Below are 45,995 nucleotides of genomic sequence, written 5' to 3'. Positions count from 1 at the left end.
TAAGCACGCCGCCAGCGTTCGTCCTGAGCCAGGATCAAACTCTCCGTGAATGTTTACCGGATATCCGGTGACACTCGCGTTGAGCGGGACAGTCATGCCGGAATAGGGCCGACTGTCCACAGCGTCCTCGCTGTGTTGTTGCCATCCCCGAAGGAATGGACTTTTCAAAGGAACCTCGACCATCCGAAGATGGACGGGGTATCAACTAATCTGGCGTTGATTTTTGGCACGCTGTTGAGTTCTCAAGGAACGGACGCTTCCTTTGTACTCACCCTCTCGGGCTTTCCTCCGGGCTTTCCCTTCGGTATTTCGTGTTTCCAGCCTAGCAGATCCGATTCTTCGTTTCTGCCACCCGCTGGAGCGGGCTGCTGGGAATGGAATTGGCTTTCGCTTTTCCCGTTCCCGGCGGTGTCAAACATTACCAGGGTTTCTCGGTCCCGCTGACCACATCCACTGCGAGCATGCAGAGGTGTAGACCACTGGGGTTAGGATCTGCCTTGATAGGTGCTGCCGACCCGCGACTCAAGGCCGCGTTGGGGTCAGGCAGGAGTACGACAGTACATCCCACCGTCAGTAGAGGCAAATCGTCGCTGGTGGTCCCTAGCTCCGCCCAACTGGTACGTCTCGTGCGGAACTGGGACTTCTTATGACTTACGCTTCAGAACAGTACGCCGTCCAGGACAGGTAGTGACGGCGCCACACAATCTCCGCCCCTGGGAGGCTTCCCATGACAACCGTGACGTCGCCGCTTGCTGGACGCGCCATCGGTCTCGCCGCAGTTCCCGACCCGGTCTTCGCCGGTGCGATGGTCGGTCCCGGTACCGCCATCGACCCCGTACGTGAGCCCTCGGAGGCGGTGTCTCCTATTGATGGGGTCATCGTCTCCATGCACCCGCACGCCTTCGTCGTCGTCGACGAGGCCGGGCACGGTGTGCTGACGCATCTGGGCATCGACACCGTTCAGCTCAACGGCGAGGGCTTCGAGCTCCTCGTGAACAAGGGTGACACCGTGAGGCGCGGCCAGGCCGTCGTCCGCTGGGACCCGGCCGCGGTCGAGGCCGCCGGCAAGTCCCCCATCTGTCCGATCGTGGCCCTGGAGGCCACCGTGGACTCGCTCTCCGAGGTCGTCGAGGACGGCGACGTGAAGGCCGGCGACCAGCTCTTCGGCTGGAACTGAGCCGGATCGTCCTGGTGACGACCGCGAGTTCGACATTCAACGCGGCGGCCGGGGCCGTCGCTCAATCGGAGACGGGTGAGATGGAGACAACGCTGCGAGGCGTCGGCGTCAGCCACGGTGTGGCGATCGGCGAGGTCCGGCACATGGGCACGGCGGTCCTCGAGCCGCCGGCCAAGCAGATTCCGGCCGACGAGGCGGAGCGCGAACAGGGGCGCGCTCGTCAGGCGGTCGAGGCTGTGGCCGCGGACCTCAATGCCCGGGGCAACCTGGCCGGTGGCGAGGCCCAGGCGGTGCTCGAGGCCCAGGCGATGATCGCCCAGGACCCGGAGCTCATCGCCGACGTCGACCGCCGGATCGCGGTCGGCAGCACGGCCGAGCGCGGTATCTACGACGCCTTCTCGCACTATCGCGAGCTGCTGGCGGGTGCCGGTGAGTACATGGCCGGCCGCGTCGCCGACCTCGACGACGTGCGGAACCGGATCGTGGCGCGGCTGCTCGGTGTGCCGATGCCGGGCGTGCCGGACAGCGACGAGCCGTACGTGCTGATCGCGCGGGACCTGGCGCCGGCCGACACGGCGCTGCTCGACCCGGCGCTGGTGCTGGGGTTCGTGACGGAAGAGGGCGGTCCGACCAGCCACAGCGCGATCCTCGCGCGGGCGCTGGGTGTGCCGGCGATCGTGGCGCTGCCGGGCGCGGGTGAGCTGGCCGAGGGCACGCTCATCGCGGTCGACGGTTCCACGGGTGAGCTCTTCGTGGATCCGAGCGAGGAGAAGAAGGCGGAGCTGACCGAGGCGGCCGCCGCGCGGAAGGCCGCGCTGGCGACGTCCAGCGGTCCGGGTGCGACCTCGGACGGTCACAAGGTGCCGCTGCTCGCCAACGTCGGCGGTCCTTCGGACGTGCCGGCGGCGGTGGAGGCCGGTGCCGAGGGCGTCGGTCTGTTCCGTACGGAGTTCCTCTTCCTGGACGACAGCAAGCAGGCTCCGTCCGAGGAGAAGCAGATCGAGGCCTACCGCAAGGTGCTCGAGGCGTTCCCCGAGGGCCGTGTGGTCGTGCGGGTGCTGGACGCCGGTGCGGACAAGCCGCTGGACTTCCTGACGCCGGCGGACGAGCCGAACCCGGCGCTGGGCGTGCGGGGTCTGCGGTCGCTGCTCGACCACCCGGAGGTGCTGCGGACGCAGCTGACGGCGCTGGCGAAGGCGGCCGAGGGTCTGCCGGTGTACCTCGAGGTCATGGCGCCGATGGTGGCCGACCGTACGGATGCGAAGGCGTTCGCCGACGCGTGCCGTGAGGCGGGGCTGCGGGCGAAGTTCGGTGCGATGGTCGAGATTCCCTCGGCCGCGCTGCGGGCGCGCTCGATCCTGCAGGAGGTCGAGTTCCTGTCGCTTGGCACCAATGACCTGGCGCAGTACACCTTCGCGGCCGACCGTCAGGTCGGTGCGGTGTCCAGGCTGCAGGACCCGTGGCAGCCGGCGCTGCTCGACCTGGTGGCGCTGTCCGCCGAGGCGGCGAAGGCCGAGGGCAAGAGCTGCGGTGTCTGTGGCGAGGCGGCGTCGGATCCGCTGCTCGCCTGTGTGCTGACGGGTCTGGGGGTCACCTCCCTGTCCATGGGCGCGGCGTCCATTCCGTATGTGCGGGCGACGCTGGCCAAGTACACGCTGGCGCAGTGCGAGCGGGCCGCGGCCGCGGCGCGTGCGGCGGACACGGCGCACGACGCGCGGATCGCCGCGCAGGCGGTGCTGTCCGGGGAGTGATCCCTGGGGTACGGCGTTGATCGAAGGGGCTTTCCGTCACGTGGGTGACGGGAGGCCCCTTCGGCGTGTGCGGGTGGGGTGGGGTCAGTGGTGGAGGGGGTGGTCGTCGTCGGGGTCGGGGGTGAGGGGGAAGCCGGCGCGGTAGTCGACGTCGGGTTCCGGTGAGAGGGGTTCGCCGGTGTGGGCGTCGGTGCAGTAGGCGGCGAAGACCTCGGCTTCGGTGAGGGGGGTGAGGGTGCCGTCGGTGAGGCGCCAGCCGTGGAGGTGGTCGTGGGCGCCTGGGGTGCTGGTGCGGAGGACGAGTCCGGCGGGTGCGGCGAGGGCGATGCCGGCGGCGAGGACGGCGGTGAACTCGGTGGCGGTGGGGTCGTCCGGTGGGGTGGTGCCGTGGGTGTGGAGGACGGCGAGGAGTTGGTCGTCGGCGGTGGGGACGCTGCACACGAGGTGGTGGGTGCCGGGTCCGGCCGCCGCCAGGAGCCGTACGAGGAGGCGGCCGGCCCGCTCGAAGGCGGCGCGGCCGATGTCCTCGCCGCAGGTGGCGCAGGGGCCCGCGGTGGCGAGGACGGTGGTGGCGTACTGCCAGGTGGCGTGGCGGACGGCGGTGTCGACGAGTTCGGGGAGGAGGGTGGTGAGGGGCTGTCCGGTGTAGGTGACGCGGGCGCCGGTGGCGGCGAGGTGGGCGGTGAAGCGGCTGCGGCTGGTGGGGTGGTCGGGGTCGAGGGCTGTTTCGGTGCACCAGGCGGCGTACTCCTCGGGGTCGAAGAGGGTGACGGTGGTGTGGCCGCCCTGGCCGGCGAGGGTTTTGAGGAGGGCTTCGATCTGTTGGAGGTAGGTGGTGTGGTCGTCGAAGGCGAAGGTGCGGTACTGGCGCATGGCGGTGAAGTCCTGTTCGTCGGCGAGGAGGCCGACGGTGCTGGGGACTTCGCGGCGCAGGGCGCGGCGGAGGTGTGCCGAGGTGGTGCCGGTACGGGTCATGTCTCCCCCTGGTGACGGTCCGATCAGTGCTCACTCACCGTAACCTTCGCCACTGACAGTGACGGTGGGGTGAGGCGTCGGCGGACCAGGCGGTGCTGTGCGGCGCAGGTGGCGACGAGGGCGGCGCCGAGGAAGGGCCAGGCGAGGGGGCCGGCGGAGACGAGACCGGTGACGACGAGGGGGCCTGCGCAGCGCTGGGTGGACTGGGCGAGGCCGTGGACTCCGAGGTAGGCGCCTTGGGCGTCGTCGGGCGCGAGGGCGATGGAGAGTTCCCAGGACGCGATGGTGTGGATCATCTCGGCGAAGGTGAGGACGACGGCGGCGGTGACGAGGGCCGTGACGGCGAGGGCGGGGCCGCCGAGCGGGGAGACGGCGATGGCGAGGGTGCCGAGGGCGAAGAGGGCCGCTAGGGGGGCGAAGAGGCGGCGGGCGGCGTCGGTGCTGCCGCCGAAGCGGGAGAGCGGGACCTGGAAGGCCACGACGAGGGCGCTGTTCAGGACCATCAGGAGGGGCGCGAGGCCGACGGGGGCGTCGGTGGCGTGGACGATCCAGAGCGGGAGGGCGACCTGGAGGACCGAGTCGTGGAGGAAGAAGACGGACTCCCCCGCGGTGAAGGCGAGGAAGCCGCGGTCGCGCCAGGGGTTGGAGCGCTTGGCGGTGGCGGGTTGGTCGGTGGAGGCGGCGGCGATGCGGGAGGGGGCCGGGGAGGGGGGTTCGGCGCAGCGGAGGGTGAGGGCGGCGACCACCAGGTAGGAGAGGGCGTCTCCGACGAGCAGGAGCTGAAAGGCGGTGGTGGAGCCGACGGCGAGGGCTGCGGCGGCGCCGAGGCCTCCGACGGTCCAGCCGATGTTGGAGGTGGTGCGGTTGATGGCCTGGTAGCGGACGCGGTCGGGGCCGGCGACCCGGGCGGCGTACAGCTTGGTGAGGACGTTGGAGGCGCGGTCGGGGAGGGCGCCGGCGGCGGAGAGGAGGACGAGGAGGACGTAGTCGTCGGTGGTGAGGAGGGAGAGGAGGGCGGCGGCGCGCAGGAGTTGGGTGCAGATGAGGACGCGGACGAGAGGGAAGCGGTCGGCGAGCCGGCCGCCGAGGGGGGCGCCGGCGATGCCGGCCGCGCCGGAGAGGGCGACGAGGAGGCCGACCTGGGCGAGGCCGAGGCCGGTGACGTAGGTGAAGTAGAGGGCCATGGCCGTGGACCAGAGTCCGCTGCCGCACTTGTCGATGAAGCCGATGAGGAGCATGCGGCGGCCGTCGCGGCCTCCGGGGATGCGGTCCTTGAAGGGTGGGCGGGGCGGATGGGTGGCGCGGCTCATGGGTCCCCCTTGCGGATTCTTTTGTATTGATACATAATCAGTTACGTGGCAGCACAATATGCGATCGAGGGTGTGACGGCCAAGGGGATTGCCGCGTCCGTCGAGCGGGGCGTGGCGGAAGGGGGGCTCGCCCCCGGCGACGCCCTGCCTCCCGTGCGACGGCTCGCCGACACCCTGGGCGTGAGCCCCGGGACGGTGGCGACGGCCTACAAGGAACTGCGGCAGCGGGGGCTGATCGTCACCCGAGGCCGGGGCGGGACCGTGGTGGCGGAGGTGCCGTCGGTGGCCTCCCGGCGGCCCCCGCGCGTGCCGAGCGGGCTCGTGGACCTGGCCGGAGGCCATCCGGACCTCGCCTTCCTGCCCGTACTGCGGCCGCCGTCGACCGTCTCCCCCGTGTACGGGTCCCACCGCGCGGCCCCGCGCCTGCCCGTACTCGAAGAGCTGACCAGGAAGTGGTTCGAGCGGGACGGAGTGCCCTCGGAGCACGTGACGTTCGCGCACGGGGCGCTCGACTGCATCGCGCGGCTGCTCTCGACGGAGCTGCGGCCCGGGGACGCGGTGGCCGTGGAGGATCCCGGCTTCCATCACCTGCTCGACCTGGTGCCCGCGCTCGGGCTGCGGATCGTCCCGGTGGCGGTGGACGAGCAGGGGCTCGTGCCCGACGCGCTGCGGACGGCGCTGCGGGCCGGGGTGCGCGCGGTGGTGTGCAGTCCGCGGGGCCAGTGCCCGACCGGAGCGTTCTTCACGCGGTCGCGGCGGGACGAACTGGTGGCGGTACTGAGGGGGTTCCCCGAGGTGCTGGTCGTCGAGGACGACCACAACGCGGAGGTCGGCGGGGCGGCGGCGTACACGCTCGCGGCGGCGGGGCTCGACCGGTGGGCGCAGGTGCGGACCGTGTCGAAGCACCTCGGGATCGACCTGCGGTGGGCCGGGGTCGCCTGCGACGCGGTCACGGCCGCGCGCCACGACGGGCGGATGCTGATGACCTCGGGCTGGGTCAGCCATGTCCTCCAGGACACGGTGGCCGGTCTGTTCACGGACACGGCGGTACGCGCGCTCGTGGCGGCGGGCGAGGCGGCGTACGCGGAGCGGCGCGCGGCGCTGATCGGCGCGCTGGGCGCGTACGGCATCCGTGCCGTCGGGGCCAGCGGGCTGAACGTGTGGGTCCCCGTGCGGGACGAGTCGGCGGTGGTGAACGGGCTGCGGACGCAGGGCTGGTGGGTCGCGGCCGGTGCCAGGTTCCGGATCGCGGCGCCCCCGGCCGTACGGATCACGACGGCGACGCTCGCGCCGGAGGACGCGGTGCGCCTCGCGGCGGACTTCGGCGAGGTGCTCGGGGACGCGCAGGCGACGTACGGGGGGTGACGGCGGACGCTCCGGGGAAGGCGTGGGCCTCCCCCGGAGCGCCAGGGTGCGTCAGTGCGTGTCAGGGATCGGTGCGCTTCAGCGGGTGCGGAAGGCGTTGCGCTGGGTCTGGGTGAGGGTGTTGCCGTTCACGTCGGTGAGTTCGGCGCGGAGGGAGACGGTCCGGCCGGCGACCGGGGTACGGAAGCCCACCTGGCCGTCGAGGACCGGGACGCGGGTCCAGGTGGCCCCGCGGTCGGTCGACATCGACACGGTCAGGGAGCGGACGCCGGCCGTGGCGGCCGCGCCCTCGACGGTGACCGGGACCCGGACGAGGGTGCCCGCCGGGGCGGTGCCGTCGAGGTAGAGGGACGGGCTGAAGCGGACGGTGCTGAGCGGGAGTTCGGCGGGCGTGGAGGAGGCCGCGGAGGGGAAGGTCCAGGCCGCGGTGACCTGGCCGCCGGCGCTCGGGCCGCTGCCGTGGGTGGCCGTGGCGGTGAGGCGGTAGGAGGCGCGGCCGGGCGTGGTGGTGAACCGGGCGCGGCCGGGCTCGCCCTGCCGGGTGCCGATCAGGACGCCGTCGCGGTGGAGCGTGGTGGTGGCGCCGTGGAAGCGGGGCGCGCTCGGCGCGTGGCCTTCGCCGTCGGCGAGCAGCGGGATGTCGAGCGCGATGCTGTCGCCGTCGCGGACCCCGGCCGGGCGGGCGCCGGGCGAGGTGTCGAGGGCCGGTCCGAAGACGGCGTTGTCGAAGGTGTGGGTGGTGGTGGCGCCGGCGCGCACCGCGAAGCCGTGGTCCTCGTACCGGTTGGGCGGGGTCTCGGGCGCGGCCGGGCCGGTGTAGTCGACGTCCCAGCGGCCGCGTTCGGGGGTCACGAGGACGGTCGCGGTGCCGGGCGTCTTGAGGGGCTGGGCCAGGCCGACGGTGGGGCCGGCGCTGGGCTGGATGGAGACGAAGCCGGTCCCGTTCGCGCCGTCGGGGGCGGCTCCCCGGATCTTGACCGTGGCCAGGGCGGCGGCCGAGGGGCGGCGGACCAGGCCGGTCTGGGCGCGGGCCGAGGTGAAGGTGTAGCCGAGCGCGTAGTCGGCGCTCGCGCCCGACCAGTAGGTGTCGAACCACTCCTTGACGGAGCCCGGTTCGGAGGCCGGGCCGAGGTGGGCCACGCGCAGGGCGTCGCGCGCCATCATGATGTTCGCGGAGCGGGTCTTGCCCTCGTGGGTGACTTCGACGACGCCGATGCTGTTCAGGTAGCGGGCGCCCGGGTCCGGCGGGCGGACGTCGACCGGCGCGGTCGTGCGGGCGTCGACGGTCACCGTCGTGTCGCCGGTCAGGTCGAGCCGGGGCTGGACGATCCAGTCGGTTCCGGTGGCCGGATCGGGGCCGTACAGCGTGGAGTCGAGCAGGTAGCGGCCCTTGGGCAGGCGGAGGGTGACCGTGCCGGACGCGTCGTAGGGGGTGGCCTCCTCGGAGGCGCCGGGGCCGGAGATGCCGGTGACGTGGGTGTTGTAGCCGCCGGTGGACGCGCCGGCGCGGTCCAGATGCCGGATCGTCAGGGTGTACGTCTCCGGGGTCCCGGTCGTCGCCACGGCGGTCGGGGACAGCGTGGCGAGGGTCGTACCGGCGAGGACGCCGGCGAGGGCCAGGGTGCGTAGGACCGTGCGGCGGGGTGTCGAGTGATCGTTCATGATCAGCACTGCTCGCCGCGGGCCCGGCGTTCCCGTGACCTGGGTCACACGCGGGGCGGTGTGGTCCAGGTCACGGGAACCCGGGCGAACCAGCGCCCAGTGCCAGATGTGGAATCACCTATGAGAGATCGTTTCCGCGCCGGGGACCCAGCGGCGCTCGGCGAGGCGTACGACGAGCACGCACGCGTGCTGTACCACTACGCCTACCGGGTGTGCGGGGACAGGGCGTCCGCGGAGGACGTCGTCTCCGCCGCGTTCCTGGAGGCCTGGCGCTGCCGGAGCAAGGTGCACGCCGACGGCGGAAGCCTGCGGCCCTGGCTCCTCGGCATCGCGACCAACATCATGCGCGGGGCCGCGCGGGAGGCCCGCCGGCGGGACGCCGCGCTGGCCAGGCTCCCCGAGCGGGGCGTCCTGCCGGACTTCGCCGACGACGTCCTCGCGCGGATGACCGATACCGAGCAGGTACGGGCCGCCCGTGTCGCCCTCGGCAGACTCCGGCGCCGCGAGCGCGAGGTCTTCACCCTCGTGGTGTGGGCCGGGCTGGACTACGCCGCGGCCGGCGAGGCGCTCGGCGTCCCCGTCGGAACCGTGCGCTCCCGGCTCTCCCGGGCCCGCGAACGGCTCCGCAAACTCGCCGAAGCGGAATTGCGCGCGGCGCGGCGCCGCGGGCGGTCCGCGACCCTCGCGGTGCGGTCGGGCGGGCCCCGGCCTGGCGCGGGCGCGAGCACCGCGGCCGGCGGTGTCGCCGGGCGGGCCGGGGATGACGCCGAGCCCCTTCGCCCCTGCGGTTCCCCTGCCGCGTCCGAGTCCTTCGTCGCGTCCGGTGCCGTCGCCGGCCGTGCGGCTGTACCCCCGGCGCTCGCGCCCCGACCGATCACGGAGAACCAGGTATGAACGCCTCTACGCATCGCACGCCGCAGGTCGACGCCGATGAGCTGCTGCGGTCCGAGTTGGCGGAGCTGCTGCCTCCGCCGCGGGTGCCCGAGCTGACGGCGGAGCGGGATCGTCAGCTGCGGTACGCCGTGCTGCGGACCGCCCTGGAGGACGGGGAGGGCGCGGGGGCCCGCGTGGCTCGCGCGGCGCGGCCCGGGCGGCGGCGGCTCGGCTGGGTCGCCGCGCCCGCCATCGCCTGCGCGGTCGTCGCGGGGGTCGTCGTGCTCGCGCCGCCGGAGACTCCGGCCGGGTCGCCCGGGCGGGTCGCGGCCGGGCAGCCGGCGTCGCCGGAGGCCGTACGGGTGCTGAACGTGGCCGCGCTCGCCGCGGCGGCCGCGCCCGCGCCGGACGCCAAGGCCGGGGGGTACGTGTATGTCAGCAGCCTCGTCGCGTACGCGGGGCGCGGGGCGGACGGCGGTCCCGCCCAGCTGCCGCCGGCGCACCGGCGTGAGGTGTGGCTGTCGGCCGACGGCAGCCGGCCCGGGTTGCTGCGTGAGCCGGGTGCCGCCGACACGCGGCTCGGTGCCGAGCTGCCCGTGTACGAGCTCGACCACCGCGGGGCCACTCCGCGGAAGACGACGGCCGCGGCGGCGCCGCCTTCGGTCACGAACCCGACGCACGCGTACGTGGCGACGCTGCCGACCGATCCGGACGCGCTGCTGCGGCTGGTGAAGGACGGTACGCGCGCGGGTGGCGGCGACGCGGACCAGAAGGCGTTCACCGCGATCGGGACCCTGCTGGCCGAGACGTGGGCGCCGCCGAAGGTGACCGCCGCGCTGTACCAGGCGGCGGCGCGTATCCCCGGGGTGACGGTTCTCCCGTCCGCGAAGGACGCGGCCGGCCGGGAAGGTGTGGCCGTGGCCCGTACCGCGCACGGCGAGCAGACCCAGTGGATCTTCGACCGGACGACGTCGGCGTTCCTCGGGGAGCGGACCGTGCTCACCGAGACCACGTCGGCCGGGCGTGCCGGGGCGGTGCTCGGGGTGTCGGCGGTGCTGGTGAAGGCGGCGGCCGGCGCGCCGGGAGAGGTGCCCGCGCGGTGATCTGACAGGTCGTGGCACAGCCAGGGGCCCGCTGATCCGGTCGGATCGGCGGGCCCCTGGCCGTGGCGTGGGTCCGGTGCGGGTCTAGCCGCGGCGGTTGGCGGCGAGGGACTCGTAGAAGTGGAGGAGGCCGAGGTCGTCGACGGAGCCGGCGTTGACGGCCTTGGCGAGGGGGGTGCCCTGGAGGAGGCGCTTGACCGGGACCTCGATGCGCTTGCCCGTGAGGGTGTGCGGGACGCCGGGGACCTCGATGATCTCGTCGGGGACGTGCCGCGGCGAGAGTTCGGTGCGGATCGTGCGCTTGATACGGCCGATGAGCTCCTCGTCGAGGACGGCGCCTTCCACGAGGTGGACGAAGAGCGGCATCCAGTAGCCGCCGTCCGGCTCCTCCAGGCCGATGACGAGGGACTCGCGGATCTCCGGGAGGCGCTCGACGGCCTCATAGATATCGGCGCTGCCCATCCGGACGCCCTGCCGGTTGAGGGTGGAGTCGGAGCGGCCGTGGATGACGACCGAGCCGTGGTCGGTGATCGTGATCCAGTCGCCGTGGCGCCAGACGCCCGGGAACATCTCGAAGTAGCTGTCGCGGTAGCGGCTGCCGTCGGGGTCGTTCCAGAAGTGGATCGGCATGGACGGCATGGGGTTGGTGACGACGAGTTCGCCGACCTCGCCTATGACGGGCTTGCCGGAGGGGTCCCAGGACTGCAGGTCGGTGCCGAGGCCGGCGGCCTGGAGCTCGCCGATGTGGACCGGCAGGGTGGGGACGGCGCCGGCGAAGCAGGAGCAGACGTCCGTGCCGCCGCTGACGGAGGCGATCCAGAGGTTCTCGCGGACCTCGTCGTGGAGCCAGCGGAAGCCGTCGGGGGGCAGCGGGGAGCCGGTGGTGGCGACGCACCGCACGGCCGACAGGTCGAAGTCGCGGCCCGGGTGGACGTCCGCCTTGGCGCAGGCCATCACGTACGCGGCGGAGGTGCCGTAGAAGGTGGCGCGGGTGCGCTCGGCGACCCGCCACTGGGCGGCCGTGTCGGGGTAGCCGGGGCTGCCGTCGTACAGGACGACGGTGGTGCCGGTGAGGAGACCGGAGACGAGGAAGTTCCACATCATCCAGCCGGTGGAGGTGTACCAGAAGAATACGTCCTCGGGGCCGAGGTCGCAGTGCAGGCCCAGCTGCTTGACGTGCTCGACGAGGATGCCGCCCTGGGACTGGACGATGGCCTTCGGCAGGCCGGTCGTGCCGGAGGAGTACAGGACCCACAGCGGGTGCGCGAACGGGACCTGCTCGTAGACCGGCTCGGCGTCGCCGGCGACGAGGGCGTCCCAGTCGAGGGTGCCCTCGGGGGCCGGGGTGCCCAGGAGCGGGATGTGGACGACGGCGCGGAGGGTGGGGAGCTCGGCCCGCAGCTCGGCGACGGTGTCGCGGCGGTCGTGCTCCTTGCCGCCGTAGCGGTAGCCGTCGACGGTGAAGAGGACGACCGGCTCGACCTGCTGGAAGCGGTCGAGGACCGAGCGGGCACCGAAGTCCGGGGCGCAGGAGGTCCACACGCCGCCGACGGCGGCGGTGGCGAGCAGGGCCACGACGGACTGCGGGACGTTGGGCAGGTAGCCGCTGACGCGGTCGCCGGGGCGTACGCCGAGGGCGCGGAGTTCGGCGGCGAGGGAGCCGACCTGGCGGCGGAGCTCGGCCCAGGTGGTCGGCGTGGGCTCATGTGTCTCGTCCACATGGAGCAGGGCCGTGTCGTGGGGGCGCTCGTCGGCGGCGCGCAGGGCGTGCTCGGCGTAGTTGAGGGTGGCTCCGGGGAACCATGCGGCGCCGGGCATCGAGCGGTCGCCGAGTACCCGCTCGTACGGGGTGGAGAAGCGGATGTCGAACCATTCGACGACCGCCTGCCAGAAGGCTTCGAGCTCCTGGACCGACCACTGGTGCAGCGCCGGATAGCCGCCGTCGGCCGGGGCGCCATGGTGTTCGGCCGCCCAGGACTGGAAGCGGGTGACGGCAGCCGAGGAGATGCGTTCGTCGTCCGGCTGCCAGAGCGGGTCGGTCTGGGCTGATGTCATGGGGTGGCTCCCTGGCTGTACGCGGGGTCGGCGTGTGTCGGGCGCACGTGCTGGGGTGTGCGCGTGACGCGGCTGACAGGGACGATGCCATGTGATCGTCTTTCGCACCAGGGCTGCCTGCCCATGGTCGGCCAGTTGAATATGTGCTCCCACCATGGGTGAACGGAAGTTGAACGGAGCCGGTATCGCCCCAGGTGGGTGGCAGGGTGATCGTCATGGACGGTCGTGAACTGGTGCGTTCGATCAAGGTGCTTGGCTCGGTACAGGGGTTGCGGACGATACGGGCGGCGTGGCGGCGTCACCGTACGGACGCGTGGGGGCTGCCGGAGCGCGGGGCGGAGCGGGCCCGGGTGCCGGGTCCCGCTGTGGGGGCGGAGGCGGCTCCGGGCGGGGGAACCGTCCGGTTCACCCGGTCGTCGCTGCGGATCTGCGTGTCGGCGGGCGGCACCGTCTTCTGGGGCTGGGACGGGGCCGAGCCGCTGCCCTCGTACGCCGTCGCCACCGAAGCGCCCGAGCCCGACCCCCGGGCCTCCCTCGAACCGGACACGGACGGCGGGTGGCGGATCGTGTCGGAGCGGGTGACCGTGGCGGTGTCCCGGCACGGGGCCGTCGAGATCCGCACGCCCGGCGGGGTGATGCTGCGGCGCGATCTGCCGCCTCGGTGGTGGGAGCCGGTGGACGGCGGAGACCCGGCCGATTCCCGCCGTGCCGGTGCGCGGTGGGTGCAGCGGAGTGAGGTGCCGGCGGACGCGCGGTTCTTCGGGCTCGGCGGGCGCGCGGCCGGCCCGCGGCTGCGGGATGGCTCGTACCGGCTGTGGAACACGGACCCCAAGGGCGGCTTCGTGCCGGGGGACGATCCGCTGTACATCACCATGCCGGTGCAGTTCGTGGTGTCGGACGCCGGTACGCACCTGGCGTTCCACGACAACTCCTGGGACGGCCGGGTCACCCTGGCCGAGGGCGAGGAGGGGGCCGGATCCGGCCATGACCGGCCGGGCGGTGTCGAGGTGCGGATGAGCGGTGGGCCGCTGCGCTGCTGGGTGGTCGTCGGCACCCCCGCGCGGGTGCTGCACGGCTGGGCGGCGCTGACCGGCGCGCCCGCGCTGCCGCCGTCCTGGGCCCTGGGGCCGCAGCACGCGCGCTGGGGGTTCGGCAGCGCGGCGGAGGTGCGGCGGGTGGTGGCCGGCTACCGGGAGCGGGGGCTTCCGCTGTCCGCCGTACACCTGGACATCGATCACTACGACGGCCACCGGGTCTTCACGGTGGACCGGGAGCGGTTCCCCGATCTGCCGGGGCTCGCGGCGGAGCTGCGGGAGCAGGGCGTGCGGCTGGTGTCGATCGTGGACCCGGCCGTGCCGGCCGAGCCGGGGAACGCCGTCTACGACGAGGGGCGGGCGGCCGGGGCGTTCGTGCGGGACGCGCGGGGCCGGGAGGTCCACGGGGAGGTGTGGCCGGGCGTGTGCGCCTATCCGGACTTCACCGATCCCGAGGTACGCGAGTGGTGGGGCGGCCTGTACGAGGAGCGGCTCCGGCAGGGGTTCTCCGGGGTGTGGCACGACATGAACGAGCCCGTGGCCTTCGCGCCCTTCGGCGACCCGACCCTGCCCCGCTCGGCGCGGCACGCCCTGGACGGGCGCGGCGGTGACCACCGGGAGGGGCACAACGTGTACGGGCTGACGATGGCGCGGGCCGGGTACGAGGGGCTGCGCCGGCTGCGGCCCGCCGAGCGGCCGTTCCTCTTCTCGCGGTCGGGCTGGGCGGGCATGCAGCGCTACGGGGGGACCTGGTCGGGCGATGTGTCGACGGGGTGGCCGGGGCTACGGGCCTCGCTCTCCCTGGTGCTCGGGCTCGGCCTGTGCGGGGTGCCGTACTCGGGGCCCGACGTGGGCGGGTTCGACGGGAGCCCGTCGCCGGAGCTGTTCCTGCGCTGGTACCAGCTGGGGGCGTGGCTGCCGCTGTTCCGTACGCACGCGGCGATCGACGCGGGGCGCCGCGAGCCGTGGGAGTTCGGTCCCGAGGTCCTGGAGCACGCGCGCGTGGCGCTGGCCGAACGGGAGCGGCTGCGCCCGTACTTCGAGACCCTGGCGCGGCTCGCGCGCATGACGGGCGCGCCGTACGTGCGGCCGTTGTGGTGGGGGACGCCGGAGGACCGGCCGCTTCGGGACTGCGAGGACGCCTTCCTCCTCGGCGACGCGCTGCTCGTGGCACCCGTCCTGACCCCCGGGGCCGACCGTCGGGCCGTACGGCTGCCGCGGGGGCGCTGGTACGACACGGCGACGGGGCAGGCGTACGAGGGGCCGGGCCAGGTGCTGCTCGACGCGCCGCTCTCCCGGGTGCCGGTGCTCGCGCGGGCCGGGGCGGTGCTCGCGGTGCGCGGCGAGGACGGCGGGCCGGCCCTCGAGGTGTGGCCGCCCGCCGCCGGGCGGACCGGCGGCGGGCTCGTCGTACGGGACACGGGAGACGGCTGGGAGCCGGCCGAGATCGAGCGGTACCAGTCGCGGCTCGTCGACGGCCGGGTGGTCGTGGAACGGGTCACGGACGACGGGGTGACGGAGGCGGAACTTCCGGTGCGGGTGCGGCGGACCGCCGCGGGGTGAACGGGGGCGGAGTGAACGTGGGCGGGTGCGTGCCGGGCGCGGGCGGCGGGGTGCCGGTGCGCGCGGGCCTCAGTCGTACGCGCCCGCGAACCACTTCCGTACCGCCTCCGTGTGCAGGGGGAAGGCGAGTTCGGCGGGGGCGTGGAGCACGTGGTGGCCGCTGGTCTCGTCGGTGGGGACGGAGGGCGGCAGGGTGGCGGCAGGACGGGCGGGCAGGAGGCCGAAGAGGAGGAGGTGGCCGGCCGGGGAGCTGAGCGCGTCGGCGAGGCGGACGTCGGTGGCGGAGGCCTCGATGCCGGTCTCCTCGCGGAGTTCGCGGGCGACGGCGGCGCGCCAGTCCTCGCCGTGGTCGATGAAGCCGCCGGGGAGGGCCGTACCGCCCCGCTGGGGTTCGATGGTGCGGGTGATGACCACGAGGCCGGTGCCGTCCCGGTCGGTGACCGGGAGGAGGGCGACGGCGACGGGGAGCGGGTTGCGGTAGGCGGTGTGGCCGCAGGCCGGGCAGGTGCGGGGCCAGCCGGCGCCGGCGGAGTGGGCGGCGCCGCAGGAGGAGCAGTGGGAGTCCTTCACGGCCCGACCGTATGCGATGGCCTTTCCCGGCGCTGCCGGAACTGGTAGACGGTGCGCATGACAGGACTTGCTTCCGGTTTCCGTACTCTCGCCGTCACGGCCGCGGCCGGTCTGCTCGCCGTCACGGGGGCCGTCGCCGCCCCCGCTCCCCCGGCATCCGCCGCGCCGGAGCCGAAGGCGCCACGGGAGTTCGTGGCGCTCGACTCGGTGGACCGCACGATCATCCAGGAGATGCGCTACTCGACGACACACAACTTCGTGGGCGAGCCGGTCGACGGCTACCGGCAGCCGCTGTGCGTCCTGACCAGGCCGGCGGCCGAGGCGCTGCACCGCGCGCAGTCGCGGCTGCTGGCGCGGGGCTACTCGCTGAAGGTGTACGACTGCTACCGGCCGCAGCGGGCCGTGGACCACTTCGTGCGCTGGGCGAAGGACCTGGCGGACGAACGGATGAAGGGGGAGTTCTATCCGCTGGTCGACAAGTCGAGGCTGTTCGCGGACGGTTACATCGCGGAGAAGTCCGGGCACAGCCGGGGTTCGACGGTGGACCTGACGATCGTGCGGCTGCCGGCGGTGCCCACGCGCGCGTACGTGCCGGGCGAGGAGCTGGTGGCGTGCTACGCGCCGCGTGAGGAGCGTTTTCCGGACAACTCCGTGGACATGGGGACCGGGTACGACTGCTTCGACACCCTGTCCCACACGGACGACCCGCGGATCCAGGGGGTGCGGCGGGCCAACCGGCAGCTGCTCAAGGGGGTGCTGGCCGAGCAGGGCTTCGTGAACCTGCCGGAGGAGTGGTGGCACTTCACGTTCAAGCCGGAGCCGTTCCCTTCGACGTTCTTCGACTTCCCGGTGGCCCGCAGGTCGGTGGCCGGGCACTGAGTCTTCCCCGTCGGGGCCGCCCGTGCCAGACTCCTGACGCTTCGTCAGATCAGTGGTGGGCGACGGTACGGGAGGCCTCGATGGCGCGGACGCGCAGACCGGTGGTGGACGGCTGGTTCACCGACGACACCGTGCCGGAGGCGGAGTTCCGCCTGCTCGGCACCCGCTGCTCGGCCTGCGCGTCGGTGTTCTTCCCGCGCGAGGACGGCTGGTGCCGCAATCCGGGCTGCCCCGGTGGCGGCGAGCTCGCCGAGGTGCCGCTCTCGCCGCGCGGCCGGGTCTGGTCGTACACCGACGGCCGCTACCGCCCGCCGGCCCCCTACGTCTCCGACCCGGAGGCGCCCTGGGAGCCGTACACCCTCGTCGCGGTCGAGCTGGCGGACGAGGCGATGGTGGTGCTCGGGCAGGCCGCGCCCGGCGTGACGACCGCCGACCTGGCGGTGGGCACGGAGGTCGTGGTGGTGCCCGGGATCCTGAACGAGGACGACCTGCACGTCTGGACCACCTGGAACTGGCGGCCCGTCGCACGGGAGGAGCGCTCGTGAACGACATCGCCGTCCTCGGGGCCGGGATGCACCCCTGGGGCAAATGGGGCCGCAGCTTCGTCTCGTACGGGACCGCGGCCGCCCGCGCCGCGCTCGCCGACGCCGGCCTGGACTGGCGCGACGTCGGTTCGGTCGTCGGCGCCGACACCATGCGGTGCGGATATCCGGGGTACGTGGCCGGGGCGACCTTCGCCCAGGCCCTCGGATGGCAGGGGGCGAGGGTCGCCAGCGTGTACGCCGCCTGCGCCTCCGGCGCCCAGGCCATCGCGACCGCGCGGGCGCAGATCCTGGCCGGTCTGGCGGACGTGGTCCTGGTCGTCGGCGCGGACTCGACGCCGAAGGGTTTCTTCGCCCCGGCGGGCGGCGACCGGCCCGACGACCCGGACTGGCTGCGGTTCCGGATCCTCGGGGCGACCAACCCCGCGTACTTCGCCCTCTACGCGCGCCGCCGGATGGACCTCTACGGCGACACGGCCGAGGACTTCGCCCGGGTGAAGGTGAAGAACGCGGCGGCGGGCGCGCTCAACCCGCTCGCGCGGTACCGGAAGGGGGTGACGGCCGACGAGGTCGCGGCCTCCGCCGTCGTCGCCGATCCGCTCCGGCTCCTCGACATCTGCGCCACCTCCGACGGAGGCGCCGCGCTGGTGCTGTCCACCATGGAGTTCGCGCGCCGCCACGGACACCCCGACCCGGTCCGGGTGCGGGCGGTGTCCACGGTCTCCCCCACGTACCCCAAGGCGGTGCTCGACCTTCCCGACATCGCGACCGACTCGGCGGCGGCCGTCTCCCCCTCCGCGCACACCTTCCGCGCGTCGATCGCCCGCGCCGCCTACGAGGAGGCGGGAATCGGGCCCGAGGACCTGTCCCTCGCCGAGGTGTACGACCTGTCCACCGCCCTTGAGCTGGAGTGGTACGAGGACATCGGGCTCTGCGCCGCCGGTGAGGGCGCCAAGCTGCTCAGGGAGGGCGCCACGGCGCTCGGCGGACGACTGCCCGTCAACACCAGTGGTGGCCTCGCCTCGTTCGGGGAGGCCGTGCCCGCCCAGGCCATCGCGCAGGTCTGCGAACTGACCTGGCAGCTACGGGGCACGGCGGGCGACCGTCAGGTGCCGGGGGCCCGGGTCGGCCTCACCGCCAACCAGGGCCTGTTCGGCCACGGGTCGGCGGTCGTGGCGGTCCGCTGAGGGGTCCGCTGGGGGGTCCCGTGGACGCGGGTGCACGCGCGCGTGCACCCGCCTTCCGTCAGTTCGTCGCGGCCGCGTGGCCGCGGTCGGCCAGGACGAGGGCGTGCTCGACGACGGCGACGAGGACGCTCTTCACGGACTCGCGGTCGCGGGCGTCGCACATCAGGAGCTCGACCTCGGGATCCAGGTCGAGCGCCCCGCGCACGGTCTCGGCGGAGAACCGCCGTGCGCCCTCGAAGCAGTTGACGGCCACCGTGAACGGGATGCCGCGCCGCTCGAAGTAGTCGATGGCCGCGAAGCTGTCCTCCAGACGGCGGGTGTCCGCCAGGACGACCGCGCCGAGCGCGCCCTGGGCCAGCTCGTCCCACAGGAACCAGAAACGGTCCTGGCCCGGCGTGCCGAAGAGGTACAGGACGAGGTCCTCGCGGAGGGTGATCCGGCCGAAGTCCATGGCGACCGTGGTGGTCGTCTTGGTCTCGACGCCGTGCAGGTCGTCGACCGGACGGCCCGCCTCGCTCAGGATCTCCTCGGTCCGCAGCGGCCTGATCTCGCTCACCGCGCCGACCAGCGTCGTCTTGCCGACCCCGAATCCGCCCGCGACGAGGATCTTCAGGGTCACCGGTTCGACGAAGGACTTCCTGCGGCTAGAGCGCCCGAAGGCCATTGATCACCTCGCGAAGAATGCTCACGTCCGGCAGCTCGGCCGGCGGAACGGGGCGGGTCACATGGACGAGTTCGTCCTCGACGAGGTCACCGACCAGGACCCGGACCACCCCGACGGGGAGGTCGAGGCCCGCGGCGAGCTCGGCGATCGACTGAGGCTGCTCGGAGCAGCGTTCGACGATCTCCACGTGTTCGGGGGAGAGCGTCTGGTCCCGGCCGGGGTCCTCCGCGGCGGGTTCGGGTACCACCACCGCGATCAGGTCGAGCCGGTGGCGGGTGGCGGCGCTCGTCCGGCCGCGGGTCATCGCGTACGGACGGACCACGGGTCCCGCGTCGTCGTCGAACCAGTGGTGATGGCCGGGGGTTCGCCCCTGCTCCGGCTGGTTCCGGTCGGCTGCGTCACTCATGCCGTCCCACTCACCCTCCCGAGGGCAGGCCGGTCCGGGGCGCCGTCGCGAGGTGGGCCCCGACCCGCTTCACCATCAGCGTCATCTCGTAGGCGACCTGGCCGACGTCGGAGTCGGCGTCCGCGAGGACGGCCAGGCAGCTGCCGTCGCCGGCGGCGGTGACGAAGAGGAACGCGTCCTCCAGCTCCACGACGGTCTGCCGGACCTTGCCCGCCTCGAAGTGGCGGCCGACGCCCTTGGCGAGGCTGTGGAAGCCGGAGGCCACGGCGGCCAGGTGCTCGCCGTCCTCCCGGGTCAGCTCCTGGGAGGCACCGGTGGGGAGACCGTCGCTGGAGAGCACCAGGGCCTTGCGGATGGAGCCGACGCGCTGCACGAGCTCGTCGAGGAGCCAGTTGAGCTCGCCGTTTCCGTGTCCGGTGGTGCTGGGTGCTGCGGCGTTCGGTGCGGTCATCGACCGTCCCCCTCGGGTGTCGTTCCTGGTGCTTCCTGATCGTCCTGGCCGGCGTCGTGCCGTCGCCCGCGCTGCCAGCCTCGCTGCATGGCGGCCATGCGCGCGCGTACCTCCTCGGCGTCGCGCTCGAAGGACTCGGGCTTCTCGCCCCCGCCGGCCGTACGGGCTCCCGCGCCGCGCTCGGCCGGGCGCTCGCCCTCGCGCAGCTGCGGCGCGAGGCTCGCCTGGCGTACCCGGCGGGGCAGCCCGTCGAACGGGTCGTGCCCCTCGGCCGGCACGAGCCCGCCGGGACGCACGGGCGCGCCCGGAGGCACGGGTCCGCTCGGCGGCAGGTGTCCGCTCGGCGGTACGGGTCCGCTCGGCGGTACGGGGACGAGGGTGGGGCCGGTCGGGGCGGCGGAGCGCTCGGCGGCGCGGCCCGGGTCGGGGTGCGAGCGGCCGGGGAGCGGGTGCGCGCGGTCCGGGTCGTCGACGCGGCGGCCGTGGTCCACGACGAGCGTGGGGGTGGTGCGGCGGCGCGGCAGCGGGACGGGGCCGTCGGCGGGGGCGTCCTCCTCGCCGCGGTGGGCCGTCTGGTCCGGGGTCTGCTGGTGCTGCTCGCTCGCGGGGGCGAGGCCGCCGCGACGCCGGTCGCGGGGGCGGAAGAGGCCGCCGCGCTCGCTGTCGCTGTCGAGGAGGTCCGCTGAGCGGTCGAGGAGCACGTCGAAGTCGTCGCTGTCGAGCGGGGCTTCCAGCTCGACGGGGCCGTCCAGCGGCACGGGCGCCCCGGTCGCGTCCGGGACCCGGGCGAGGGCCGGGCGGCGGAGCGGCAGCGTGCCGCTGTCGGGGGTCGCCTCCTCGGGGCGCTCGTCGCGCTCCAGGGACTTGCGGTCCAGGCGGAATCCGGCGCCCTGGGTTTCGGGGGCGTCGGTGAGCAGGGCGGCCGGGATGAAGACGACCGCGGTCGTGCCGCCGTACGGGGAGGTCTGGAGGGAGACCCGGACGTTCTGGCGCTGGGCGAGCCGGCTGACCACGAAGAGGCCGAGGCGGTCGGTGTCCGAGAGCTCGAACTCGGGGGTCTCGGCGAGGCGCAGGTTGGCGTCGAGGAGGGCGTCGGGGGTCATGCCGAGGCCGCGGTCGTGGATCTCCAGGGTGAAGCCGTTCGCGACCCGCTCGCCGAGCACCTGCACGGCGGTGTGCGGGGGCGAGAACACCGTGGCGTTCTCCAGGAGTTCGGCGATGAGGTGGGTGAGGTCCGCGACGGCGGGGCCGCCCACGCCGAGGCGGGGCAGTCGGCGCACCTCGATCCGCTCGTAGTCCTCGACCTCGGCGACGGCGGCGCGGACGACGTCCATGAGCTGGACGGGCTTGCGCCACTGGCGGGAGGGTGCGGCGCCGGACAGGATGACGAGGCCCTCGGCGTGCCGGCGCATGCGGGTGGTGAGGTGGTCGAGCCGGAAAAGGTCGGCGAGCTCGTCGGTGTCCTCGGTGCGCCGCTCCATCGTGTCGAGGAGGGTGAGCTGACGGTGCAGCAGGACCTGGTTGCGGCGGGCGAGGTTGACGAAGACCTCGGACACTCCGCGGCGCATGTCGGCCTGCTTGACGGCGGCTTCGACGGCGGCGCGCTGGAGGGTGTTGAGGGCCTGGCCGACCTGGCCGACCTCGTCGTCCCCGTACCGCAGGTGGGGCACTTCGGTGCCGACGTCGACCTGTTCGCCGGCGGCGAGCCTGCGCATCACGCTGGGCAGGCGGACGCCGGAGACCTCCTGGGCCTCCTTCTGCAGGCGGCGCAGGTCGCGGATGAGTTCGCGGCCGATGCGGACGGAGATGACGATCGAGGCGAGCAGGGCGAGGAAGCCGAGGACGCCGGCGACGCCGACCTTGAGGAGGACGCTGTACGCGGCGGGCTGGACGCGGTCCTGGTAGCGGTCGCCGGCCGCGGTGTTCTCGCGGGCGAGGTCGTCGAGGACAGGGCTCGCCTGGTCCTGCCAGAAGGTGGCGGTGACGGCGCGCGGGCTGTCGGTGGGGCCCTCGGTGATGATCGCGTTCTCGGCGGTGCGCAGCGGCTGGGTGTCGGGACTGCGCCAGTACTTCTCGAAGCGCTCGCGTTCGGCGGCCGGCAGGAGTTCGAGGTTGACCTCGTAGAACTGCTCGCGGTTGGCGACGAGGTCGGATATCGCGCGGATCTCCTGCGCGGTGACGCGGTCGGCGACGAGCGCGGAGAGGACGAGGGCGTCCTCGCGGGAGAGGAGTTCGCGGGCGCGGGTCACGCCGACGAGGGCGCGGCCCTGCTTGTCCATCTCGACGTTCTCGAGGGCGTGCAGGGTGATGAGGAAGCTGTAGCAGGGGTCGACGAGCCGGTTGTAGAAGTCGAGGGCCTGCATGCGGCCGATGCTGCGCTTCTCGACGGAGCGGCGCAGCGAGGCGAGGCCGTCGAGCGCTTCCAGGAGGGAGTTGAGGCGCTGGGCGGTGACGGGCCGCATCTCGTCCCGTACACCGGGGTCGGCGGCGTTGGCCCGGATGCGGGCGATCTGCCGGTCGGTGGTGCGGCGCGTCTCCTTCAGGGAGGCGAGGGCGTCGGAGCCCCGGGGGTCGGCCAGGTAGATGAGCGACTGGCGTCGTTCGAGCTGGACGACCCGCGCGGTGTCCTCGAGGGGGTAGCCGACCTTCTCGACGATGTAGCCGACGTCGAGGAGCTGGTCGGCCTCGCGGCCGGTGAGGACCGTGGCGAAACCCCACAGGCCGGTGAGGGAGATGAGCGGTACGAGGAGCAACGCCACGATCTTCCGGCGGATGGACTTCCCGCGAAAGCGCATGGCCTCCCCCTGCTCGGCCCCCGTGCGCCACGGAGGTCCTTCACGTTCGTGACGTCCGGCGTCAACACGCGGCGTCAACCTTCGGTTTCAAACAAACGGCGGCGTGAGCCTACTACTGCATCACGGCCATCTCGAAGGCGCGTCCACGCGATTTTCAGCCTGTCGAGTGAGTGTTGATCATGACTTGTCCTGGTATTCGGGGAGTTGAGATCGGCCACTGTGGCGTAGGACACCTGATGGCGTGCCATTTCCCCCACCGGCACGGATGGCTGGAAGTGTTCGTTCCGGTCCGGCTCCGCGCATGTTCGCCGAGGGCCGGGCGAAACCTTTTCCCACTGGCGTGCGTCAATAGGTACGGGGAGGGTTCTGTCCGCGTAAAGGCGCTCACAACGGGCAGCCAACCCTGAGGGTCTTTCAGTGGTGGGGAGTGACGGAACAATGGAACACGAGGCGCGGTCCGCGCGTCAGTTGTGGGTGGAGGACACGAAGGGCCGGCAGCGGATGCCGGATCCGGTCCGGAACGCCGCCGTACGGGCCGTGATGATCACTTCGGTGACGCTCGTCCAGGCCGTCGTGGCGTTCTACTGCACGGTCGCCGGGGCCTGGCTGGCGTTTCCGATGACCATCAGTTCGGTGGCGTCGACGGTCGTGGCGACCTGGAGCGTCCTGGACGTCTGGATCACCCGTCAGGTGTGGCGCCAGCGCAACGGCGTGGTGTCCGAACCAAGCAGCGCGGCCCGCGGGTCGCTCCGCGAGCGGCACGAGGAGGGCCCGTCGGAGACGGCGCGCCTGTCCGAGGCGGCCTGATCCCACGGTCGTGAAGGCCCACGGATCGTGAAGGCCTGCGGATCGTGAAGGCCTACGGTTCGTGAAGGTCTGCGGTTCGTGAAGGACGGAGAGCGGCCCGGTCCCCCGAGGGGGGCCGGGCCGCTCTGTCGTACGCGGGCTTCCGCGGGCTCCGTCAGGAGGCGGTCGGCGGGGTGGGCTCGTCGGACTGGTGGCGGCGGAACATCCGGGTCGCCGTGATCTCGCCGTGGATGGACTCCCCCTCCGCGCCGGGCTGCGGCAGGCCGGGACGCAGGTGCTCCTCGACGCTGATGTACTTCAGGCCGGCCCGCAGGTCGGCGTCGTTGCGCAGCCGGATCACCAGCGGGAACTCCGCCAGCGCCGTGGTGTCGAACAGGCCGGTCGTGTAGAGCAGCTGGACGCCGAGCGCGTCCGACACGGCCCGCTGGAGTTCGAGCAGGTACGTGGCGTTGGCGCGGCCGATCGGGTTGTCCAGGAACAGCGTGCCCGCGTGCCGGTGCTTGTCGCGGCCCCGGTCGTTGGAGCGGAGCGCCGCCATCGTGCAGTACAGGGCGATGGCCGCGGTGAGCAGCTGGCCGCCGGAGAAGACGTCGCCCATCTGCCCGACCGGCACCCGCTCGGCGCGCAGCACCGCGTCCGGCTTGAGGATCTCCACCGAGACGCCCTTGGGCTCCAGAGCCGCCTGGACGCCCCTCAGCAGCAGGGACATGCCGTCGCGGCGCAGGTCGGAGTTCTTCTTGAGGGCGGCGCGGGTGGCCTCGTCAACGACCTCGCCGAGCCGCTCCGTGAGGGTGGCCTGGTCGGGCTCCTCGAAGCGGATCCGCAGGAACTCCTGGCCGGACCACTCGCCGAGCCCCTCGGGGAGCCGGGAGAGGCGCTGCGCGGAGCGGAGGGTGGCGAGGGCGGACTCCACGAGGCCGCGCAGCCGGTCGACGATGGAGTCGCGGTTGCGCTCCAGCTGCTCCAGCTCGTCGGTGAGGACGCGCAGCCGGGGCGCGAACGCCTCGGCCCACTTGGCGGCGTGCTCGGGCAGCGCGGACGCCGGGAGCTCGCGGATCTGCTGGCGGGCAGGGGTGCGGACCTGCTCGTAGCGGGTGGAGTTGGCATGCCGCACCAGGATGTCGCTCGCCTCGCGCACGGCGGCGTCGGCGGCGGACAGCTCGGCGGTGAGGCCGCGCAGCGAACGGCGCGCCTCGGCGGCCACCGTACGAGCCTCCTCCAGGGTGCCCCGGTAGGGCTCGGGCTCGTCCCGCTCCTCGTCCGCGTGGTCGCGGAGCAGGTCGCGCAGGAGGGCGGCGGTCTCGTCGAACCCGCCCGCCGCGTCCTCGGCGGCCCGGTGGTCGCGCAGCAGGCCGCTGTGGGCGGCCCGCGCCGACTCCCGGGCGTCGGTGCGGAGGGCGAGTTCGGTGGTGGCGGTGCGGAGCAGGGCCTGCGCCTGCTCGGCGTCGGCGGGGACGAGCTCCTCGGGGAGTTCGGTGTGCGCCTCGCCGTCCTCCGGAGCCAGGCGCTCCGCCTCGCCACGGAGCCTGCCGAGCTTCTCACTCGCCTCCGACGCCCGCGTCTCCAGCATCTGGACCAGGGCCTCGGCGCGCGCGGCGGCGGCCTGGCGGGACGGGCCGTCGGCGCCGTCGGTGGATTCGAGGAGCTGCTCGGCGCGGGTGCGGACCTTGTTGGTGAGCCGGTCGAGCTCGGCGAGGGCGGCGGACTCGTCGCTCTCGGCGCGGGCCTGCTCGGCGCGCAGGTCGGCGCCGACGCCGACCTTCTCGTACAGCTGGGAGGCGGCCCGGTAGGCCTCGCGGAGGGTGGGCAGCGCGATGCGGGGCGCGGCCGGGTCCTCCTCGGGGAGGGTGTCGGGGGCACCGGCGATCTCGGCGCGCTCGGCGCGCAGGGCGCGGGCGGTGCGGTGGGCGTCGTCGGCGGCGCGCTGGGCGGCGCGCCGGTCCTCGTCGGCGGCCCTGGCGCGCTCCAGGCACGTCTGGGCGCGGGCCTCGGACTCGGCGGCGTCGTCGGCGAGTTCGCGGAGCTTGGTCTGCCAGGCGGAGCGCTCGCGCAGGCGGTACGCCAGGCCCGCGAGGGCGTCGGCGGCCCGGCGGGCGCGCTGGGCGGCCTCCTGGCGCTCGTCCCTGACCTGGGCCGCCTCGGCGGCGGTCTCGTCGGCGGCGGCGCGCACCGCACGGGCCTCTTCGAGGGTCGCGGCGGCGGCCTCGGCGGTCTCCCGCGCGGTCGTGGCGACGGACGCGAGCTCGGCGAGCATCCCGGGCGGGCAGTCGGCGCGCCAGGCGCCGATACGGGCGGCGAGGGAGCGGTCGCCGGCGAGGCGGGCGGCGAGGGTACGGATCTCCTCGTCGCGCGCGGCCGCCCGGGCGCGCAGGGCGTGCCGCTCCTCGTCGGCCGCGTGCTCGTCGTGCATGGCCGGGTTCGGCGGGACCAGGAAGACGCCGGTGTCCTCGGCCGACTCCCGGGACGGCACGGGGGCGAGCAGGGCGGCGGCGGTGCCGACGGCAACGGCCGAACGGGGCAGCAGGGCCGCCGTACCGAGGACTTCGCGGGCGCGTCCGTACGAGACGGGGTCGGTGATCACGACGCCGTCGACGAGCTCGGGGCGGGCCGCGAGCACGCGCGCGTGGTCGGCGGGGTCGACGGCCTGGGCGAGGTAGCGCCAGCCGGGGAGGGCCGGGATGCCGTGCTCGCCGAGGTACTCGACGGTGGCGAGGACGTCGGGGCCGGGCGGCAGCAGTCCGCCGTCGCCGAGGGCCCCGAGGATGCGGGAGTCGTCGGCCGCGGCGGTGCGCAGGTCGAAGAGCTGCCGCTCGGCGGAGCCGACGGCCTGGTCGAGCATGGCGCGGAGCTCGTCGGCGTACCGGTCGAACTCGGTGACGGTGAGCGGGCCCTGGGCCGCGGAGCCGGGGCCCCCGGCCGTGTCCTCGGCTTCGGCGTCCTCGTCGGCGGAACCGGCGGCGAGGGCGGCGCGCTGGCCCGGGAGCGGGGAGCCGGTGGCCGGGAGGCTCAGGAGTTCGGCGAGGCGTTCCTCCGAGGCGAGGGATTCGGCGGCGCGGCGCTCGGCGTCGTAGGCGTTCCCGGCGGCCTCGGCCGCGTCGGCGGCGCGGGCGGCGGCGAGTTCGGCGCGGGATTCGGCGCCGGCGGCCTCGCGCGCGTGGTCGGCCGCCGTGCGGGCGGCTTCGCGGGCCGTGTCCCAGGCGGCGACGGTGGTCTTCTCCGCGTCGCTGGCGGCGAGGGCGGCGCGGGCCGGGTCGGCGTCGGGCGCGGAGTCGTCGAGCCAGCCGGCCCGTACGGCCTCGGCGGTCTCCTGCTCGACCTCGGCGAGCCGCTGGCGCAGGTGACCGGCCTCGCTGCGGGCCCGCTGGGCCTCGGTGGCGGCGGCGGTGGCATCGCGGTGGGCGGTCTCGCCGGCCTCCTGGAGCGCGGTGGAGCGTTCCTCGTCCTCCGCCGCGCGGCGCTCGCCCTCCTCGGCGGCGGCGGCCAGGGCCCGTACGAGATCGGCGGCGGCCTTCGCCCGGGCCGCGAGGGCCGGGGCGGCGTCCCGCTCGGCCTCGCGGATGGCGGCGGCCACGCGCGCGGACCGGTCACCGGCTGCGCGGTGGCGGAGCACCGCCTCGGCGGCCTGCCAGGCGGAGTGCAGGGTGCGGGCGTCGGTGAGTTCACGGCGCTGGGAGGCCGCGCCCTTCTCGCCCGCGGTCAGCGCGAGCGAGGCGTGCCGGTACGCCAGTTCTGCGGCGATCAGCGAGCTGCGGCCACGCGCGGTCTCGGCCTCGTCCACGGCGTGCGCGGCGGACGTCACCTGCTGGGCCAGCTCGGCCGCGCGGCCCCGCTCCTCGGCGGCGCGGGCGGAGAGCCGGCGGGCGAGGGTACGGGTGCGCCGCTCGGCGCCCGCGTGCACGTCGCGCGCGTGGGACCTGGTTCCGGCGGCCTCGACGATCCGGCCGAGGAGGTCCACGGAGCCGGCCGTGAAGTCGCGCTCGGCGGTCAGTTCGGCGCGGCGGCCCAGCTTGTTGCCGAAGCCGCCGACGAGGTCCGCGAGACCGTCGGTGTCGCGGGTGTCGGTGACGGCGCGCAGCAGCAGGTCGGTGAAGTCGGAGTCCTTCTTGACCGCGAAGAGGCCGGCGGCCTCGCCCTCGTCGGCGTTCATCTCGCGCTGGTAGCGGAAGAGTTCCGGGTCGAGGCCGAGCTCGCCCAGGTGCTCGTTCCAGCGGTCGTGGATCTCCTCCCAGACCACGTCCAGGTGCGGGTACGCCTTGCCCGCGTCGGTGAGCGCGTCGCGGAAGCCCTTCATGGTGCGGCGGCGGCCGGTGGCGCCGGAGGCGCCCTCGACGGGCGGCCGGACCGAGGTCGCCTCGGCGACGGGGAGGTTGTCGAGGCTGAGTCCGGGGCCGGGACGGAAGGAGTACCAGGCCTCGGCGAACTTCCGCGGGTCGTTGGAGACCTGGCGGCCGCGCCACTCGCTGGCCTTGCCGACGACGACGAGTTCGCCGGTGAGGGTGTGCTGCCACTCCAGGGCGACGTGTCCGCAGTCGTCGGCGAGCAGGAACTTGCGGAGCACGCCGGAGCTGGCGCCGCCCAGGGTGTTGCGGTGGCCGGGGAGCATGACCGAGAAGATCAGCTTGAGCAGGACGGACTTGCCGCCGCCGTTCTCCAGGAACAGCACGCCCGCGGGTGCCGGGCGGCGCGGCGGGCCGACCGGCTCCTCCTCGAAGAACTCCGCCTGGGTGGGGGCGGGGTGGGGCACGGGGGCACCGACTCCGCGCAGGTCCAGAACGGTGTCGGCGTAGCGCGCACCGGCGGGGCCGATGGAGTAGAGGCGGACCCGGGACAGCTCGTACATGCGGCGGACTCTCGTCGTCTCGTTCGGGTGGTGCGCGGGTTAGGCGTGGAAGGGCAGGCCGGCGTCGGCGGCGAGCTCCAGGTCGTCGCCCTCGGGCGGCGGCAGGAGCGTCGCGGAGCCGTCGCTGACGGGGACGACGCCGAGTTCCAGGAGCTCGGCCATGGCGGCCGAGCCGGCCATGTCGCGGACCTGGAGCTGGTAGCGGGCGGTGGTCCGGTAGGAGCCGCCGCCCTCGTCGCCGGTGCGCTGGAGGAAGCCGGAGTCGGTGAGGAAGGCGGCCGCCTTGCCGACGATGCCGGTGGTCGATCCGGCGAGCCTGCGGGCGTCCTTGGTGGCGCCGGTGGCGCTGCGCCGGGCGTAGATCCGCCAGGCCGCCTCAAGGCCGGGCGCGTCGGACGCCGGGTCGGTGTTCTCGCCCTGCTCCTCGGCGCGCTGCTCAAGGCGCAGGCAGGCCTGGCGCACGAAGGCGTCCACGCCGTTGACCGTGAGCCGGCCGATGTACGCGTCGTCGGCGAGGTCCTCCGGCCGGGGGAACGCCATCGCGGCGACCGCGAGGTGGGCCAGGCCGTGCAGGAACCGGTCGGCGGAGTCCGTGGAGGCGCGGCGCGCGTAGTCGCCCATGCGGACGGCGAAGACGGAGTCCTCGCCGGCCGTGACGGCCATCCCCGCGCGCGGGGAGACCTCCAGGACCACGAGGCCGAGACCGGTCGCGACGGCGTCGGCGAGGCGCGCGAAGGCGGGGTCCTCGCGGTAGCGGCGGAGCAGCTCGCCGTACTCGGCGTCCCGGGCCGGCAGCAGCTTCGGCTGCAGCCCGAAGGAGACGAGCCGGGCCGCGTCGGCCGCGTCGGCGGGAGTCACGGCGGACGCGCTCGCACCGCCGCCGGCGGGGGCCTGCGGCTGCGCGGGCTCCTGCTCGCTCCACGCGTCGGCGTACTCGGCGTGGGTTTCGCTCACGGCTGGGGCTCCTCGGTACGGCTCTGGGTCGGTACGGCTTCCGTGGTACGGGTTTCGGCCTGTACGGCTTCCTCGGTACGGGTCTCGCTCCGCACCGGTTCCTCGGTACGGGTCTCGGCCGGTACCGCTTCCTCGGTACGGGTCTCGGCCGGTACCGCTTCCTCGGTACGGGTCTCGGCCCGTGCCGGTTCGTCGGTGCGGGTCTCGGGTCGGGCGGCTTCCGTGCCGGGTCTCGGCAGGGGGAGCGGAACGGGGGTGACGGCCGCGGGGGCCGGGCCGCCGGTGCGTTCGCCCGTCACGGGCGGCTCGTCCGTGAGCCGCACGGCCCGCACGGAGGGCATTTCCCGGCGCCCCGGGCGCGGGGCACGGGACGGCAGCGGAACGGTGCCGAAACGCGGTCGGGTGCGGCCGGTGGGGGCGGGGTCTGCGGCGGGGCCGGCCGCCGGCTCCGGATCGGTGGCGACGGTCGGCTCCGGGGTCGGCGTGTCGGCGGGGGCCCGGACGTCCGTCGCGGGCGTCGGATCGGTCGGCTCGGCCGGGACCGGGGCGGTCGGGTCGGTGGCGGGCGTGGGGGCCTGCGGGGCGAGGGTCACGAGGCCTCCGTGCGGTCCGCGGCCATGCCCACCGCGTCGAGCAGGGCCGTACCGACGATGAGGTCGGCGCCGCCGAACTCGGGGTCGTCGAGGGGCGTGCCGTCGTCGACGGCGAAGAGGAGCCGCTCCTCGCCCTGGCGGTAGGCGGTGCCGACCGGGGGGCTCGCCGCATGGACGGCGAGGAGGGCGACGAGGTACGGGAGGTCGGGGTCGAGGCGGCGGGCGTCGGCGAGGAGGCCGGAGAGGCGGCGCGGGGCGTCGTGCTCCAGGTCGAGCAGGCGCTGGGCGCTCGCGAGCTGCTCCTCGCTGAACCGGGAGTCGTCGGGGGTGGCGATGAGGTCGGGCTCGGGCATCTCCGCGCCGAGGTGCTCGCGCTCCACGGGCGGGGTGAGCAGCAGGTCGACGAGGTCGCCGAGGCGGACGGAGGCGGGGGTGCGCAGTCCGGTGCCGTGGGCGAAGAAGGCGTCGGTGACCCGGGTGGCCTGCTCGGCGGGGAGCGGCAGGACCGGGGCGACGAGCTGCCCGTACAGGTCGAGTCCGGTGTACATGGCGGGGGCGGCGAAGGCCTGGCGGTCCTGCTCGGCGCGGAAGAGGGGGCCGGCTTCCAGGAGGCGCGACTGGAGCTGGGTGTGGCGCCGGATGCAGTCCTTGACTATGTCGACGAGCTCGGCGGCGCGGCGCTTGTGCTCGGCCGTCCTGGCGTCGGAGGTGGCCTCGGCCTCGTCGCGGGCCTTGCGGATGTTGGTGAGGATCGCGTTCTCGTGGCGGTAGCGGTCGGCCACGTGGTCGAGCGCCTCGGCGATCATGTCGGGGACGGTGTTGAGCCAGTCGACCGCGCGGACGTTGCGCCGGGTGGCCTCCAGGGTCTTGCGGAGGGTCTCGGCGTACTGCACGGTCCGGTAGCGGGCCTGCTCGGCGGCGAGCTGGGCGTCGGCGAGGCGGCCCCGGTTGATGAGGACCTCCAGCTTCACCTCGGCCGCGATCTGGGCGCTGGTGACGTCGGTGTCGAGGGCGCCGACGAGGACGTTGACCGCTTCGTCGGTGGTGCGGAGGTAGACGCCGCCGCCGTACCCCGGGACCTCCTCGATGAGCTTGAAGTCGTAGTCCCTGCGGACGTAGACGCCGTCGGTGCCGAAAGTGCCGTAGACCGCGCGGAAGCCGCGGTCGACGCTGCCGACGTTGATGAGGTTCTCCAGGACCCAGCGGGCCACGCGCTCGTGCTCGGCGGCGGGGCGGGTGGGGGCCTGGGCGGCGACGCGGGGCAGCAGTCGGGCGACGATCTGCTCGTGGTCCGCGCCGGTGTCGAAGTCCATGTTCAGCGTGATGAGGTCGATCGCCGCGAGGGCGACCTCGGCCATCGCGTAGACCGTGTACTCGCCGGCCAGGTTGGCCTTGCGCGTGTCGAGGTCGTGCAGCGGGGCGGTGCACGCGAGCGCGCGGAGGCGCCGCGCGAGCCCTTCGTCGGCGGCCGGACCCTGCGCGGGCCGCGGCCCCGCGCTGAGCTGGGGCGGAGCGAGGTCCGTCGAGGCAGGCGAAGTCACGGTGGACAGATTAGGTCCTCGAACTGACAACGGTCGAAACGGCGCAGATGCGACCGGGGTCGGGGAGCGGGCCGTGCGGGCCGCCGAGGCGCCCCGCCGGCGTCCCGGACGTCAGTCGGCCGGGGCGTCGACGGCGCGGGCGTACGCGGCGGTCACGCGGGCGCGGGAGTCGTCGAGGTAGCGGGCGAGGAGGCGTTCGGCGGCGCCGCGCCGGCCGTCCCTGAGGGCGTCGAGGATCTCCCGGTTGCGTACGAGGAAGGGCTCGTGGAGGGCGCGGGCGTCGTCGACGACGTGGAAGGCGAGGCGGAGCTCGGCGAGGACGCTGCGCATCAGTTCGTCGGTACGGGCGCTGCCCGCGAGGGCGACGAGCGCGCGGTGGAAGTGGATGTTGGCGGTGGCGACGCCCTGCCAGTCGCGGGCGCGGGCCGCGGTCTCGCCCTCGGCGACGGCCGCGGCGAGCGCGGCGAGGGCGTAGGGGGGCTGCCCGAGGCCCCGGACGACGGCGCATTCGACGAGCAGGCGGGTGCGGTAGATGTCGTCCACGTCACCGACGCCGAGGACGCGGACGAAGACGCCCCGGTTGAGCTCGTGGACGAGCAGTCCCTCGTGGGTGAGCAGGCGGAAGGCCTCTCGGAGTGTGTTGCGGGACACCCCGAGGGCGCCGGCGATGCCGTCCTCGGAGAGTCGCGTGCCGGAGGGGAAGTAGCCCTCCGCGATCCGCGTGCGCAGGATGTCGGCGACCCGTTGCGCCGTGCTCGTACGCCCGAGCAGGGCGCGGTCGTCCGCCAGGCCTCCGGCTTCGGCTGCTGCCCTCGCGTCCACGGCGTCCTTTCCCTTCCTCGGGTCCGCGGGCGAGTCAACCGCAGAAAGACGAGGGCCACAACACCTTGTTGGATCGTTGAACAATCCTCTACTTTTACGGCGACCGCGATCTGTTCGGGAAAGGGACACGGGAGATGACCTCGGCCACGATCGACCTCAACGCCGACCTCGGCGAGGGCTTCGGCCGCTGGACGCTGACCGACGACGAACAGCTCCTTTCCCTCGTCACCAGCGCCAACGTGGCCTGCGGCTTCCACGCCGGCGACGCGGCCACCATGCGGCGGGTGTGCGAGCTGGCCGCCGCGCGCGGGGTACGGATCGGGGCCCAGGTGTCCTACCGCGACCTGGCCGGCTTCGGGCGGCGCCCGATGGAGGTCCCGGCGGCCGAGCTCGCCGCCGAGGTGGCGTACCAGATCGGCGCCCTGGAGGTCTTCGCGCGGGCCGCGGGCTCGCGGGTCGCGTACGTGAAGCCGCACGGCGCCCTGTACAACCGCGTGGTCCGCGACGAGGAGCAGGCCGCGGCGGTCGTCGAGGGCGTACGGCTCGCGGACCGCACCCTGCCCGTCCTGGGGCTGCCGGGCTCGAAGCTGCACGAGGTCGCGGCGGCGGCCGGCCTGCCGGTGGTCCCGGAGGCCTTCGGCGACCGGGCCTACCGGGCGGACGGCTCGCTGCTGCCGCGCGGGATCGAAGGGGCCGTCGTCACCGACCCGGCCGAGGTCGTGGCGCGATCCCTGTCCATGGCCCGCCTGGGGGTCGTCACGGCGCACTGCGGCACACAGGTGTCCGTCCGGGCCCGTTCGCTGTGCCTGCACGGGGACACGCCGGACGCGGTCGGCCTCGCGTGGCGGGTCCGGGAGAGCCTTGAGGCCTCCGGCATCCGCGTGGAGGCCTTCGCGTGACCGGCGCCGCGCCGCCCGCGGCACGCCGGGCGCTCCGGGTCGGCGAGCGGGCGCTCCTGGTGGAGCTCGGCGGCGGCGCGGAGGCGGAGGCCTTCCACGCCGAGCTGCTGCGCCGCCGGGCGGCCGGTGAGCTGCCCGCCGTGCGCGAGATCGTGCCGGCCGCGCGGACCGTGCTGCTCGACGGCGTGGCGGACCCGGACCGGCTGGCGGCCGAGCTGTCCGGCTGGGAGGTCGGGCCGCTCCACGCGCGCGTGGGCGGGGCGGTCGAGGTGCCGGTCCGCTACGACGGGCCCGACCTCGCGGAGGTCGCCGCGCTCTGGGGCGTGTCCCCCGAGGAGGCGGTACGGATCCACACGGCGGCCGAGTTCCGGGTCGCCTTCTGCGGGTTCGCGCCGGGCTTCGGCTATCTGACCGGGCTCGACGAGCGGTACGAGATACCGCGCCGGGCCACTCCCCGTACCGCCGTCCCGGCCGGTTCGGTCGCCCTCGCGGGGCCGTACACGGGCGTGTACCCCCGCTCCTCCCCCGGCGGCTGGCAGCTGATCGGCACCACGGACGCCGTGCTCTGGGACACCGCCCGGGAACCGGCCGCGCTGCTCTCCCCCGGCACCCGGGTCCGGTTCACGGCGGTGGACGTCACGGCCGGCGGGGCGGCGCGCGCGGCGGCGGAGGGCGGACGATGAGCGACCGTGCCGTCGCCGTGGTGCGGGCCGGCGCCCTGACCACCGTGCAGGACCTGGGCCGCGCCGGCCACGCGCACCTCGGCGTCCCCCGCTCCGGCGCCCTCGACCCGTCGGCCGTCCGGCTCGTCAACCGGCTCGTCGGCAACGCGGAGTCCGCGGCCGTCCTGGAAACCACCGTCAGCGGCTGCGCCCTGCGCCCCCGGTGCGCGGTGACCGTCGCGGTGGGCGGCGCGCCCTGCCCGGTCCGGGTGGACGGGCGCCCGGCGGCCTGGGGAACCGCCGTCCGGGTCGCGGCCGGTGCCGTCCTGGAGATCGGCGCGGCCGTCCGCGGACTGCGCTCGTACGTGGCCTTCGGCGGCGGCATCGACGTCGAGCCGGTGCTGGGCAGCCGCTCCACCGACCTGCTGTCCGGCCTGGGCCCCGAGCCGCTGGCCGAGGGCACGGTCTTGCCCCTGGGAGCGGACACCGCCGTACGGGGGCGGGTCGACACTCCCCCGTGGCCGGGCCCTCCGGACGAACTCGTCCTGCGGCTCCGGCTCGGTCCCCGCGACGACTGGTTCACGGCCGCGGCCCTCCGGACCCTCGCCACGCGCGCGTACCGGGTGTCCCCGGCGAGCAACCGGATCGGGCTGCGCCTCGAAGGCCCTTCCCTGGAGCGGGCCGTCACGGGCGAGCTGCCGAGCGAGGGCATGGTCCTCGGCGCGGTCCAGGTGCCGCCGGACGGGCGCCCGGTGGTCTTCCTGGCGGACCATCCGACCACCGGCGGCTACCCGGTCGTCGGCGTGGTCCGGGAGGCGGATCTGGGCGCGGCGGCGCAGGCGGTGCCGGGCACCGCGGTGCGGTTCGTGCCGGTGCGGTGACGCGTTCCGACGGGGTGACGCGGGCCGGGGTGTGGTGTCACGCTTCCGGGGTCGGACGGCCGTAGCCTCCGCCGCCCGGGGTGCGCAGGACGAGGACGTCGTCGGGGCCCACCTCGGTGGTGGCGGCTCCTTCGAGGTGCTCGACCGTGCCGTCGGCGCGTTCGACGAGGTTCTCGCCGAGGGCGCCGGGCTCGCCTCCGGCCATCCCGTAGGGCGGGACCCTGCGGTGGCCGGTGAGGAGGGCCACCGTCATCGGCTCCAGGAAGCGGATGCGCCGCTCCACGCCGTGGCCGCCGTGCCAGCGGCCGCGTCCGCCGCTGTCCTCGCGTACGGCGAAGGAGTCGACCCTGACGGGGTGGCGCCACTCCAGGACCTCGGGGTCGGTGAGCCGGGAGTTGGTCATGTGTGTCTGGACGGCGTCGGCGCCGTCGAAGCCGTCCCCGGCGCCGGAGCCGCTGGCGACGGTCTCGTAGTACTGCACGCGCGCGTTGCCGAAGGTGACGTTGTTCATGGTGCCGGAGCCCTCGGCCTGGATGCCGAGTGCCGCGTAGAGCGCGCCGGTGACGGCCTGGGACGTCTCGACGTTCCCGGCGACGGTGGCGGCCGGGTGGACGGGCGCGAGCATCGAGCCGGGCGGGACGCGGATCTCCAGGGGTTCGAGGCAGCCGCTGTTGAGCGGGATGTCCTCGTCGACGAGGGTGCGGAAGACGTACAGCACGGCGGCCATGACGACGGCGGTGGGCGCGTTGGCGTTCCCGGGCAGCTGGGGTGAGGTGCCGGTGAAGTCGAGGACGGCGGAGCGCCGTTCGCGGTCCACGCGGACCGCCACCTGGATGACCGCGCCTCCGTCGGTCTCGTAACGGTACGAGCCGTCCTGGAGGCGCGCGACGATGCGGCGCACGGACTCCTCGGCGTTGGCGCGGACGTGCCGCATGTAGGCCTGGACGACGTCGAGCCCGAACTCGTCGACCGCCCGGCGCAGTTCCTCGATGCCCTTCTCGTTGGCGGCGATCTGGGCGCGGAGGTCGGCGAGGTTGGTGTCGGGGTCGCGGGAGGGGTGGCGGGCGCCGGTGAGCAGGTCCCGCGTCTCGGCCTCGCGGAGCCGGCCGTCCCTGACGAGCAGCCAGTTGTCGAAGAGGACGCCCTCCTCGTCGACGGTGCGGCTGAAGGCGGGCATGGAGCCGGGGGTGATGCCGCCGATCTCCGCGTGGTGGCCGCGGGAGGCGACCAGGAAGCGGAGTTCGTCGCCCGTGTCGCCGAACACGGGGGTGACGACGGTGATGTCCGGCAGGTGCGTGCCGCCGTGGTACGGGTCGTTGATCGCGTACACGTCGCCGGGGCGCAGGTCGTCGCCGCGCCGCCGCAGGACCTCCTTGATGGACTCGCCCATGGAGCCGAGGTGGACGGGGATGTGGGGCGCGTTGGCGATGAGGTTGCCGTCGGCGTCGAAGAGGGCGCAGGAGAAGTCGAGTCGTTCCTTGATGTTGACCGACTGGGCGGTGTTCTCCAGGCGGACGCCCATCTGCTCGGCGATGGCCATGAAGAGGTTGTCGAAGACCTCCAGGAGGACCGGGTCGACGTCGGTGCCGGCGGCCACGCGCGCGGGGCGCGGGGTGACGCGGTGCAGCAGCAGGTGGCCGTCGTCGGTCGCGGTGGCCCGCCAGCCGGTGTCGACGACGGTCGTGGCGTCGGGCTCGGCGAGCAGCGCGGGTCCGTCCACGCCGTCGCCCGGCCGCAGGTCCTCGCGCCGGTGGAGCGGGGCGTCGTGGACGGTGCCGCCGCTGTGCATCCGTACGGTGGTGCGGGCCTCCGGGGTTCCGGTCCGCCGTGTCGTGCCGGCGGCCACGGGGCCGTGCGGGCCCGCGGTGCCGACGGCTTCCACGGTGACGGCCTCCACGACGAGCGGCCGGTCCAGGGTGAAGGCGTACCGCGCCCGATGATCCGCTGTGAACGCGGTTTTCATCAATTCGGCGGGGCCGAGGTCGACTTGCAGGCCCGCGTCCGTGCCGGCGTAGCGCAGGAGTACGCGCGCGCGGGTGCTGATCGCCGCGTCGGGCAGCCCGTCGCTCCGCAGCTCCTGCCGGGTCAGGTCCGCGAGTTCGTCGCAGAGCGCCGTCACGCGCGCGTGGGTCCCCGGGGCGTCGAGCTCGGCCTCGACGGACCGTTCGCGCATGGCGGTGGCGTCGGCCAGCCCGATCCCGTACGCGGAGAGGACTCCCGCGAGCGGGGGTACGAGGACGGTGTCGATGCCCAGGGCGTCGGCGACGGCACAGGCGTGCTGGCCCCCGGCACCGCCGAAGCTGGTGAGGGCGTACCGCGTGACGTCGTGGCCGCGCTGGACGGAGATCTTCTTGACGGCGTTGGCCATGTCGAGGACGGCGATCTCCAGGAAGCCCGCGGCGACGTCCTCGGGGGTGCGGCCGTCTCCGATGTCCTGCGCGAGGGCCGTGAACCGGCTTCGTACGACCTCGGCGTCCAGGGGACGGTCCCCGGTGTCGCCGAACACGGCGGGGAAGTGGCCGGGCTGCACGCGGCCGAGCATGACGTTGGCGTCGGTGACGGTGAGCGGCCCGCCGCGCCGGTAGCAGGCGGGCCCCGGGACGGCTCCGGCCGAGTCGGGCCCCACCCGGAAGCGGCGGCCGTCGTAGTGGAGGACGGAGCCGCCGCCCGCCGCGACGGTGTGGATGCTCATCATCGGGGCCCGCATCCGCACCCCGGCGACCTGTGTACCGAGTTCACGCTCGAAGGTCCCGGCGTAGTGCGACACATCCGTGGAGGTGCCGCCCATGTCGAAGCCGATGACCCGGTCGTATCCCGCCGCCGCCGACGTACGGACCATGCCGACGACACCACCGGCGGGGCCGGAAAGGACGGCGTCCTTGCCCCGGAAGTGGGCGGCCTCGCGCAGTCCCCCGTTGGACTGCATGAACATGAGGCGGATCCCGGCGAGTTCGCGGGCCACCTCGTCGACGTACCGGCGCAGGATCGGCGAGAGGTAGGCGTCGACGACCGTGGTGTCGCCACGCGGGATCAGTTTGATCAGCGGACTGACCTCGTGCGAGCAGCTGACCTGGGTGAACCCGGCGGCACGGGCGAGCTCGGCGACACGGGTCTCGTGCTCGGGATGGCGGTAGCCGTGCAGGAGGACCACGGCGGCGGAGCTGAACCCCTCCCGGTGGGCCGCGGCGAGCGCCCCGGCGACGGCGGGCTCGTCCAGGGGGCGGACGACCGCCCCGTGGGCGTCGACCCGCTCGGGAACCTCGACCACGCGCGCGTGGACCGGCTCGGGCAGCACGATCCGGCGGTCGAAGAGCCGGGGCCGGTTCTGGTACGCGATGCGCAGGGCGTCACGGAAGCCCTCGGTGACGAGCAGGACCGTGGGTTCCCCGCGTCGTTCAAGGAGCGCGTTCGTGGCGACCGTGGTGCCCATCTTGACGACGGCCACCCGGTCGGCGGGCACCGGCTCGCCGGGCTCCAGGCCCAGCAGGAGACGGATGCCGGCGACGGCGGCGTCCTGCGGCCGCGCCGGGTCGTGGGAGAGCAGCTTGCGGGTGACGAGCCGGCCGTCGGGCCGCCGCCCCACGATGTCGGTGAAGGTGCCGCCCCGGTCGATCCAGAACTCCCAGCGCCCGCTCATCCCCCCATTGTCGCCGCGAGCGCCGCCGCGAGGTCGGCTTCCGCGCGCGCGTCGAGCGGCCCGGTTCCCGAACCGTCGGCCCAGTGCCACAGCTCCGTACCCGCGAGCAGCGCCAGCTGCGGCAGCAGGTCACGGCTGCGCCGCAGCACCCACCCGGTGCCCGCCGTCGCGAGCCAGAACAGCGCCTCCGCCCGGCTCGGCGGCGGCTCGGCCGGTTCCCGCCCCGGCGCCGCGCCCCGGGCCAGCCCCCGCTCGGCGAGCAACCGGTGGAAGCCCGCCGCGACGGCCCGGTGGCCCCGCTCGCCCGGATGCAGCCGGTCCGCGCTCCACAGCGCCCGGTCCTCGGTCCACACCGGCTCGGCGAGGTGCAGGTGCACGGCTCCGTACCGGTCCGAGAGCGCGTGCACGACCGCGTTGACGCACCGCTGCCGCCTGGCCAGCGGGCGCGCCAGCGGCGGGGGCAGCCCGAGCATCCGGCCCGGGTCGGGCAGACACGCGGTCAGGAGTACGGCTCCGACGGCGTCGAGCTCGGCGCACACCCGGTCGAGCCGGCCGGCGACCAGCGCGATGTCGAAGCCGCGGCGCAGGGTGTCGTTCACGCCGACCACGACGGAGGCGAGATGCGGCCGGAACGCCAGCGCCCGGGGAGCCTGCCCGTGGGCGACGTCACCCGTCAGGGCCCCGCTGACGGCGAGGTTCAGCAGCTCCGTCCCCCGCTCCTCGTCCGCGAGCCCCTCCGCGAGGAGCGCCGCCCACCCCCGCCATGCCCCGGCCACCCGGTCGCCGACGCCCTCGCTGAAGGAGTCGCCGAGCACCGCGAACCTGAGGGGTCCGCCGGGGGTGGGGGTCGCGGTGCCGGAGGGCACCCCCGCCGCGGGCCGGGCGGCCGCCGTCGTGGTCTCCGTCATCGGCGGGTCTCCTCGGAGCGCCGGGGGCCGGGGGCGGGGAGGGCGTCGTGGGCGTGGAGGAAGGCGGCGACGGAGCGGTCCCAGGAGAAGGCTTCGGCACGCGCGCGTGCGGTGTGGCGGCGGTCGGGTTCCGGGGTGGCGAGGAGGCCCCGGACGGCGGCGGCGAAGGAGGCGGGGGTGTCGGCCGCGGAGGCGCCGGCGGTGCCGAGGACCTCGGGGAGGGCGGAGGAGGCGCTGGCGACGACCGGGGTGCCGCAGGCGAGGGCTTCGAGGGCGGAGAGACCGAACGTTTCGGCGGGCCCCGGCGCCAGGCACACGTCGGCGGCCGCCTGGAGGTCCGCCAGGGCCTCCCGGTCGGCGACGTGCCCCAGGAACCGCACCGGGAGGCGCCGTTCGCGCGCCCGCCGCTCCAGGGCCCCCCGCAGCGGCCCGTCGCCCGCGACCACGAGCGCCGCCGCGACGCCCGCCTTCCGCAGCTCCTCCAGGGCGTCAAGGGCCGTGCCGGGCCGCTTCTCGACGGAGAGGCGCGAGCACATCAGGAGGAGCACCCGCTGCCCGTCCGCGTACCGGGCGCGCAGCACGGTGCTGCGGCGGCCGGGCCGGCAGCGCTCCAGGTCGACGCCGAGCGGAGCCCGTACGACGTTGCGGGCCCCGATCCGTACGAACTCGCGCTCCGCCCATTCCGTCGTGCAGACGATCCGCGCGAAGGCCCACGCCGTACGGCGGTTGAGCCGGTCGGCCGCCCGGGCCGCGAGGGCGGGCGGCACGCCCCAGGTCCGCAACACCCCGTCCGCGGTCTCGTGGGAGACCATGACCGCCGGTACGCGGGCGCGTCGCGCCCACTCCCCCGTCCAGCGCAGGGTCGTACGGTCCGAGACCTCGATCCGGTCGGGGGCGAGCTCGTCGAGGAGCCGGCGGACCCGCCGCCGGTCGGCGAGGACCCGGTAGCCGCCGGTGCCGGGCAGGACGGGCCCCGGCAGGGTGACGATCCGGCCCTGTTCGGTGTGGTGGTCGCTCGCGACGTCGCCGGGGACGACGAGGACCGGCTCGTGCCCGGCCTCCAGGTATCCGCGCCCCAGCCGGTCCAGGGCGGTGCGGAGGCCGCCCGACGTGGGCGTGACGAAGTTGGCGAGCCGCACGATCCTGAGCCCGCCTCCCGGGGCGCGACCGCCGCCCCGGCGATCGGCGCCCCTGCCATCGGCGCCCCGCGGAACGGCGCCACCGCCGACGGCACGGTCACCGCCCTCCGTACGCAAGCCGCCCACCCCACCGAGACCGCCCACCCCACCGAGACCGCCCACCCCACCGAGACCGCCCACTCCACCGAGACCGCTCACGCCGCTCACGCCGCCACCGCCGTCCGCTCCCGCAGGACCTCCAGGTAGTGCCCGATCAGTTCGTCGCCGAGGGCCTCCCAGGTGCGGCCCGCGACGGAGGACCGGCCGCTGAGCCCGAAGGCGGCGCGGCGCTCCGGCGCGGCGGCGAGGGAGGCGACGGCGTCCCGGAGCGCGTCCGGGTCGCCCGGCGGTACGAGGAGCCCGGTCCGGCCGTGGTCGACCAGGTCGAGGGGTCCGCCGGCGGCCGGGGCGATGACGGGGACGCCGCTCGCCATGGCCTCCTGGACGGTCTGGCAGAAGGTCTCGTACGGACCGGTGTGGGCGAAGACGTCGAGCGAGGCGAAGATCCGGGCGAGGTCGTCGCCGGTGCGGCGGCCGAGGAAGCGGGCGCCGGGCAGCGCGGTGCGGAGCGCGGGCCCACTCGGCCCGTCGCCGACGACCACGACCCGCACACCGGGCAGCGCGCACACGCCGGAGAGGAGGTCCACCCGCTTCTCGGGGGCGAGCCGGCCCACGTATCCGACGAGGAGCTCCCCGCCGGGGGCGAGCTCTTGGCGCAGGGCGGGGTCGCGCAGTTCGGGGCGGAAGCGGCCGGTGTCCACCCCGCGCCCCCAGAGCCGGACGCGTCCGATGCCGTGGTGTTCCAGGTCGCGGAGGGCGGCGGACGAGGGGGCGAGGGTGCGGTCGGCGGCGCCGTGCACGGCCCGCAGGCGTCGCCAGGCCGCGCCCTCGCCGGCGCCCACGTACGTGCGCGCGTAGCCGGCGAGATCGGTCTGGTAGACGGCGACGGCGGGGATGCCGAGCCGGGTCGCGGCCGTCATGCCGCGCACTCCGAGGACGAAGGGCCCGGCGAGGTGGACGATGTCGGCCCGGTGCGCCGCGATGGCGGCGGCGACCCGGCGGCTCGGCAGGGCGACGCGTACCTGCGGATAGCCGGGCAGGGGCAGGGAGGGCACCCGGACGACGGCGCAGGGCACGTCGGCGTCGGCCGCCGGGTCGGCGACGGCGGGGGCGATGACGAGCGGGGCGTGGCCCCGCCGGACGAGGTGGCGCGCGGTCTGCAGGGCGCAGTGCGCCACTCCGTTGACGTCGGGAGGGAAGGATTCGGTGACGATGACGACACGCATACGGGTGTTGTCGTCGCACTTGGCGTGTACCCGCCGACGTCGATCTGGACGGCGAGGGAACGTCCCGTGAGCGTTTCCCGCCGGGGCCCACGGCCCAGGACGGGCCGGGGCGCTCGGGGCATCGAGGCCGGCAGGAGCCGCCGGGGGCCGTCATGCGTCACCGCCCCCCGGGGCGGGGCCGCGATCGGCGGGTTCTCCGCCGCGGGCCGCGCCGCCCCGGGGCCGGGTGGCGGGAGGTTCGGGGTGTGCGGGGTCGGGCCGGGAGGGGTTGGCCGGATCTGTCGCTCACCCGGAACGGGGGTCAGACCTGGAGGTCGGGCCCTATCCGGTTGCGGACCGCCGTCTGCACCTCGGCTTCTTCGGCCGGGTCTGCGGCGAGGCGGCGCAATCGCTCGGCGACGCGCACGTCACCGGTCTCGGCGTGCTGGGCCGCGACCTCGCGGGTGGTCTCCTCGCAGTCCCAGAGGCATTCGACGGCGAAGCCGGTCGCGAAGGTGGGGTCGGTGGCGGCGAGGGCACGGGCGGTGCGGCCGCGCAGCTGGGAGGAGGCGGTCTCGCGGTAGACGTGGCGCAGCACGGGGGCGGCGCAGGCGATGCCGAGGCGGCCGGTGCCGTCGACGAGGACGGCGAGCTCGGGTGCGTCGGGTCCGGCGGATCGTACGGTCCGGCGCAGGGCGCCGAGGACGAGGGTGGCGTCCTGGGTGGCACCGCGGCAGGCGAGGACCTCGGCGGCGGCGGCACCGAGGGCGTCGGTGCGCCGGACCCAGGCGCGGGCGCGGGCGACCGCGTCCTCGCCGCACATGCGCCGGTAGGCGGCGACGGCGGATTCGGCGACGGAGGTGGAGTCCCCGTCGGCGGCGGCCTCGACGAGGTCGAGGACGGCGGGGTCCTGTGACGCGGCGAGGTGGTGCAGGGCGGCGCCCCGCGCTCCCGGGGCGCCGGCGCGGGCGGCGGCGAGGATCTCGGGCCGGTCCTCGGGTCCCGCGACCGCGGCGAGGCAGCGGGCAGCGGGGCCGTCGAGGACGGCGCCGCGCTCGTATCCCTCCTGTGCCCAGTCGAGGACGGCTCGGACGCTCCACCCGGGGCGGGGTCCGGTCGAGCTCATCTGGCGCTGCCAGCGGTCGAAGGAGCCCTGTTCCTGGGCGGCCCTGACCCTGGCGCCGACGGCGTCGCGCTGGTCCTCGGCCCACAGGCGCCAGGGGCGCGGCTCGTAGGCGTCACGGATGGTGGTGGCCAGTTCGGCGTCGCCTTCCGGGCCGGCCGGGAAGCGGGCCAGTACGGGCAGGGCGAGCGCGCGGAGTCCGGCGTCGTCGTCGCGGAGGGCCAGCTCGTCCAGGGCCCAGGCCCAGTTGGTGCCGGTCGCCGCGTACCGCCTGAGCAGGTGCAGGGCGTCCTGGCGTCCGTAGGAGGCGAGGTGTCCGAGGACGGCGAGCGCGAGCCCGGTCCGGGAGTCGTCGGTGTCGAGGTGGTCCTCGGCACTGAAGAGGTGCGCCTGGATCTCTTCGAGGCCTCCGTGGAGGTCCAGGTAGAGACGGGCGTAGTAGAGGGAGCGGTTCTCGACCTGCCAGTCGTGGCGGGGGTCGTCGAGAACGCAGTGGTTCAGGGCCGCGAGGGCCTCGGCGCGTGGCGCGGCGAGCGCGTGCAGGGTGCCGTCGCCACGGCCCCGCTGCAGCAGGCCGAGCAGGGTGCCGCTCGGCGCTATGACTGGATCGAACATGGGAAGACGCCTCACATCAAGCTGTCGACACGACCGGGGGGTTCCGGGATGACCCGGGTCAGGCGGTACATCTCGGTACGCCTAGGCCGTGCGGCGACATGTCGGGCCGCTCGTCGTCCTGCGCTTGCCAGTGATCATCTTCCTCTGCCTCTCGTCGGTGGCCCGATTTGCCGGGCCCGACGTCATGATGACCCACCCATTTCGCCGCCGCGACCACATTTACGATGCCGCTCTCACCTGGGGTTCAGTGCCCGTTCACCTGACTCCGAAGAGCTCCAGGAGTTCTGCCTTGCCGAACATGCGGGCGGTGTCGACGGCGGACGGAGTCCCGGCTTCCGGATTTGCGCCGCCGGCGAGGAGCGCGCGGATCACCGTCTCCTCGCCCTTGAAGACGGCACCGGCGAGCGGGGTCTGGCCGCGGTCGTTGGCACGGTCGGCGTCGGCGCCGCGCTCCAGGAGGGCGGAGACCGCGGCGGCGTGGCCGTGGTAGGCGGCGAGCATGACGAGGGAGTCGCCCTTGCCGTTGGTGAGGTTCGCGGGCACGCCCGCGTCCACGTAGGCGGCCAGGGCGTCGGCGTCCCCGGTGCGCGCGAGGTCGAAGACCTTGGACGCCAGCTCGATGACCTCGGGGTCCGGAGTCTCGCTCATGGGATGGGACCGCCTCTCCTGCTGTGTTGACGCCGCCGCGCGGGAGCACGGTGCCGACCCGCGCACGGCAAGCGCCGCCGTACGAGTGAATCGACAGGGTACTGGCCTTTCGGTGACATGACCGCGCCCGTCCACGGCAAAGATCACCGCAGCCCGCACCCGGCCGGATCGCCGGGACCCCCTCTAGCGCACCCCGGCCGTTTCGCCACCCGGAGAAGCACCGGGCGTCGGCCGGTCAAGTGAAAACACCAGTTTTTCACCCGTATGCACCTTTAGTCACATAGATACTTGCTGTGAACTTGGAAGGACTCATGGTGACTGTCCCCTCAACCAGGAGAACACCCAATGATCCTGTCCATCTCAGGCGTCGTCCTGCTCGGCATCATCTGCTTCCTGTTCTTCAAGAAGGACGGGATGAAGGCCTCGCACGCCCTCGTCAGCGCGCTGTTCGGCTTCTACCTCGCGGGCACCGCCATCGCCCCGAGCATCACGGCGGGCGGGCAGAGCCTCGCCGGCCTGCTGGGCGGGATCAAGTTCTGACGCCCTTCCGTCCCTTCCACCACCTCAGGAGTACTTCGTGGCCCGGCGACCACTCCCCCGCATTCTGAGCAGCGGCAGCGCACAGATCGCTCGCAGTCGAGAGATCGCGCGCACGGCCGCCGACAGCGCCACCGACGTGCTCCATCCACTGATCACGGTCTCCCGTGGTCTGCGGAAGCTGGCCGCGACCGCGCGCGCCAAGTGGGCCGCGACCCCCAAGGAACGGCGTGGTCCCACGCTGCTCCTGGTCGCGGCCTGCGTCCTGGTCGTCGCCCTCATGCCGTACGGGCCGCTCCTCGCCCTCGTCACGCTCATGGGCGCGGCCGCGTGGAAGGGACGGGAACGCCCGGTCGTCAAGACCGGGCCCGACGATGCCGAGCTCGCCCGCCTCAAGGGCCTGTACGAGGCCCTCGTGCCGTACTTCTCCGTCCCCGACGACCCCTCCCCGCTCTTCGCCCACGGCGGCGAATGGAGCGGCGCCTTCGGGGAGTACGCCTTCGACGAGGACGGGCGGATCACCCGGCTGCGAATCGCGTACCCGCCGTACTTCACCGACGGCGAGCCGGCCGCGCGCGCCCGCATCGAGCAGCTGCTGCACGCCAAGTCCGGGCGCGGCCGCGAGTACCGCTTCGACTGGGACGAGGAGGGCAACCGGCTCGTCATGAGCGTGCTGCCCGCCCTGCCCACCACCATCGCCGCCCAGCGCTTCGTCACCGTGCCCGGCGAGACCGTGCTCGGCTTCACCGACGCGGACGCCGTGCAGCGGACCGTGCCCGTGGTCGCCGCCGACGGCACGGAGGACGCGCCCGCCGTCGTCTGGCGCACCGGCCCCCGCTCCACCGAGCCGCACCTGCTCGTGGTCGGCCAGCCCGGCAGCGGCACCACCTCCCTGCTCCGCTCGATCGCGCTCCAGGCGCTCCCGCACGGCGACGTGCTGATCGTCGAGGGCGCCGGCACCGGCGAGTACGCCTGCCTCACCGGCCGCGACGGCGTCCTCGCCGTCGAGTGCGGGCTCGCCGGGTCCCTGGCCAGCCTCGAATGGGCGGCGCACGAGACCGAGCGGCGGCTGATCGCCGCGAACCGGGCCCGGCAGGCGGGCCACCCGGCGCCCGAGGACACCCGGCGGCCGCTGTGGATCCTCCTCGACCGGCCGAGCGTCCTGGGCCACCTGGCCGCCGCCGACGGCCGCCCCGACCCGCAGGAGCTGCTCCAGGTCCCGCTGCGGCACGGGCGGGCGGCACAGGTCACGGTGGTGGTGGCCGAGCAGTTCGACAGCACGGACACCCTGAGCGAGGCGGTACGGACCCACACCAGGGCCCGGATCGTCCTCGGCCCCGCCGCGCCGGAGCAGATCGCCGCCGTCCTCGGCGCCGCTCCGCACACCACCCCCACGCCCGAGGTCCCGCCCGGCCGGGGCTACGCCCGCCTGGGCACGGGCCCGGTCCTGCGCCTCCAGGTGCCGGCGACACCCGACCCGTACGACGACGCGACGAGCGAGGCCCACCGCAAGGCGGTCCTCGACCTGCTCCCCGAGCGCCGCACGGCCGCCGTCGTCGAGACGGTCCCGCTCGTCGAGACGGTCCCGAACGCCGACCCGGCCCCGGCGCCCCGCGCGGCGGCCGACCCGGGCCCGGCACCGCTGCACGCCCCCGTCCCCGCGGAGGGCTGAGCGGCCCGTGACGAGGAGAGGCCGGTACGGACCCCAGGTCCGTACCGGCCT

Annotated in this window: 35 protein-coding genes; 15 read left to right on the top strand and 20 right to left on the bottom strand. The window is 74.4% G+C overall.

All coding sequences use genetic code 11. From position 1 onward, the window contains the following. Positions 1-727: 727 nt before the first annotated feature. Positions 728-1,177: a PTS sugar transporter subunit IIA gene (locus tag ACZ7G1_RS37955; RefSeq protein ID WP_470881904.1), complete on the top strand. Its 450-nt coding sequence runs from the start codon at positions 728-730 to the stop codon at positions 1,175-1,177. An 80-nt stretch (positions 1,178-1,257) separates the two neighbouring features. Continuing rightward, positions 1,258-2,928, top strand: a complete 1,671-nt coding sequence (gene ptsP / locus ACZ7G1_RS37950; protein WP_470881906.1) for a phosphoenolpyruvate--protein phosphotransferase — start codon at positions 1,258-1,260, stop codon at positions 2,926-2,928. Positions 2,929-3,012: 84 nt separating this feature from the next. Here the strand turns inward: ptsP and ACZ7G1_RS37945 are convergent, their stop codons facing one another. Beyond that, positions 3,013-3,903, bottom strand: a complete 891-nt coding sequence (locus ACZ7G1_RS37945) for a hypothetical protein (protein WP_470881907.1) — start codon at positions 3,901-3,903, stop codon at positions 3,013-3,015. A 23-nt stretch (positions 3,904-3,926) separates the two neighbouring features. After that, positions 3,927-5,213 carry an MFS transporter gene (locus ACZ7G1_RS37940; protein WP_470881909.1) on the bottom strand — a complete coding sequence of 429 codons (1,287 nt, stop codon included), beginning with the start codon at positions 5,211-5,213 and terminating at the stop codon, positions 3,927-3,929. A gap of 45 nt (positions 5,214-5,258) precedes the next feature. Here ACZ7G1_RS37940 and ACZ7G1_RS37935 point away from each other — a divergent pair, with 45 nt between their 5' ends. Further along, positions 5,259-6,578 (top strand): aminotransferase class I/II-fold pyridoxal phosphate-dependent enzyme, encoded by a 1,320-nt coding sequence (locus tag ACZ7G1_RS37935; protein ID WP_470881910.1) that lies wholly within the window; start codon positions 5,259-5,261, stop codon positions 6,576-6,578. A gap of 78 nt (positions 6,579-6,656) precedes the next feature. Here the strand turns inward: ACZ7G1_RS37935 and ACZ7G1_RS37930 are convergent, their stop codons facing one another. Further along, positions 6,657-8,240, bottom strand: a complete 1,584-nt coding sequence (locus ACZ7G1_RS37930) for a serine protease (protein ID WP_470881912.1) — start codon at positions 8,238-8,240, stop codon at positions 6,657-6,659. A 120-nt stretch (positions 8,241-8,360) separates the two neighbouring features. Between ACZ7G1_RS37930 and ACZ7G1_RS37925 the strand changes: the two genes are divergently transcribed. Then, complete coding sequence (locus tag ACZ7G1_RS37925) at positions 8,361-9,134, top strand: RNA polymerase sigma factor (RefSeq protein WP_470881914.1); 774 nt, start codon at positions 8,361-8,363, stop codon at positions 9,132-9,134. After that, positions 9,131-10,216: a CU044_5270 family protein gene (locus tag ACZ7G1_RS37920; RefSeq protein ID WP_470881916.1), complete on the top strand. Its 1,086-nt coding sequence runs from the start codon at positions 9,131-9,133 to the stop codon at positions 10,214-10,216. The genes ACZ7G1_RS37925 and ACZ7G1_RS37920 overlap by 4 nt, the downstream gene beginning before the upstream one ends. An 84-nt stretch (positions 10,217-10,300) precedes the next feature. Here ACZ7G1_RS37920 and ACZ7G1_RS37915 read toward each other — a convergent pair whose 3' ends face one another. After that, complete coding sequence (locus ACZ7G1_RS37915) at positions 10,301-12,271, bottom strand: acetoacetate--CoA ligase (protein WP_470881918.1); 1,971 nt, start codon at positions 12,269-12,271, stop codon at positions 10,301-10,303. 215 nt (positions 12,272-12,486) lie between these two features. Between ACZ7G1_RS37915 and ACZ7G1_RS37910 the strand changes: the two genes are divergently transcribed. Continuing rightward, a complete protein-coding gene (locus tag ACZ7G1_RS37910; protein WP_470881920.1) occupies positions 12,487-14,868 on the top strand; it encodes a glycoside hydrolase family 31 protein in 2,382 nt (793 codons plus the stop codon). 69 nt (positions 14,869-14,937) lie between these two features. Here the strand turns inward: ACZ7G1_RS37910 and ACZ7G1_RS37905 are convergent, their stop codons facing one another. Next, the gene (locus ACZ7G1_RS37905) at positions 14,938-15,438 is read right to left on the bottom strand and encodes an NUDIX domain-containing protein (protein ID WP_470881922.1); all 501 of its coding nucleotides are present in this window, start codon (positions 15,436-15,438) and stop codon (positions 14,938-14,940) included. Between the two features lie 57 nt (positions 15,439-15,495). On the opposite strand from ACZ7G1_RS37905, the gene ACZ7G1_RS37900 reads away from it, so the two are divergent. From ACZ7G1_RS37900 to ACZ7G1_RS37890, 3 genes are all read left to right on the top strand, one after another. Next, complete coding sequence (locus ACZ7G1_RS37900) at positions 15,496-16,317, top strand: M15 family metallopeptidase (protein ID WP_470881924.1); 822 nt, start codon at positions 15,496-15,498, stop codon at positions 16,315-16,317. A gap of 80 nt (positions 16,318-16,397) precedes the next feature. Continuing rightward, the gene (locus ACZ7G1_RS37895) at positions 16,398-16,862 is read left to right on the top strand and encodes a Zn-ribbon domain-containing OB-fold protein (protein WP_470881926.1); all 465 of its coding nucleotides are present in this window, start codon (positions 16,398-16,400) and stop codon (positions 16,860-16,862) included. After that, complete coding sequence (locus tag ACZ7G1_RS37890; protein ID WP_470881928.1) at positions 16,859-18,046, top strand: lipid-transfer protein; 1,188 nt, start codon at positions 16,859-16,861, stop codon at positions 18,044-18,046. The genes ACZ7G1_RS37895 and ACZ7G1_RS37890 overlap by 4 nt, the downstream gene beginning before the upstream one ends. 58 nt (positions 18,047-18,104) lie before the next feature. On the opposite strand, the gene ACZ7G1_RS37885 is transcribed toward ACZ7G1_RS37890, so the two are convergent. From ACZ7G1_RS37885 to ACZ7G1_RS37870, 4 genes are read right to left on the bottom strand one after another with little or no spacing between them, the layout of a single operon-like run. Beyond that, on the bottom strand, positions 18,105-18,710 hold the full coding sequence (locus ACZ7G1_RS37885; RefSeq protein WP_470881930.1) for a GTP-binding protein: 606 nt from the start codon (positions 18,708-18,710) through the stop codon (positions 18,105-18,107). Further along, positions 18,691-19,116 carry a DUF742 domain-containing protein gene (locus ACZ7G1_RS37880; RefSeq protein WP_470881932.1) on the bottom strand — a complete coding sequence of 142 codons (426 nt, stop codon included), beginning with the start codon at positions 19,114-19,116 and terminating at the stop codon, positions 18,691-18,693. The genes ACZ7G1_RS37885 and ACZ7G1_RS37880 overlap by 20 nt, the downstream gene beginning before the upstream one ends. Before the next feature lie 10 nt (positions 19,117-19,126). After that, complete coding sequence (locus tag ACZ7G1_RS37875; RefSeq protein ID WP_470881933.1) at positions 19,127-19,567, bottom strand: roadblock/LC7 domain-containing protein; 441 nt, start codon at positions 19,565-19,567, stop codon at positions 19,127-19,129. Continuing rightward, positions 19,564-22,362 carry a nitrate- and nitrite sensing domain-containing protein gene (locus ACZ7G1_RS37870; RefSeq protein WP_470881935.1) on the bottom strand — a complete coding sequence of 933 codons (2,799 nt, stop codon included), beginning with the start codon at positions 22,360-22,362 and terminating at the stop codon, positions 19,564-19,566. Before ACZ7G1_RS37870 ends, ACZ7G1_RS37875 begins: the two co-directional genes overlap by 4 nt. Before the next feature lie 438 nt (positions 22,363-22,800). Between ACZ7G1_RS37870 and ACZ7G1_RS37865 the strand changes: the two genes are divergently transcribed. Next, positions 22,801-23,169, top strand: a complete 369-nt coding sequence (locus ACZ7G1_RS37865) for a hypothetical protein (protein WP_470881937.1) — start codon at positions 22,801-22,803, stop codon at positions 23,167-23,169. Positions 23,170-23,323: 154 nt separating this feature from the next. Here ACZ7G1_RS37865 and ACZ7G1_RS37860 read toward each other — a convergent pair whose 3' ends face one another. The 5 genes from ACZ7G1_RS37860 to ACZ7G1_RS37840 form a co-directional block, all read right to left on the bottom strand. Further along, positions 23,324-28,009: a hypothetical protein gene (locus tag ACZ7G1_RS37860; protein ID WP_470881938.1), complete on the bottom strand. Its 4,686-nt coding sequence runs from the start codon at positions 28,007-28,009 to the stop codon at positions 23,324-23,326. Positions 28,010-28,048: 39 nt separating this feature from the next. Then, positions 28,049-28,963, bottom strand: coding sequence for a hypothetical protein (locus ACZ7G1_RS37855; protein WP_470881940.1), 915 nt, complete (start codon positions 28,961-28,963; stop codon positions 28,049-28,051). Continuing rightward, complete coding sequence (locus ACZ7G1_RS37850; protein WP_470881941.1) at positions 28,960-29,556, bottom strand: hypothetical protein; 597 nt, start codon at positions 29,554-29,556, stop codon at positions 28,960-28,962. Before ACZ7G1_RS37850 ends, ACZ7G1_RS37855 begins: the two co-directional genes overlap by 4 nt. Next, positions 29,553-31,097: a hypothetical protein gene (locus ACZ7G1_RS37845; RefSeq protein WP_470881943.1), complete on the bottom strand. Its 1,545-nt coding sequence runs from the start codon at positions 31,095-31,097 to the stop codon at positions 29,553-29,555. The genes ACZ7G1_RS37850 and ACZ7G1_RS37845 overlap by 4 nt, the downstream gene beginning before the upstream one ends. A 111-nt stretch (positions 31,098-31,208) precedes the next feature. Continuing rightward, positions 31,209-31,919: a GntR family transcriptional regulator gene (locus ACZ7G1_RS37840; RefSeq protein ID WP_470881945.1), complete on the bottom strand. Its 711-nt coding sequence runs from the start codon at positions 31,917-31,919 to the stop codon at positions 31,209-31,211. Between the two features lie 134 nt (positions 31,920-32,053). Between ACZ7G1_RS37840 and ACZ7G1_RS37835 the strand changes: the two genes are divergently transcribed. From ACZ7G1_RS37835 to ACZ7G1_RS37825, 3 genes are read left to right on the top strand one after another with little or no spacing between them, the layout of a single operon-like run. Beyond that, positions 32,054-32,818 (top strand): LamB/YcsF family protein, encoded by a 765-nt coding sequence (locus ACZ7G1_RS37835; protein WP_470881946.1) that lies wholly within the window; start codon positions 32,054-32,056, stop codon positions 32,816-32,818. Then, positions 32,815-33,501 (top strand): 5-oxoprolinase subunit PxpB, encoded by a 687-nt coding sequence (gene pxpB, locus ACZ7G1_RS37830; RefSeq protein ID WP_470881948.1) that lies wholly within the window; start codon positions 32,815-32,817, stop codon positions 33,499-33,501. Before ACZ7G1_RS37835 ends, pxpB begins: the two co-directional genes overlap by 4 nt. Next, positions 33,498-34,361, top strand: coding sequence for a 5-oxoprolinase subunit C family protein (locus tag ACZ7G1_RS37825; protein ID WP_470881950.1), 864 nt, complete (start codon positions 33,498-33,500; stop codon positions 34,359-34,361). The genes pxpB and ACZ7G1_RS37825 overlap by 4 nt, the downstream gene beginning before the upstream one ends. A 37-nt stretch (positions 34,362-34,398) precedes the next feature. On the opposite strand, the gene ACZ7G1_RS37820 is transcribed toward ACZ7G1_RS37825, so the two are convergent. The 6 genes from ACZ7G1_RS37820 to ACZ7G1_RS37795 form a co-directional block, all read right to left on the bottom strand. Beyond that, the gene (locus ACZ7G1_RS37820; RefSeq protein WP_470881952.1) at positions 34,399-37,998 is read right to left on the bottom strand and encodes a hydantoinase B/oxoprolinase family protein; all 3,600 of its coding nucleotides are present in this window, start codon (positions 37,996-37,998) and stop codon (positions 34,399-34,401) included. Continuing rightward, on the bottom strand, positions 37,995-38,906 hold the full coding sequence (locus ACZ7G1_RS37815; RefSeq protein ID WP_470881953.1) for an SGNH/GDSL hydrolase family protein: 912 nt from the start codon (positions 38,904-38,906) through the stop codon (positions 37,995-37,997). The genes ACZ7G1_RS37820 and ACZ7G1_RS37815 overlap by 4 nt, the downstream gene beginning before the upstream one ends. Further along, positions 38,903-40,048: a glycosyltransferase gene (locus ACZ7G1_RS37810; RefSeq protein ID WP_470881961.1), complete on the bottom strand. Its 1,146-nt coding sequence runs from the start codon at positions 40,046-40,048 to the stop codon at positions 38,903-38,905. The genes ACZ7G1_RS37815 and ACZ7G1_RS37810 overlap by 4 nt, the downstream gene beginning before the upstream one ends. A gap of 200 nt (positions 40,049-40,248) precedes the next feature. Then, a complete protein-coding gene (locus ACZ7G1_RS37805; RefSeq protein ID WP_470881954.1) occupies positions 40,249-41,370 on the bottom strand; it encodes a glycosyltransferase family 4 protein in 1,122 nt (373 codons plus the stop codon). Positions 41,371-41,671: 301 nt separating this feature from the next. Then, positions 41,672-43,087 (bottom strand): HEAT repeat domain-containing protein, encoded by a 1,416-nt coding sequence (locus ACZ7G1_RS37800; RefSeq protein WP_470881955.1) that lies wholly within the window; start codon positions 43,085-43,087, stop codon positions 41,672-41,674. 255 nt (positions 43,088-43,342) lie between these two features. Further along, entirely contained in the window at positions 43,343-43,735 is a 393-nt protein-coding gene (locus ACZ7G1_RS37795; protein ID WP_470881957.1) for an ankyrin repeat domain-containing protein, read from the bottom strand. Positions 43,736-44,080: 345 nt separating this feature from the next. Between ACZ7G1_RS37795 and ACZ7G1_RS37790 the strand changes: the two genes are divergently transcribed. After that, a complete protein-coding gene (locus ACZ7G1_RS37790) occupies positions 44,081-44,275 on the top strand; it encodes a hypothetical protein (RefSeq protein WP_015032212.1) in 195 nt (64 codons plus the stop codon). A gap of 37 nt (positions 44,276-44,312) precedes the next feature. Then, positions 44,313-45,944: a hypothetical protein gene (locus ACZ7G1_RS37785; RefSeq protein WP_470881959.1), complete on the top strand. Its 1,632-nt coding sequence runs from the start codon at positions 44,313-44,315 to the stop codon at positions 45,942-45,944. The last annotated feature ends 51 nt before the right edge of the window (positions 45,945-45,995 follow it).

Source organism: Streptomyces sp. NPDC037273, assembly GCF_055603625.1.
The sequence above is the reverse complement of the archived record's forward strand: the minus strand, read 5'-3'. Positions and strand labels throughout refer to the sequence as shown.

Bases quoted from the DNA above. Each gene is read 5' to 3' on its own strand.
- ACZ7G1_RS37800 (WP_470881955.1), bottom strand. From the start codon at position 43,087: ATGTTCGATCCAGTCATAGCGCCGAGCGGCACCCTGCTCGGCCTGCTG.
- ACZ7G1_RS37860 (WP_470881938.1), bottom strand. From the start codon at position 28,009: ATGTACGAGCTGTCCCGGGTCCGCCTCTACTCCATCGGCCCCGCCGGT.
- ACZ7G1_RS37790 (WP_015032212.1), top strand. From the start codon at position 44,081: ATGATCCTGTCCATCTCAGGCGTCGTCCTGCTCGGCATCATCTGCTTC.
- ACZ7G1_RS37930 (WP_470881912.1), bottom strand. From the start codon at position 8,240: ATGAACGATCACTCGACACCCCGCCGCACGGTCCTACGCACCCTGGCC.
- ACZ7G1_RS37870 (WP_470881935.1), bottom strand. From the start codon at position 22,362: ATGCGCTTTCGCGGGAAGTCCATCCGCCGGAAGATCGTGGCGTTGCTC.
- ACZ7G1_RS37925 (WP_470881914.1), top strand. From the start codon at position 8,361: ATGAGAGATCGTTTCCGCGCCGGGGACCCAGCGGCGCTCGGCGAGGCG.
- ACZ7G1_RS37900 (WP_470881924.1), top strand. From the start codon at position 15,496: ATGACAGGACTTGCTTCCGGTTTCCGTACTCTCGCCGTCACGGCCGCG.
- ACZ7G1_RS37875 (WP_470881933.1), bottom strand. From the start codon at position 19,567: ATGACCGCACCGAACGCCGCAGCACCCAGCACCACCGGACACGGAAAC.
- ACZ7G1_RS37915 (WP_470881918.1), bottom strand. From the start codon at position 12,271: ATGACATCAGCCCAGACCGACCCGCTCTGGCAGCCGGACGACGAACGC.
- ACZ7G1_RS37805 (WP_470881954.1), bottom strand. From the start codon at position 41,370: ATGCGTGTCGTCATCGTCACCGAATCCTTCCCTCCCGACGTCAACGGA.
- ACZ7G1_RS37895 (WP_470881926.1), top strand. From the start codon at position 16,398: ATGGCGCGGACGCGCAGACCGGTGGTGGACGGCTGGTTCACCGACGAC.
- ptsP (WP_470881906.1), top strand. From the start codon at position 1,258: ATGGAGACAACGCTGCGAGGCGTCGGCGTCAGCCACGGTGTGGCGATC.
- ACZ7G1_RS37920 (WP_470881916.1), top strand. From the start codon at position 9,131: ATGAACGCCTCTACGCATCGCACGCCGCAGGTCGACGCCGATGAGCTG.
- ACZ7G1_RS37910 (WP_470881920.1), top strand. From the start codon at position 12,487: ATGGACGGTCGTGAACTGGTGCGTTCGATCAAGGTGCTTGGCTCGGTA.
- ACZ7G1_RS37945 (WP_470881907.1), bottom strand. From the start codon at position 3,903: ATGACCCGTACCGGCACCACCTCGGCACACCTCCGCCGCGCCCTGCGC.
- ACZ7G1_RS37955 (WP_470881904.1), top strand. From the start codon at position 728: ATGACAACCGTGACGTCGCCGCTTGCTGGACGCGCCATCGGTCTCGCC.
- ACZ7G1_RS37835 (WP_470881946.1), top strand. From the start codon at position 32,054: ATGACCTCGGCCACGATCGACCTCAACGCCGACCTCGGCGAGGGCTTC.
- ACZ7G1_RS37940 (WP_470881909.1), bottom strand. From the start codon at position 5,213: ATGAGCCGCGCCACCCATCCGCCCCGCCCACCCTTCAAGGACCGCATC.
- ACZ7G1_RS37820 (WP_470881952.1), bottom strand. From the start codon at position 37,998: ATGAGCGGGCGCTGGGAGTTCTGGATCGACCGGGGCGGCACCTTCACC.
- ACZ7G1_RS37880 (WP_470881932.1), bottom strand. From the start codon at position 19,116: ATGAGTGACGCAGCCGACCGGAACCAGCCGGAGCAGGGGCGAACCCCC.
- ACZ7G1_RS37865 (WP_470881937.1), top strand. From the start codon at position 22,801: ATGGAACACGAGGCGCGGTCCGCGCGTCAGTTGTGGGTGGAGGACACG.
- ACZ7G1_RS37825 (WP_470881950.1), top strand. From the start codon at position 33,498: ATGAGCGACCGTGCCGTCGCCGTGGTGCGGGCCGGCGCCCTGACCACC.
- ACZ7G1_RS37795 (WP_470881957.1), bottom strand. From the start codon at position 43,735: ATGAGCGAGACTCCGGACCCCGAGGTCATCGAGCTGGCGTCCAAGGTC.
- ACZ7G1_RS37885 (WP_470881930.1), bottom strand. From the start codon at position 18,710: ATGGCCTTCGGGCGCTCTAGCCGCAGGAAGTCCTTCGTCGAACCGGTG.
- ACZ7G1_RS37815 (WP_470881953.1), bottom strand. From the start codon at position 38,906: ATGACGGAGACCACGACGGCGGCCGCCCGGCCCGCGGCGGGGGTGCCC.